This is a genomic window from Micromonospora sp. BQ32, from assembly GCF_059358895.1.
The window spans coordinates 57,672-113,830 of sequence record NZ_JCADBI010000012.1 but is presented as its reverse complement, the minus strand read 5'-3'; the positions used below and the strand labels follow the sequence as shown (position 1 = coordinate 113,830).

54 protein-coding genes and 1 pseudogene (2 of these 55 cut by a window edge) are annotated in these 56,159 nt (G+C 71.4%); 29 read left to right on the top strand and 26 right to left on the bottom strand.

Annotation, left to right across the window (positions count from 1 at the left end):
• On the top strand, positions 1-397 hold the end of the coding sequence (gene pheA / locus AC5L30_RS22190) for a prephenate dehydratase (RefSeq protein WP_494869548.1). 560 nt of this gene lie to the left of the window's left edge; 397 of the gene's 957 nt are visible here — the last part of the coding sequence; its start codon lies beyond the left edge, outside the window; the stop codon is at positions 395-397.
• A 44-nt stretch (positions 398-441) separates the two neighbouring features.
• On the opposite strand, the gene AC5L30_RS22185 is transcribed toward pheA, so the two are convergent.
• The 3 genes from AC5L30_RS22185 to AC5L30_RS22175 form a co-directional block, all read right to left on the bottom strand.
• Entirely contained in the window at positions 442-1,164 is a 723-nt protein-coding gene (locus AC5L30_RS22185; protein WP_494869546.1) for an AIM24 family protein, read from the bottom strand.
• A 131-nt stretch (positions 1,165-1,295) separates the two neighbouring features.
• Complete coding sequence (locus tag AC5L30_RS22180) at positions 1,296-1,643, bottom strand: metallopeptidase family protein (protein ID WP_030487733.1); 348 nt, start codon at positions 1,641-1,643, stop codon at positions 1,296-1,298.
• Between the two features lie 151 nt (positions 1,644-1,794).
• A complete protein-coding gene (locus AC5L30_RS22175) occupies positions 1,795-2,226 on the bottom strand; it encodes an OsmC family protein (protein ID WP_112583873.1) in 432 nt (143 codons plus the stop codon).
• A gap of 130 nt (positions 2,227-2,356) precedes the next feature.
• On the opposite strand from AC5L30_RS22175, the gene AC5L30_RS22170 reads away from it, so the two are divergent.
• From AC5L30_RS22170 to AC5L30_RS22160, 3 genes are all read left to right on the top strand, one after another.
• Positions 2,357-3,097, top strand: coding sequence for a hypothetical protein (locus AC5L30_RS22170; protein WP_494869544.1), 741 nt, complete (start codon positions 2,357-2,359; stop codon positions 3,095-3,097).
• Positions 3,098-3,364: 267 nt separating this feature from the next.
• Positions 3,365-4,186, top strand: a complete 822-nt coding sequence (locus AC5L30_RS22165) for an HAD family hydrolase (protein ID WP_494869542.1) — start codon at positions 3,365-3,367, stop codon at positions 4,184-4,186.
• The gene (locus tag AC5L30_RS22160; protein WP_494869540.1) at positions 4,186-4,998 is read left to right on the top strand and encodes an HAD family hydrolase; all 813 of its coding nucleotides are present in this window, start codon (positions 4,186-4,188) and stop codon (positions 4,996-4,998) included. The genes AC5L30_RS22165 and AC5L30_RS22160 overlap by 1 nt, the downstream gene beginning before the upstream one ends.
• A 2-nt stretch (positions 4,999-5,000) precedes the next feature.
• Here the strand turns inward: AC5L30_RS22160 and AC5L30_RS22155 are convergent, their stop codons facing one another.
• Entirely contained in the window at positions 5,001-5,603 is a 603-nt protein-coding gene (locus tag AC5L30_RS22155) for a bacterial proteasome activator family protein (RefSeq protein ID WP_091396749.1), read from the bottom strand.
• An 84-nt stretch (positions 5,604-5,687) separates the two neighbouring features.
• On the opposite strand from AC5L30_RS22155, the gene AC5L30_RS22150 reads away from it, so the two are divergent.
• Positions 5,688-6,485 (top strand): alpha/beta hydrolase family protein, encoded by a 798-nt coding sequence (locus tag AC5L30_RS22150; protein ID WP_494869538.1) that lies wholly within the window; start codon positions 5,688-5,690, stop codon positions 6,483-6,485.
• Positions 6,486-6,565: 80 nt separating this feature from the next.
• Positions 6,566-7,753, top strand: a complete 1,188-nt coding sequence (locus AC5L30_RS22145; RefSeq protein WP_494869536.1) for an ABC transporter substrate-binding protein — start codon at positions 6,566-6,568, stop codon at positions 7,751-7,753.
• A gap of 67 nt (positions 7,754-7,820) precedes the next feature.
• On the opposite strand, the gene ddaH is transcribed toward AC5L30_RS22145, so the two are convergent.
• Positions 7,821-8,654: a dimethylargininase gene (ddaH, locus tag AC5L30_RS22140; RefSeq protein ID WP_494869534.1), complete on the bottom strand. Its 834-nt coding sequence runs from the start codon at positions 8,652-8,654 to the stop codon at positions 7,821-7,823.
• Positions 8,655-8,713: 59 nt separating this feature from the next.
• Between ddaH and AC5L30_RS22135 the strand changes: the two genes are divergently transcribed.
• Positions 8,714-9,178 carry an Lrp/AsnC family transcriptional regulator gene (locus AC5L30_RS22135; RefSeq protein WP_494869532.1) on the top strand — a complete coding sequence of 155 codons (465 nt, stop codon included), beginning with the start codon at positions 8,714-8,716 and terminating at the stop codon, positions 9,176-9,178.
• A gap of 72 nt (positions 9,179-9,250) precedes the next feature.
• A complete protein-coding gene (locus AC5L30_RS22130; protein WP_494869531.1) occupies positions 9,251-10,207 on the top strand; it encodes a zinc-binding dehydrogenase in 957 nt (318 codons plus the stop codon).
• A gap of 7 nt (positions 10,208-10,214) precedes the next feature.
• Here the strand turns inward: AC5L30_RS22130 and AC5L30_RS22125 are convergent, their stop codons facing one another.
• The 3 genes from AC5L30_RS22125 to mobA form a co-directional block, all read right to left on the bottom strand.
• On the bottom strand, positions 10,215-11,321 hold the full coding sequence (locus AC5L30_RS22125) for a T3SS (YopN, CesT) and YbjN peptide-binding chaperone 1 (protein WP_494869530.1): 1,107 nt from the start codon (positions 11,319-11,321) through the stop codon (positions 10,215-10,217).
• An 81-nt stretch (positions 11,322-11,402) separates the two neighbouring features.
• Positions 11,403-11,669, bottom strand: coding sequence for a DUF6457 domain-containing protein (locus AC5L30_RS22120; protein ID WP_494869529.1), 267 nt, complete (start codon positions 11,667-11,669; stop codon positions 11,403-11,405).
• Entirely contained in the window at positions 11,666-12,289 is a 624-nt protein-coding gene (gene mobA / locus AC5L30_RS22115; RefSeq protein ID WP_494869528.1) for a molybdenum cofactor guanylyltransferase, read from the bottom strand. The genes AC5L30_RS22120 and mobA overlap by 4 nt, the downstream gene beginning before the upstream one ends.
• 103 nt (positions 12,290-12,392) lie before the next feature.
• Here mobA and fdhD point away from each other — a divergent pair, with 103 nt between their 5' ends.
• A complete protein-coding gene (gene fdhD / locus AC5L30_RS22110; protein ID WP_494869527.1) occupies positions 12,393-13,259 on the top strand; it encodes a formate dehydrogenase accessory sulfurtransferase FdhD in 867 nt (288 codons plus the stop codon).
• Positions 13,260-13,272: 13 nt separating this feature from the next.
• On the opposite strand, the gene AC5L30_RS22105 is transcribed toward fdhD, so the two are convergent.
• The 3 genes from AC5L30_RS22105 to AC5L30_RS22095 form a co-directional block, all read right to left on the bottom strand.
• Positions 13,273-13,989, bottom strand: a complete 717-nt coding sequence (locus tag AC5L30_RS22105) for a GAP family protein (protein ID WP_494869526.1) — start codon at positions 13,987-13,989, stop codon at positions 13,273-13,275.
• A 166-nt stretch (positions 13,990-14,155) separates the two neighbouring features.
• A complete protein-coding gene (locus AC5L30_RS22100; RefSeq protein ID WP_494869525.1) occupies positions 14,156-14,401 on the bottom strand; it encodes a flavin reductase in 246 nt (81 codons plus the stop codon).
• Positions 14,398-14,661, bottom strand: coding sequence for a hypothetical protein (locus tag AC5L30_RS22095; protein ID WP_494869523.1), 264 nt, complete (start codon positions 14,659-14,661; stop codon positions 14,398-14,400). The genes AC5L30_RS22100 and AC5L30_RS22095 overlap by 4 nt, the downstream gene beginning before the upstream one ends.
• A gap of 257 nt (positions 14,662-14,918) precedes the next feature.
• On the opposite strand from AC5L30_RS22095, the gene AC5L30_RS22090 reads away from it, so the two are divergent.
• Positions 14,919-15,668 carry a Scr1 family TA system antitoxin-like transcriptional regulator gene (locus tag AC5L30_RS22090; protein WP_494869683.1) on the top strand — a complete coding sequence of 250 codons (750 nt, stop codon included), beginning with the start codon at positions 14,919-14,921 and terminating at the stop codon, positions 15,666-15,668.
• Positions 15,656-15,859, top strand: coding sequence for a DUF397 domain-containing protein (locus AC5L30_RS22085; RefSeq protein WP_494869522.1), 204 nt, complete (start codon positions 15,656-15,658; stop codon positions 15,857-15,859). The genes AC5L30_RS22090 and AC5L30_RS22085 overlap by 13 nt, the downstream gene beginning before the upstream one ends.
• A gap of 124 nt (positions 15,860-15,983) precedes the next feature.
• Here the strand turns inward: AC5L30_RS22085 and AC5L30_RS22080 are convergent, their stop codons facing one another.
• Positions 15,984-17,027 (bottom strand): DUF4192 domain-containing protein, encoded by a 1,044-nt coding sequence (locus AC5L30_RS22080; RefSeq protein WP_494869521.1) that lies wholly within the window; start codon positions 17,025-17,027, stop codon positions 15,984-15,986.
• Between the two features lie 173 nt (positions 17,028-17,200).
• Here AC5L30_RS22080 and AC5L30_RS22075 point away from each other — a divergent pair, with 173 nt between their 5' ends.
• From AC5L30_RS22075 to AC5L30_RS22055, 5 genes are all read left to right on the top strand, one after another.
• Positions 17,201-18,115: a fructosamine kinase family protein gene (locus AC5L30_RS22075; RefSeq protein WP_494869519.1), complete on the top strand. Its 915-nt coding sequence runs from the start codon at positions 17,201-17,203 to the stop codon at positions 18,113-18,115.
• On the top strand, positions 18,112-19,125 hold the full coding sequence (gene moaA / locus AC5L30_RS22070) for a GTP 3',8-cyclase MoaA (protein WP_494869518.1): 1,014 nt from the start codon (positions 18,112-18,114) through the stop codon (positions 19,123-19,125). The genes AC5L30_RS22075 and moaA overlap by 4 nt, the downstream gene beginning before the upstream one ends.
• 2 nt (positions 19,126-19,127) lie before the next feature.
• Positions 19,128-19,382 (top strand): MoaD/ThiS family protein, encoded by a 255-nt coding sequence (locus AC5L30_RS22065; RefSeq protein WP_494869682.1) that lies wholly within the window; start codon positions 19,128-19,130, stop codon positions 19,380-19,382.
• A gap of 13 nt (positions 19,383-19,395) precedes the next feature.
• Positions 19,396-20,640, top strand: a complete 1,245-nt coding sequence (locus AC5L30_RS22060) for a metallophosphoesterase (RefSeq protein WP_494869517.1) — start codon at positions 19,396-19,398, stop codon at positions 20,638-20,640.
• A 61-nt stretch (positions 20,641-20,701) separates the two neighbouring features.
• The gene (locus tag AC5L30_RS22055) at positions 20,702-23,881 is read left to right on the top strand and encodes a UvrD-helicase domain-containing protein (RefSeq protein WP_494869516.1); all 3,180 of its coding nucleotides are present in this window, start codon (positions 20,702-20,704) and stop codon (positions 23,879-23,881) included.
• 170 nt (positions 23,882-24,051) lie between these two features.
• On the opposite strand, the gene AC5L30_RS22050 is transcribed toward AC5L30_RS22055, so the two are convergent.
• Both AC5L30_RS22050 and AC5L30_RS22045 read right to left on the bottom strand, forming a co-directional pair.
• Positions 24,052-24,705 (bottom strand): prepilin peptidase, encoded by a 654-nt coding sequence (locus AC5L30_RS22050; RefSeq protein ID WP_494869515.1) that lies wholly within the window; start codon positions 24,703-24,705, stop codon positions 24,052-24,054.
• A gap of 10 nt (positions 24,706-24,715) precedes the next feature.
• Positions 24,716-25,720: an EamA family transporter gene (locus tag AC5L30_RS22045; RefSeq protein WP_494869513.1), complete on the bottom strand. Its 1,005-nt coding sequence runs from the start codon at positions 25,718-25,720 to the stop codon at positions 24,716-24,718.
• A 384-nt stretch (positions 25,721-26,104) separates the two neighbouring features.
• Here AC5L30_RS22045 and AC5L30_RS22040 point away from each other — a divergent pair.
• The 3 genes and pseudogenes from AC5L30_RS22040 to AC5L30_RS22030 all read left to right on the top strand — a co-directional run.
• A pseudogene (locus tag AC5L30_RS22040) lies at positions 26,105-26,599 on the top strand (LppU/SCO3897 family protein); the annotation flags it as partial.
• A 497-nt stretch (positions 26,600-27,096) separates the two neighbouring features.
• Positions 27,097-27,546 carry an LppU/SCO3897 family protein gene (locus AC5L30_RS22035; RefSeq protein WP_494869680.1) on the top strand — a complete coding sequence of 150 codons (450 nt, stop codon included), beginning with the start codon at positions 27,097-27,099 and terminating at the stop codon, positions 27,544-27,546.
• Between the two features lie 156 nt (positions 27,547-27,702).
• Complete coding sequence (locus AC5L30_RS22030; RefSeq protein WP_494869512.1) at positions 27,703-28,944, top strand: DUF8462 domain-containing protein; 1,242 nt, start codon at positions 27,703-27,705, stop codon at positions 28,942-28,944.
• Positions 28,945-28,968: 24 nt separating this feature from the next.
• On the opposite strand, the gene AC5L30_RS22025 is transcribed toward AC5L30_RS22030, so the two are convergent.
• A complete protein-coding gene (locus tag AC5L30_RS22025; RefSeq protein ID WP_494869511.1) occupies positions 28,969-29,517 on the bottom strand; it encodes a GNAT family N-acetyltransferase in 549 nt (182 codons plus the stop codon).
• Positions 29,518-29,650: 133 nt separating this feature from the next.
• On the opposite strand from AC5L30_RS22025, the gene AC5L30_RS22020 reads away from it, so the two are divergent.
• Positions 29,651-30,196 (top strand): DoxX family protein, encoded by a 546-nt coding sequence (locus AC5L30_RS22020; RefSeq protein ID WP_494869509.1) that lies wholly within the window; start codon positions 29,651-29,653, stop codon positions 30,194-30,196.
• Between the two features lie 215 nt (positions 30,197-30,411).
• Positions 30,412-31,878 (top strand): glycosyltransferase 87 family protein, encoded by a 1,467-nt coding sequence (locus AC5L30_RS22015; RefSeq protein WP_494869507.1) that lies wholly within the window; start codon positions 30,412-30,414, stop codon positions 31,876-31,878.
• 4 nt (positions 31,879-31,882) lie between these two features.
• Here the strand turns inward: AC5L30_RS22015 and AC5L30_RS22010 are convergent, their stop codons facing one another.
• The 5 genes from AC5L30_RS22010 to AC5L30_RS21990 all read right to left on the bottom strand — a co-directional run bounded on the left by AC5L30_RS22010 (position 31,883) and on the right by AC5L30_RS21990 (position 37,968).
• Entirely contained in the window at positions 31,883-32,311 is a 429-nt protein-coding gene (locus AC5L30_RS22010) for a molybdenum cofactor biosynthesis protein MoaE (protein WP_130405760.1), read from the bottom strand.
• Entirely contained in the window at positions 32,308-33,564 is a 1,257-nt protein-coding gene (locus tag AC5L30_RS22005) for a molybdopterin molybdotransferase MoeA (RefSeq protein ID WP_494869505.1), read from the bottom strand. Before AC5L30_RS22005 ends, AC5L30_RS22010 begins: the two co-directional genes overlap by 4 nt.
• A gap of 77 nt (positions 33,565-33,641) precedes the next feature.
• Positions 33,642-34,112, bottom strand: coding sequence for a MogA/MoaB family molybdenum cofactor biosynthesis protein (locus AC5L30_RS22000; RefSeq protein WP_494869504.1), 471 nt, complete (start codon positions 34,110-34,112; stop codon positions 33,642-33,644).
• Positions 34,109-34,600 (bottom strand): cyclic pyranopterin monophosphate synthase MoaC, encoded by a 492-nt coding sequence (moaC, locus tag AC5L30_RS21995; RefSeq protein WP_494869503.1) that lies wholly within the window; start codon positions 34,598-34,600, stop codon positions 34,109-34,111. Before moaC ends, AC5L30_RS22000 begins: the two co-directional genes overlap by 4 nt.
• A gap of 263 nt (positions 34,601-34,863) precedes the next feature.
• The gene (locus tag AC5L30_RS21990; RefSeq protein WP_494869502.1) at positions 34,864-37,968 is read right to left on the bottom strand and encodes an AfsR/SARP family transcriptional regulator; all 3,105 of its coding nucleotides are present in this window, start codon (positions 37,966-37,968) and stop codon (positions 34,864-34,866) included.
• Positions 37,969-38,612: 644 nt separating this feature from the next.
• Between AC5L30_RS21990 and AC5L30_RS21985 the strand changes: the two genes are divergently transcribed.
• The 5 genes from AC5L30_RS21985 (at position 38,613) to AC5L30_RS21965 (ending at position 44,394) form a co-directional block, all read left to right on the top strand.
• On the top strand, positions 38,613-41,135 hold the full coding sequence (locus tag AC5L30_RS21985) for a putative bifunctional diguanylate cyclase/phosphodiesterase (protein WP_494869501.1): 2,523 nt from the start codon (positions 38,613-38,615) through the stop codon (positions 41,133-41,135).
• Between the two features lie 50 nt (positions 41,136-41,185).
• Positions 41,186-42,532 carry a glycosyltransferase 87 family protein gene (locus tag AC5L30_RS21980; RefSeq protein ID WP_494869500.1) on the top strand — a complete coding sequence of 449 codons (1,347 nt, stop codon included), beginning with the start codon at positions 41,186-41,188 and terminating at the stop codon, positions 42,530-42,532.
• 41 nt (positions 42,533-42,573) lie between these two features.
• The gene (locus tag AC5L30_RS21975) at positions 42,574-43,206 is read left to right on the top strand and encodes a phosphoribosyltransferase (RefSeq protein WP_494869499.1); all 633 of its coding nucleotides are present in this window, start codon (positions 42,574-42,576) and stop codon (positions 43,204-43,206) included.
• Between the two features lie 22 nt (positions 43,207-43,228).
• A complete protein-coding gene (locus AC5L30_RS21970; protein WP_091396643.1) occupies positions 43,229-43,612 on the top strand; it encodes a TFIIB-type zinc ribbon-containing protein in 384 nt (127 codons plus the stop codon).
• Positions 43,613-43,716: 104 nt separating this feature from the next.
• A complete protein-coding gene (locus AC5L30_RS21965; protein WP_494869498.1) occupies positions 43,717-44,394 on the top strand; it encodes a maleylpyruvate isomerase N-terminal domain-containing protein in 678 nt (225 codons plus the stop codon).
• Positions 44,395-44,417: 23 nt separating this feature from the next.
• Here the strand turns inward: AC5L30_RS21965 and dnaB are convergent, their stop codons facing one another.
• Positions 44,418-47,240, bottom strand: a complete 2,823-nt coding sequence (gene dnaB, locus AC5L30_RS21960) for a replicative DNA helicase (RefSeq protein ID WP_494869497.1) — start codon at positions 47,238-47,240, stop codon at positions 44,418-44,420.
• 396 nt (positions 47,241-47,636) lie between these two features.
• Between dnaB and AC5L30_RS21955 the strand changes: the two genes are divergently transcribed.
• The gene (locus AC5L30_RS21955; protein WP_494869496.1) at positions 47,637-49,235 is read left to right on the top strand and encodes a hypothetical protein; all 1,599 of its coding nucleotides are present in this window, start codon (positions 47,637-47,639) and stop codon (positions 49,233-49,235) included.
• A gap of 181 nt (positions 49,236-49,416) precedes the next feature.
• Here the strand turns inward: AC5L30_RS21955 and rplI are convergent, their stop codons facing one another.
• The 4 genes from rplI to rpsF form a co-directional block, all read right to left on the bottom strand.
• A complete protein-coding gene (rplI, locus tag AC5L30_RS21950; protein ID WP_112583905.1) occupies positions 49,417-49,863 on the bottom strand; it encodes a 50S ribosomal protein L9 in 447 nt (148 codons plus the stop codon).
• A gap of 14 nt (positions 49,864-49,877) precedes the next feature.
• A complete protein-coding gene (rpsR, locus tag AC5L30_RS21945) occupies positions 49,878-50,117 on the bottom strand; it encodes a 30S ribosomal protein S18 (RefSeq protein ID WP_013289355.1) in 240 nt (79 codons plus the stop codon).
• A gap of 41 nt (positions 50,118-50,158) precedes the next feature.
• Positions 50,159-50,695 carry a single-stranded DNA-binding protein gene (locus tag AC5L30_RS21940; RefSeq protein ID WP_181518404.1) on the bottom strand — a complete coding sequence of 179 codons (537 nt, stop codon included), beginning with the start codon at positions 50,693-50,695 and terminating at the stop codon, positions 50,159-50,161.
• Positions 50,696-50,775: 80 nt separating this feature from the next.
• A complete protein-coding gene (gene rpsF / locus AC5L30_RS21935) occupies positions 50,776-51,066 on the bottom strand; it encodes a 30S ribosomal protein S6 (protein ID WP_036391391.1) in 291 nt (96 codons plus the stop codon).
• Between the two features lie 628 nt (positions 51,067-51,694).
• On the opposite strand from rpsF, the gene AC5L30_RS21930 reads away from it, so the two are divergent.
• Positions 51,695-52,486, top strand: a complete 792-nt coding sequence (locus AC5L30_RS21930) for a deoxyribonuclease IV (protein WP_494869495.1) — start codon at positions 51,695-51,697, stop codon at positions 52,484-52,486.
• Positions 52,483-54,780 carry a putative glycosyltransferase family protein gene (locus AC5L30_RS21925; protein ID WP_494869494.1) on the top strand — a complete coding sequence of 766 codons (2,298 nt, stop codon included), beginning with the start codon at positions 52,483-52,485 and terminating at the stop codon, positions 54,778-54,780. Before AC5L30_RS21930 ends, AC5L30_RS21925 begins: the two co-directional genes overlap by 4 nt.
• Before the next feature lie 117 nt (positions 54,781-54,897).
• On the opposite strand, the gene AC5L30_RS21920 is transcribed toward AC5L30_RS21925, so the two are convergent.
• A protein-coding gene (locus tag AC5L30_RS21920) for a glycosyltransferase family 87 protein (RefSeq protein WP_494869493.1) crosses the window boundary here: on the bottom strand, positions 54,898-56,159 show its 3' portion. It continues 247 nt past the right edge of the window; the window shows 1,262 of its 1,509 coding nt (coding positions 248-1,509); its start codon lies beyond the right edge, outside the window; its stop codon occupies positions 54,898-54,900.

Sequence of the window (56,159 nt, the reverse complement as noted above, 5' to 3'; positions counted from 1 at the left end):
CGGGCCGCCGCCACCGCCGACCGGTGACGACCTCACCTCGCTGGCGGTCTACATCGCCCACGACCGGGTCGGCGCGCTGCTGTCCGTGCTGATGGAGCTGGCCGTCCGTGGGGTCAACCTGACCCGGATCGAGTCCCGCCCGACCGGCGAGGCGCTGGGCCGCTACGTCTTCTTCCTGGACTGCACCGGCCACGTGGCCGACGTACGCCTGGGCGAGGCGTTGCAGGGGCTCCGCCGGGTCTGTGCCGACGTCCGCTTCCTGGGCTCCTATCCCCGGCACCGGTGGGCCGAGGCGGCGGGCGAACGTCCGGTACCCGCGCCGGCGGGCCTCTCCGACGTCGACTACGCCGACGCGGCGGCCTGGCTGACCCGACTGCGTACCGGTGAGTTGACCTGACCGGGCGGGGGCGCCCCGAAAATGGAGCGCCCGCGCCGCTGCGGTCAGCTCAGCAGGCCGCCGAGCAGACCGCCCTCCTGCTGCTGCTGGCCGCTGCCCATGATCGGCGGCTCCTCGGACGGCTGCACCACCACGAAGCCCTGGCCGGCGAAGCTCATCGTGAACGACTCACCGGTGCGGCGGCCGAGCAGGGTGCCGAGGCCCATCTGCTCGGCCCGGTGGTAGCCGGTCTGGAGGTTGGCCGACCAGCACACCGCGGCCTGCGGGTCGACGTACGTCGGGGCGTCCACGTTGAGCACGACCGGGGTGCCCTTGGTGGTGATGGCGATCCGCCCGTAGCCACTGAACACACAGTTGAAGAGGCCGGACGAGGACGCCATCCCGGCGCCGCCGACCATCCTGATGTCGTATTGAAGGGTGGAGTCGAAGGCGAGCACGCTGCTGCCGTTGATGGAGAGGGCGTCGCCCGGCTCCAGGTCGATGATGTGCACGTCCTTGGCGAGCTCGGCGAGGAAGACGTCACCCTGGCCGGAGACCTTCATCAGCGGGACGCCCTCGCCGGTGAGCTTCTGCTTGAGGAACTTGCCGAGCCCGCCTGAGCCCAGCGCCTGGAACTGCACATTCCCCTGGTAGGCGACCATCGACCCGACCCGGGCCATCGCCTCGCCGTTGAGCTCGATCTTCAACATTTTGGAGTTCTGCAACCGCATGCCGGGCTGCGCGGACTCCTTCTCCAGATTCTCCGCGGAGAACAGCTCGCTGCGCATGAAAGGGCCTCCTGAATAGGGTCGCGTTCGCTGCTCCGACGGTAGGCGACCTCGGCAAGCACCGCCCGTCGGTCACGCGGCGCGGCGTGGCGCGCGATCAGGCGGGCGCGGGTTGGCGTCGACCGGCGGGCTCAGCCCCAGCCGAGGGCGTGCAACCGCGCGTCGTCGATGCCGAAGTGGTGGGCGATCTCGTGCACCACTGTCACCGCCACCTCGTCGATGACGTCTTCGTCGTTGTCGCAGATCCGCAGGATCGGATGGCGGTAGATGAAGATCCGGTCGGGCAGCACGCCGGAATAGTCCCAGCCGCGCTCGGTGAGCGCGTGCCCCTCGTAGAGGCCGAGCAGGTCGACCTCTCCCGGCGGCGGGTCGTCCTCGACCAGGATCACGACGTTGTTCATCAGGCCGAGCAGTTCTTCGGGCACCTCGTCGAGGGCTTCGCCGACCAACTCCTCGAAGCGCTCACGGCTCATCTCCACCGGCACCTCGCCCATTGTGCCCGACGCGGGGGCACCCGGCCCGGTCCTGCTGTGGAGGACCGGGACCGTCGTCCGCACCTGCACGGAAGAAGCGACCACCCGCTACCGGGCGGAGGCTCCTTCCGTGGACGTACGGTGTGGGTCGAACTGCTCAGGCAGCCAGGCGGGCGTTGAGGGTGATCTCGGCACCCGGCGAGAGCAGGCGGGAGATCGGGCAGTTGGCCTTGGCGGCCTCGGCGAGCTTCTGGAACTCCGCGTCGTCGATCCCCGGGACCTGACCAACCGTCTCCAGGTCGATCCGGGTCACGGTCATGCCGGCGTCGGTCTTGTCCAGGTGCACCTTGGCGGTGGTCTCGACCGAGGTGGCCGTCGAGCCCGCGTCGGCGAGCGCCTTGGAGAACGCCATCGAGAAGCAGCCGGCGTGCGCGGCGGCGATCAGCTCCTCGGGGTTGGTGCCCTCGCCCTCCTCGAAGCGCGACTTGAAGGAGTAGTTGCCGGACAGGCCGCCCTTACCGGTGCGGACGGTGCCCGCGCCCTCGGTGAGATTGCCCTGCCATTGTGCTGAAGCGGTACGGATAGGCATGGGGCAAACGCTAGCGGAAACGCGACCGCCGAGCGACAGACCGGCGCGCTCGCCAGTCCTGCGATCCCTGTCACCACCAGTTTGTTGTGCCATGATGCGACCAGGTCCGTGACCGGCGGAAGGGTGGCCGATGTCCGAGGAGCTTCCAATCCCGCGGCAGGGCGACCGATCCGAGGCCCCGGCGGTGATCGAGTGGGGTGCCGTCGAGCCGGCCCCGCGACGCCGGTTCGCCTGGTCCCTGGCCGACTTCGCGCAGGATCCTCGGCTCCCCCTGCTGCTCGCCGGCCTGGGCGCGGTGGCCGCGATCGCGTCGCTCGTCGGTGAGTGGCTGGTGATGAGCCTGCCGAACGGCGGGCCCGAGGGGAACGCGACGATCGAGGTGCCCGCCGGGGTGTCCGAGGTCGGTGGCTTCGGGGTCGGCTACCTGGTCGGGCTTCTCGCCCTCGTCTGCACCGTGGCGCTGGCGTTGCGCGGCACGGCGGCCGTGCGGCCGAACGCCCGGCTGGCCGGTCTCACCCTGGCCGGCGCCCTGCTGGCGCTGCTGGTGGCCGCCACGACCAGCCTCGACAACCCCGGTCAGCGAAACTTCTTCTACTCGCCCCAGGACGGCTTTCAGGTCGAGTACGGCCGTGGGCTGGTGATGGCGTTCGCCGCCTGTGTGCTCTTCGCGGCCGCCCTGCGGCTGACGCCCGCCGCAGGGCCGGGCCCGTTCACCGGGCCACCAGACGATGACCGCCCCGCCGACGCGCCAGCACCGCGATCCTGGCGCCGCCGCCGCGAGCCCGACCCGATCGAGGACGGCCTCCCCGCCCCCGCCGACCTGACGGTCACCCCGGCCGCCCCCTTCGCCCGCCCCGACCCCCAGCCCTAACCCCACCCACCCTCACCGCGCCGATCTTGCAGTTGCGGTCCCGCCATAGGGCGCATAAACCCGCAAAACGGCAACCGAAAGTGCAAGATCGCGCGCGAGGTGGGGCAGCGCGCGGGGGACATCTCGCGGGTGCCCGGGGTTGGCGTCCGATTCGCCTGGAAGTCATGGATGCGACCCGTTCCGCGAGGTACGGTTGCTGCCCGCCGTCACGCCGGGCCTCAGTTCCTTGACCCTGGCGGTGCGACGGCGGCGGGCGAAGGAGGAACGATGACCCGCCCGGGACTGCCCAAGTTGATCGCGACCGACCTCGACGGGACGCTGGTCCGCAGCGATGACACTGTCTCCGCGTACACCCATGGGGTGCTCGACCGGGTGCGCGCCGCCGGAATTCCGGTGGTCGGCGCGACCGGACGCGGCCCTCGGCTGACCGAGTTGACCCGCAACGACATCCGCGCCGCCGACTTTCTGGTGATGGCCGGTGGTGGGCGGGTGGTCGACCAGAGCGACCCGAGCGGCCCGGTGGTGCTCCGCGACGAGCGGCTGCCCGCCGAGGTGCTGGCCCGGCTCCTCGCCGACCTGGAGGCGGAGGTCGGCCCACTGACCGTGATGGTCGAGGCGTCCGACGAGCACGACGCCCCGCTGTGGGGCGACTACCACGAGAGCTGGCCATACCAGGACCGCTTCGAGGCGCGCACACGCGACGAGTGCCTGGCCTGCGACGTGATCAAGGCATTCGCCCGGACCGCCGACCACCACGTGGACGAGCTGCTGGCGGTGGCTCGCCGGATCGTCCCACCGCAGGTCGCCACGCTCACCCAGGCCGGGCTCGGCTTCATCGAGATCAGCCCGCCCGGCGTGGACAAGGCGACCGGGCTGACCGTGGTGGCGCAGACGCTCGGGGTCGACCCGGCCGATGTGCTGGTCTTCGGTGACATGCCCAACGACCTGCCGATGTTCGAGTGGGCCGGCTGGTCGCGGGTGGCCGTGGCCAACGCGCACCCCGCTCTACGCGCCGCCGCCGACGAGGTGACCTTGCGCAACGACGACGACGGGGTGGCGGTGTATCTGGACCGGCTACTGTCCCGGTAATGGGAGACACACCCCGCCTCATCGCCACCGACATCGACGGCACGCTGATCCGCGACGACCACACCGTCAGCCCACGCACCGCCGACCTGCTCGCGCGGATCTCCGCGCGAGGCACGCCGGTCGTCCTGGTCACCGGCCGTCCGGTCCGCTGGCTCAAGATGGTGTACGACCAGCTCGCCCAGCCGCTGCCGGCGGTCTGCGCCAACGGCGCCGTGGTCTACGACCCGTTCTCCGACGAGGTGGTGCGGGCTGACCCGCTCGCACCGCACCACCTGGCCGAGGTGGCCCGGAGGCTACGGGCCGAGGTGCCCGGGATCAGCTTCGCCGTGGAGATCCTGGACAGCCGGGAGATGCGCCACGAGGCGCACTACCCGCTGCGCTGGGACGTCGACCCCAACGGCATCAGGCCGATCGAGACGCCGGAGGAGTTGCTCTCGGTGCCGGCCGTGAAGCTCCTCGCCCGGGCCGGCGAGCAGGACCCGGACGCCTTCGCCGAGCTGATCGCCACGGCGGTGGCCGGGTTGGCCGAGGCCACGCACTCGTCGTCCTCGGGGCTGGTGGAGATCTCCGCGGCCGGGGTGACCAAGGCGGCGGGGCTGGCCTGGTACTGCGACCAGCTCGGGGTGGCCGCGGCGGACGTGCTGGCCTTCGGCGACATGCCCAACGACGTCCCGATGCTGACCTGGGCCGGGCGTGGCGTGGCGGTGGCCAACGCGCACCGCGCCGTCCTGGCGGTCGCCGACGACGTGACGACGGCGAACACCGAGGACGGCGTGGCGGCGTACCTGGAAAAGATCTTCGGGGTGGACTGAGGTCAGAGGTACTGACCGGTGTTGTGACCCTCGCCGCCGCCCGGCTGGCCGATGCCCGGCATCCCGGGGACGACCCCGCCGGGGCCGCTGGGCAGCGCCTGCCGGCCGCCGCGCATCTGCTCCAGCTGCACCCGGGCAGCCATCTGCTGGGCCACCAGGGCCGCCTGGATGCCGTGGAACAGCCCTTCCAGCCAGCCGACGAGCTGGGCGTGCGCGATCCGCAGCTCACCCTCGCTGGGGGCCTTGTCCTCGGCGAAGGGCAGCGAGATGCGCTCCAGCTCGTCGCGCAGCTCGGGGGCGAGGCCCTCCTTGAGCTCGACGATCGACCGTTCGTGGATCTCCCGCATCCGGTTGCGGCTGGCGTCGTCGAGAGGTGCGGCCTTCACCTCCTCCAGCAACTGCTTGATCATGCTGCCGATCCGCATCACCTTGGCCGGCTGTTCGACCAGGCGGGTCGGATCCTCACCCTGGCCCTCGTCGGTCTGCATCGTGCCGATCGGCCGGCCGTCCGGGCCGACCACCACAACGGTGCCGGAGTGGCCGGAGTCGTCGGGGCCGGGCTCGTCGTTCTGTCCAGCGGAGCGCGCTTCGGTCATGGGGTCCATCTTTACCCAGCGGGCGCGGACCATGCCGGCCGGGACCGACTCCCGGGGCCGAACCACCCGGGCGGGGCGCGCTACCGTCGCGCCATGCCTGTCGACCCGCGCGCCGTGTTGACCCGCCCCGCCCCGGATCCGGACCGAACCGTGGCGTACGGCGACGACCCGGATCAGGTGGCGGATCTGCGCCTCCCGGCGGGCACCGGGGCGGCCCGGCCGCTGGTGGTCGTCCTGCACGGCGGTTTCTGGCGGGCCGAGTACGACCGGCGGCACACCGGCCCGCTGGCGGCGGCCCTCGCCGCTGCTGGCTACCCGGTGGCGCAGCTGGAATACCGCCGGACGGGGCAGCCGGGGGGTGGCTGGCCGGGCACCCTCACCGACGTACTGACCGGGGTGGCCGAGTTGCCCAGGCTGGCGGCCGAGGCGCTCCCCGGCCGGGTGAGCCTGGCCGCGCCGGTTCTGGTCGGGCACTCCGCCGGCGGCCACCTGGCGCTGTATGCGGCGGCCACCGCCCCGGCGACGGTGAGCGGGGTGCTCGCCCTGGCTCCGGTGGCCGATCTCGGCGAGGCGTACCGGCGAGATCTCGACTCGGGCGCGGTCGCCGCGCTGCTCGGCGGAGGCCCGGCGGAGGTCCCGGACCGGTACGCGGCAGCGGATCCACGAATGTTGGTACCGATACGGACACGCACAGTAGTTGTGCACGGCTCGGACGACCACCAGGTTCCGGCGGAGATGAGCCGGGATTTCGTCGCGGAGGCCCGTGCCGCAGGTTCCGATATTTCCCTTGTTGAACTGCCCGGATGCGAGCATTTCGGGCTGATCGACCCGGAGTCCGCCGCCTGGCCTCAGGTCCTCGCTGTGTTGCGGTCCCTGCACGATGATCACTAGCCATTGACGCAGCGTCGCGGACCAGGTAGAACGCCGGAGGGGCGGTGTTCGGCCCTGTAACGCTCCTTGGAAGGAACTCGGTGTCGCAGATGAATCGCAGGCGGGCGCTCCAACTGTTGGCCGCGCTCGGTACCACCGGGTTCGTCGCCGGTTGTGGCTCAGACAGTGACGCCGGATCGACCGCCGACCGCAGTCCGGTCAAGATCGGGTTGATCACGCCACAGGCCGGTGGTTTCAAGAGCATCGGCGACGACATCACCAACGGCTTCCAGCTCTTCCTCGACCTGCACGACCAGCGGCTGGGCGGCCACCCGGTGGAGCTGCTCACCGCCGACGAGGGCGACACCGCGAAGACCGGCAAGGCCGCCGTCGAAGGTCTGCTCAAGCAGGGCGTGCTGGCGCTCACCGGCGTGGTCAACTCGGCGGTGATGATCGGCATCCGGGACACCGTGGAGCAGGCCCGGGTCCCGCTGATCGGCTCCAACGCCTCGCCGAGCAGCCTGCAGAGCGTCTTCTACATCTGGCGGACCTCGTACGTGCTCGACGAGGCCGGTCGGGCGCTGGGCCGCTACCTGCGCGACCAGCTGCCGGCGAACGGCCGCGTCGCGATCATCATGCCGGAGAACGTCGGCAGCTCGGACGTGGTCCGTGGCTTCCGGCAGGAGTTCGGCGCGAGCGACCCCCGGATTCGCGACGCGGTGACCTACACCAACGCCACCTCCAACCCCGGCAAGACCACCTACGCCTCGGACATCACCAGGGCGCTGGCCAAGAAGCCCACGGCGGTCTTCTGCTTCTTCGCCGGGGCGGCCGCGGTGGAGTTCATCAAGCAGCTGCGGGAGAAGTTCGCCGGGCCGATCTACGCACCCGGCTTCCTCACCGAGGGCAACGTGCTGGACAACCTGAAGGACAACGCGCTGGGCATCCAGACCGCGCTGAACTACTCGGCCGACCTGAACAACACGTCGAACCGGGTCTTCGCCTCGGCGTACCGCAAGAAGTACCAGGTCACCCCCACCACGTACGCGATGGCGTCGTACGACGCGGCGCAGGTGCTCGACCAGGCCATCCAGCTGGCCGGCGGGAAGCCCACGCCGCAGCAGGTCAACCTGGCCCTGGGCAAGATCGGCCAGATCGACAGCCCACGCGGCATCTGGCAGTTCAACCAGCCGCGTACCCCGCAGCAGAAGTGGTACCTGCGCGAGGTGCAGCGCGACGGTCAGGTCATGTCGAACGTGCTGATCAACGAGCTGGCCACGCTGGGCTGAACGCCCACCCGGAGCACGATTCGGGGCCGGTCTCCCAGTGGGAGGCCGGCCCCGAGACGTTCGCGGGTCAGTGCCGCAGCTCGGCGATGCAGCACTTCACGCTGCCGCCGCCCTTCTTCAGCTCGGCCAGCTCAACCGGGACCGGGGTGTACCCGGCCGCCTTGAGCTTGCCGGCCAGGCGGGTGGCCTCGCTGTTGAGGACCACGTTCGCGCCGTCGCTGACCAGGTTGAGCCCGAAGGCCATCGCGTCCTCGTCGTCGGCGATCACCGCGTCCGGAAAGAGCTGGGTGAGCACCCGCTGACTGGCCGCGGAGAACGCGCCCGGGAAGTACACGATGTTCGCGTCGTCGATGGCCGCCAGCGCCACGTCCAGGTGGTAGAAGCGGGGGTCGATCAGCCGCAGCGACACCACCGGACGACCCAGCGCCTCCTGCGCCTCCGCGTGCGCCGGGATCTCGGTACGGAAGCCGTGCCCGGCCAGGATGAGCCCGCCGTGCGCCTCCGGCACGTACGCGAAGTCGCCCTCACCCTCGTTGGTCTCGCTGGGCGCGATGAACCGCCAGCCCTGCGCCTCGTAGAAGGCGTGGTGGGCGGCAGCCTCGGCGGCCCGCTGCTCGTGCTTGAACCGGGCGCCGTAGACGCTGCCATCCACCACGAAGCCGCCGTTGGCGGCGTAGACCATGTCGGGCAGGCCCCGCTCGGGGGTGAGCAGGTGCACCTCGTGGCCGAGGCCGACAAGCGTCTCGCGCAGCCGGTCCCACTGCTTGACGGCCAGGTCCCGGTTGACCGGGGTGGTCACGTCCATCCACGGGTTGATCGCGTACTCGACCGCGAAGTGCTCCGGTGAGCACATGAGATATGTCCGCTTTCGCGGGAAACGCTGCTGGTTCACGGTCACCAAGAGTAGGTACCGTAGAACGTTGAAAACAGCCACAAGCGTTGCTTCCCAGAGGCGGAACGTTGCAGATAGATGCGGTAGACCAGCGGATCATTGCGTTACTCGTCGCGGACGCCCGGGCGTCGTACGCCGACATCGGTGCCCGGGTGTCACTCTCCGCCCCAGCGGTCAAGCGACGCGTCGACCGGCTACGCGCCACCGGCGTGATCAGGGGATTCACGGCTGTCGTTGACCCGGCCGCCGTCGGCTGGACGACGGAGGCATTCGTCGAGCTGTTCTGCGCCGGCCGGACCACCCCGGCGCAGATCGGGGTGGCCGCTCGCCGGCACCCCGAGGTGGTCGGCGCGTACACCGTCTCCGGGGAGGCGGACGCGCTCGTACACCTGCGCGCCGCCGACATCGCCCATCTGGAGGCGGCGCTGGAGCGGCTGCGGGCCGAGTCCTTCGTGACCTCCACCCGCAGCACCATCGTGCTCTCCCGGCTGGTCGAATCGCCCGGCGTCGGCCCGTCCGCCGGCCGCTCTTGACCTCAAGTCGGGTTGAGGAGGTGGACTGACCCCGGGGGGCGAGGCAGCCCACCGAGGCCGAGGGGACGTGTCATGCGGGCGATCTGGTTACGTGAGTTCGGCGGGCCCGGGGTGCTGGTGCCCGGCCCCGCGCCCGACCCGGTGCCCGGCCCCGGCCAGGTGCTGATCGACGTCGCGCACGCCAACATCACCTTCATCGAGACGCAACTGCGCGCCGGTCACCCCGGCCCGTTCCGCCTCACCCCACCGCTGATCCCCGGCAACGGCGTCGGCGGGGTGATCAGCGCGGTCGGGTCGGACGTCGACCCGACGCTGACCGGGCAGCGGGTGATCAGCGCCACCGGAGGTTCGGGCGGTTACGCCGAACGCGCGGCGGTGGACGCGTCGGCGTCGATCGCGGTGCCGGCCGGGCTGGCGCTGGACCAGGCGGTGGCGCTGCTGGCCGACGGGCGGACCGCCACCATGCTGACCGATGCGGTCGGCGTCCGCCCAGGTGACCGGGTGCTGGTGGAAGCCGCGGCCGGCGGCGTGGGCAGCCTGCTGGTGCAGCTCGCGGCCCGGGCCGGAGCCCGGGTGATCGGCGCGGCCGGTGGGCGACGCAAGGTGGACCTGTTACCCGGCCTGGGTGCCGAGCTTGCCGTCGACTACCTCCGGCCCGGGTGGGCCCAGCAGGTCCGAGCTGCGGTCGGTGGGGTCGACGTGGTGCTCGACGGGGTCGGCGGTGCGGTGGCCCGGGCCGCCTTCGACCTGCTCTCCCCGGGCGGCCGGATGGTCAGCTTCGGATTGGCGAGCGGGGAGTGGTCCCCGGTGTCGGCGGAGGCCGCCACGGCACGGCAGGTCACCCTGATCCGGCCGGACGTGCCACCCGCGCGGCTGCGGGCGTACACCGAACAGGCCCTGGCGGACGCGGCGGCCGGCCGCCTGCGACCGCTCATCGGCCAGCGTTTCCCGTTGGAACGCGCCGCCGACGCGCACGCCGCCATCGAGGCGCGCGCGACGGTCGGCAAGACCCTGCTGGACGTGGCCTGATCGGGTTTCAGAGGTACATGCCGGTGCGGTGCTCCGACTCGTCGCGTCGGACCGGCTTGTCACCCTCACCGAAGAACCGCTTGCCGCCGAACTCGCCGTGCAGACGGTCGTCCAACTCGTCGGCGAGACCCGTCATCACCTGCACGGCCAGCATCAGATGGGTCGCCTGGAAGTTGCGGCCGAACACCGGGATGGACGCCCAGACCGTGTCGTCGGCGCAGTAGAGGCGGCCGATCGGCATCCGGTTGGTCAGCTCGGAGAGCTTGACGTAGAGCCGCTCGGTCGGCTCCACCTCGGTGAGCACCGGGGAGAAGACGTCCACCAGGGGCGGGTTGTCCCGCACCCGTACGAAGACCATCGCCGAGCCGGCGCGGATGGTGATGTCGCCGTCCGAGTCGATCTGCAACCGGTCGGTGTCCGACTTCAACATCGTGGAGACCACGGTACGGACCCGATCGGCCAGGTCGAGCACGTCGTCCCGCTCGACCTGCGTGGCGGCCGCCTCGGCCAACGCCTCCTCCAGGTCCGCCTCGACGTCGGCGTCCGGGCCGAACTCGCTGCGCGCGGTGCCCAGCGGGTCCACGGCCAACGGTTCACCCTCGGCGTCGTGCACCAGGTAGACGAGGAAGGCCGGGTGCGGAGCACCGTAGACGTCGCGCAGGGTGCGGGAGAGCAGCGTGGCGACCTGGGTCGACTCGCTCGTCGTGGCGTTCAGCCCGAAGGCGCCGCCGGAGCCGGCGACCACCCCGGGCGGGGACCAACCGAGCGCGACCATGTCCGCCACCGCACCCCGGTCCAGTCGGTAGCCCGCCGGAAGCGTGGCGTTCCCGACCGCGCGGGCGGACAGCACCCGGTCCGCGTCCACGTCGACGCTGATCGAATAGACGGCGTCCCCGGTGCCGGAGGCGGTGGGGTCCAGGGTCACGTCGAGGTGCGCGCCGACGGGAAGTTCCCGCAGCCGTACGGCGAGCGCGCGGGCGAACTCCCGCCACGCCTCGGTCACCTTGGCCCGCAGGTCGGTGGTGCTGGGCTCGTCGAGCAGGATCGATTCCGCCGGCTCAGTCGAAGCGCCGGGCAGCTCACCGTGCGGCGCCGAGGGGTGGTCAGCCGTCATGATCGCCTCCGTCCGTCACGATCACCCTACCCACGCCGCCCGTGGGTCGAATCAGCCCGGACCGGGATCGGACAGCGGCGGTCAGGGGGCCGTCCGGTCCACGGGGTCGGCGCCCAACTCGACCGGCCAGGCACCGGCCAGCGCGCTGAGCCGGGCCGCGACGTCCGCCGGCTCCGCGCCCCGGCCAACCGCCAACCCGAAGAGGTACGCGGTGACCGGTGCCCCCGGACGCAGCACCTGGTGGGCGACGTCCCGGGCCAAATCCAGCACCGCTGGCACCGGCACCCCGGCCGGGTCCAGATCCAACTCGGCGCACACCGCCGTGACCCAGTCGTCCATCACCGTCATCGCGCCCACTCCTCCGCCCGGCGTACGTCCTCGTCAGTGTCGCAGTCGAACCACGGCGGCGGGCCCTCGCCGGACCAGGCCACCTCCCGCACGACGAGACCGGCCAGCAGCGCCCGGACCGGGGCTCCGGACAGACCGCCACCCCGCTCGACCGTCAGCCGGTGCAACGCTGCCCGCAGCGCGGCGACCCGCCAGACACCGCAGAGCGACTGCCGCCGGCCGTCCCCGTCCACGAAGCACGCCCCGTCAGGTCGCCCCTCGCCGCCGGCTGCGGTGGCCGGGTCGGTGAGGTGGCTCAGCAGGTCACCGATCGCGGCCCGGGTGAGCAGCGGCAGGTCGGCGGCGAGCAGCGCGACCAGGGTGGTGTCGGGTTCCAACAGCGTCAGGCCGGCCGCCGCCGCGGCGACCGGGCCCCCGCCCGGCGGGTCCTCCCTAACGACCCGCACACCCGCCGGGACGGCGTCGGCCGCACCGACCAGCACCCGCGGCGTCGCATCGGCGACGGCGGCCAGCACCCGGTCACGCATCGGCCGGCCGCCGACCGGAAGCGCGGGCTTGTCGACCCCGCCCATCCGTCGGGCGGCCCCACCCGCGAGCACCACGGCGGCGTACGTCCCCATCCGGCCACCGTAGCCGGGTCGGCGCTCGGTCGGGCCGGCGCTCGCGGGTGCTCGATGGCCGGTGGCCGTGCGGGTGTGCCGGCGGGGGGTGGAGGATGGCGGGATGGGACGGGCAACTGATCGACGGGGTGTGGTCCGGATCGACCTGGACGCGGTGACCGCCGGGCGCGGGTCGGTCCGCCGACCGGACACCCTCGCCGTGGAGGAGCCGCTGGAGATCCGGGTCGGCGCGGTCGGCCCCGGCCGACGTCGGCCGCTCGCTGTCACCATGCGCACCCCCGGCGACGACCTGGACCTGGCCATCGGGTTCCTGCTGACCGAGGGGCTGATCCGGTCGACCGACGACGTGCTGACCGCGCAGCTCTGCGCCGGCGCGGAGACGCCGAACACGTACAACGTGGTGGACGTGGTGCTCGCCCCCGGCGTACCGGAACCGACCACCGACCCGTCCCGGAACTTCTACACGACCAGCTCCTGCGGGGTCTGCGGCAAGGCCAGCATCGACGCGGTACGCACCCGGTCGCTCTTTCCGGTCGCGGCGGATCCGCTCAGCGTGCCGGCCACGCTGCTCGTCGAGCTGCCCGACCGGTTGCGCGCCGCCCAGCGCGGCTTCGATCGGACCGGCGGGCTGCACGCGGCGGGCCTGTTCACCCCCGACGGTGAGCTGGTGGTCCTTCGAGAGGACGTGGGCCGGCACAACGCCGTGGACAAGGTGATCGGCTGGGCCGTGCGGGAACGCCGGCTGCCGCTCGCCGGGCATCTGCTGCTGGTCTCCGGCCGGGCCAGCTTCGAGCTGACCCAGAAGGCGTGGATGGCCGGGTTGCCACTGCTGGCCGCGGTGTCCGCCCCGAGCACCCTCGCCGCCGAACTGGCCGACGAGGCGGGGATGACACTTGTCGGCTTCCTGCGGGGGCGGACCATGAACGTCTACACCGGGCCGCACCGGATCACGGTGGAGCAGCCAGCCTGAGGCGGGCGGCCCGTCAGCGGCCGATCCGGTCGATCAGGTCGAAAAGGGCCAGCCGTGCGGCGGCGTCGCGGGCGATCAGGAAGCCGGCGATGCCGAGGATCCAGCCCAACGCGCTGCCCGCCTTCGTGACGATCCAGGTGTTCAGACGGGCCAGCACCGGCTCGACCAGTCGCGGGCGGGCCACCCTGGCACCCAGCAACAGCACCGCCGGCACCACCATGACCAGGCAGTACCCGGTGAGCAGCCCCACCACGCTCACCGCCCCCACCCCGGAGGTGGCCAACAGACCCACCGCACCGAGGTACGGGAGCATGGTCGCCACCTCGGCGAGCGCCGCGAGGAGCGCGAGCCCCACCAACCAGCGGGCCGACGAATCTCCGGCGGTGGCCCGGTCCCGCCAGCGCAACACACCACCGGTACGGGGGCGCCGCTTGCCGTCGTAGCGGAAGCTGAGCGCCAGCATTCCCACGCCCAGGACGAGTTGCGCCCAGAGGACAGCCGGGTTGTCCAGGGCGCCGCCCAGCGCGTCACCCAGCCTGCTGCCGCCCCAGACCAGCAGCAGCCCCACCGCGAGGTAGAACGCCGCAATGGTGGCGAGGTAGCCCAGGATCCGCCGGGCGTTGACCGGCCCGGGTGCGAGCAGCAGCCAGACCGGGATGAAGAGGGTGCCGATGCTGGTGCTGTCGATCAACGCCAGCCCGGCCAGCGACAGCAGCAACTCGGGGGTCATGTCGTACCAACGCGGAGATCAGCCACGAGATCATTCTCCGGCGGCAGCGGCCCGGCCGCGTCGGCCGTGGACAGGAGCAACGCGTACATCCTTCGACGGAGGTACCCGCCCCGGGCGATCGACCTCGGGGGACGAGGGATCAGCGCCGGGGCGGGAGTCGGCGGGGCTATCGAGCCTTGACCCAGCCGGTGAAACGTTCGGTCAGGCCCTCCGGAGTCTTGCCGCCGTACAGCTCGGTAAGGTGTTCGGTCGCTTCGGCTTGCAGTGCCTTCAGGTGCTCGATCAACTCGTCGGGTCGGCCGCGATACCGACCGAGCAGGCGCAGTTTCGCGGTCGAGCAGGGCCAGGCGATCCCGCAGGTACGGCAGCGCCACGCGGGCTTGAGCAGCGGGTGTTCCGCCTCCTCGGTCATCGGCCAGCCCCCACTGGTTCGCGCCGCGTCGGCGGGCCGGACGCCAACAGGTCGGCTCCTTCGCGGAGCACGAACAGCTCTCGTTTGGCCCGTGCGTCGCCATCCGGTCCCAGCTCGTACGCCTCGATCCAGGTCCAGCCGTGGTAGGTGTGGCGGTCGGTCAGCTCGCGGATGACCCGGACCGTGATGGGCTTGACGAACTGCGGGCTTGCCGCGCGGGACAGGCGTACGAGGTCACCGGCCTTCATCGTCCCGATCATCGCGGCACCGTTGGCGTGGCCCCGCGTGATGCGGGCCGGTCCATGAGCTTGTCCGGCATGTCTCCTCCTCGTCGTTGGGAGGGGCCGCCCCTGAGTGCTCGTCCACGAGGCGGCCCCGACACGAACGCGACCACCGGGTCTCGGGTAGTCCCCACCAATCGCGCCGTCTCAGACGCACACTTCCAAGGGTTGCCAGCCGAATACACTGCGTAGGAATATCTCCAGTGGACGTCTCGGACGTACTGGAGGAGAACCGGATGAACCGCGCCGTCGCTGAAGCCATGTCGAAATCCGGCCTGACCGCCGACAGTCTCGCCGCCCAGATCGGGGTTGATCCCAAGACGGCGGCCAAATGGGCGAACCCGGGACGGATTCCACAGACTCGACACCGGTCGAAGGTCGCCGAGGTCCTCGGCCGCGACGAGAGCGATCTCTGGCCCGACCTGTACAAGCGACGCGAGCCGGCGTGGTTCCGGCCCTGGACGGACATTGAGCGCGAGGCCGTGGGGCTGCGGTGGTACGAGTCCGCTGTTTTACCCGGCCTGCTGCAAACCGAGGCGTACGCGCGAGCCGTGTTGAGCAGCGGGCTCTGGGCCGACGACGACCTGGAGGCGCACGTGGAAACACGCCTCCGCCGGCAGGCCGCCGTGTTCGACCGGCCTCGCCCGCCGTTGAGCGTCTTCGTCATCGACGAGGCCGCGCTGCGGCGGGGAAGACCCGACATCATGGCTGACCAGCTCGATCATCTGATCGTGCTCGCCGAGCGGCCAGCGGTGATGATCCACGTCCTTCCCCTGACGGCTGGCTTCCACCCCGGCCAGGCCGGGCCGTTCGTCATCGCCAGCACGCCCGACGGCGGCGACGTCGGCTACCTCGACGACCAGGCGGCCGGACGCCTCAGTAATGACGTTGCTCCGCTCTGGGCGGTCTGGGATAGCGTGAGGTCGTTAGCGCTACCGCGAGACCTGACCATCGACCTGATGAGAGCGCGAGCATGGATGACCTGACCGGCGCCCGTTGGCGCAAGAGCACCCGCAGCAGCTCGAACGGCGGCGCGTGCGTCGAGGTGGCCGACAACCTGCCGGGTGTCGTGCTCGTACGCGACACCAAGGACCGGAACGGCGGCACGTTGACCTTCGAACCGGCCGCCTGGGCGGGCTTCGTGGGGCTGGCCAAGAAGATCGGCCCTGTCGGCTAGGGCCGCCCTGTCGCATGATCGACTCGGGTTTGCTGATATCGGGGTGTCCCGGTAGCGGGGATAACCCGATATCCGTGAAGCGGAGTCGAGACACCGCGCGCCGATGACTTCGTCGCCCTCCCGGTCAGCGGCGGCCACGTCGACTCCGTCTGCGGGGACGGATGACCCCGGGCATCCCGACCGACGGCCAGCCGTCCAGCTCGGCCGGGGGCACGCCGCGCCGGAGCAGGTCGTCCAGCAGCACGGCGAGCGAGTAGTCGGGGTGCAGGCTGAGCGTGCGTTCGAGCGCGACCGCCGCCAACGCGCCCTGCCCAGCCCGCCAGGCGGCGAACGCCAGCAGCGCGCCGGGAGCGGCGGCCACCTCCGGCTCGGCCCGGCGCAGCACGTCGGTCCAGAGGGCGATGTCCCGGTCCCGACCGTCGGTGCGCTCCCAGGCGTGATCGCGGACCGGCAGGTGGGTCATCAGCAGGGTCAGCCAGGCCACCTCGTCGTCATCGAGCCGCTCACCACGCCGCTGCCGGCGCTGGGCCTCGCGGACCGCCGCCACCCCGGCGGAGCGCAGCGCCCGAGCGCCGAGCAGGTCGCTCTCGGGCGCCTGCTCGACCAGCTCGGCCAGTCTCAGCTCGGCCCGGGCGGTGGCCGCGCGGGCCGCCTCCCTGGCCGGCCCGTCGACCGGTGCCACCTGCGCCACCAGGGCCGTCCGGTCGGGGAGTGCGACCTGGCCGGCGAAGACCGCCGAGGCGGTCACCCGGTTGGCGGTCGGGTCGTAGCGGCGACCCTCCGGCGGGCAGCAGTCGGGCTCGGTGCAGAGATAGGACCACCAGCGGCCGTCGGTGACCCGCAGCGCGTCGAGCACGTGCAGCCCGGTGTCGCTCAGCGCGTCGCGCACCGCGTCCACGGCCGGAGTGACCCGCTCCGGTTGCCCGTAACCCACCACGGTGGCGGCCTCCGCGCCCTGCCGGCGGATCACACCGGCCAGGTGCCCGGCCAGCCCGCCCGTATCGGTCGGGTCGGGCAGGTCCGCGCGGGCGGCGAAGACGATCTGCCGGCCGACCAGCGCCACGGCGACCACGCTGTCGGTGGGATGAAAGCCGAGCAGGTACGGCACGGCGGCGATCAGGTCGGCGGGTGAGCGGACGGCGAGCTGAGGGCGTTCGGTCGAGGTCATGTCGGAAGCCTGCGGCGGGCGTGCCGGGCCCTGCTACCCCTGTGGACGACACGCGGCTTATCCACAGTTACTGAGCGTGTTTTCCCTGCTCGCGCCACACCTACGAGTGCGGAAAGAACGCCGATGTCGTCGGGCGACACCTGGCTGTCGTAAGGAGCGGTTACCGTGCGCTGATGGACCTGGCGTACCTGCGCGCGCATCCGGCACACCTGCCCACCTTCCGGACCCATCAGCGGCTCCGGGAGACGCCGGTCGCCGGTGGAAACATCTGCGCCGCCGCCCGGCTCACCCTGGACGACGGCCACTCCGTCTTCGCCAAGTCCTGGCCGGAGGGCGCCGACCGACCGGCGCCGGAGGGCCTCTTCGCCGCCGAGGCCGCCGGCCTGCGCTGGCTGCGGGAGGCGGGCGCGGTGGCCGTACCCGAGGTGATCGTGGTGTTGCCGGAGCTGCTGGCGCTCGACTGGGTGGAGCCCGGCGAACCGACGCCGGAGGCCGCGGAGCGCTTCGGCCGAGAGTTGGCCGGGCTGCACCGGGCGGGCGCAACCGCCTTCGGTGCGACCTGGCCCGGCTTCATCGGCTCGCTCCCCCAGGACAACACCCCCACCGACGGGCGCTGGTCGACCTGGTTCGCCGAGCGCCGACTCGCCCCCTATCTGCGACGCTCGGTCGACGGTGGCGCGTTGACCAGCGCCGATGCCACGCTGGTCGAGCAGGTGATCGGTCGCCTCGACGGGCTCGGCGGCGACGAGCCGCCCGCGCGCATCCACGGCGACCTGTGGCCGGGCAACGTGCTGTGGGGGGCGGACGACCGGGCCTGGCTCATCGACCCGGCAGCGCACGGCGGGCACCGCGAGACGGATCTCGCCCAGCTCGCCCTCTTCGGCGGCATTCCCCACCTGGATCGGGTGCTGGCCGCCTACCAGGAGAGTTGGCCGCTACCGGACGGCTGGCGTGAGCGCGTGCCCCTGCATCAGCTCCAGGTGCTGCTCGTGCACACCGCGCTCTTCGGCGCCAGCTACCGAGATGTGGTCGTCCAGACCGCCCGTGCCGTCCTGAGCCGGGCCGAGCGCGCTACGGTCGACAGGTGAGCGTCGCCCCGAGGACCGATGGCGTCCTCGTCGACCGGTACGGCCGTGTCGCCCGGGACCTGCGCGTGTCCCTCACCGACAAGTGCAACCTGCGCTGCACCTACTGCATGCCGGCGGAAGGGCTGCCCTGGCTGGCCGGCCCCGAGCTGCTGACCGAAGAGGAGATCGTCCGGCTGGTCCGGGTGGCTGTCGAGCTGCTCGGCGTGACCGAGGTGCGGTTCACCGGCGGTGAGCCGCTGATCCGATCCGGGCTGGTCGACATCGTGGCGGCGGTCGCCGCCCTCGACCCCCGCCCCCGGGTCTCGCTGACCACCAACGGCATCGGCCTGGACCGGCTGGCCCCGGCGTTGCGGGCGGCCGGCCTGGATCGGGTGAACGTCTCACTGGACACCCTGGACCCGGGCCGGTTCACCACGCTGACCCGCCGCCCCCGCCTCGACGCGGTGCTGGCCGGGCTCGCCGGGGCGGCGGCCGCCGGGCTCAGCCCTGTGAAGATCAATTCAGTGCTGATGCGGGGTGTCAACGAGGACGAGGCGCCGGCACTGCTCCGCTTCGCCCTCGATCACGACTACCAGCTGCGGATCATCGAGCAGATGCCGCTGGACGCCCAGCACGGTTGGGCCCGCGACACCATGGTCACCGCCGAGGAGATCCTGGCGTCCCTGCGCACCGCCTTCGATCTCAGCCCGGACCCGGCCGAGCGCGGCGCGGCACCGGCGGAGACCTGGCTGGTCGACGGAGGCCCGGCCCGGGTCGGTGTGATCGCCAGCGTCACCCGCCCCTTCTGCGGGGACTGCGACCGCACCCGGCTGACCGCCGACGGTCAGGTCCGCGCCTGCCTCTTCGCCACCGAGGAGTCGGATCTGCGCGCCGCGCTCCGCACCGGCGCGGACGACGACGAGTTGGCTCGACGCTGGCGTACCGCGATGTGGGGCAAGCGTGCCGGGCACGGCATCGACGACCCCACCTTCCTCCAGCCGACCCGCCCGATGTCCGCAATCGGCGGATGAGCATGCCGGGGACACCGCTGACCGTCCGCTACTTCGCCGGTGCCCGCGCCGCCGCCGGCCGCGCCGAGGAGGCCATTCCCGGCGGGCGGTCACTCGACGACCTCACGGCCGAGTTGACCCGGCGCCACGGCGACCGACTCGCCGCGGTGCTGCGGGTGGCGAGTTTCCTCGTGAACGGCGTCACCTGTCATGATCGTCGGGCACCCCTGCCGGCCGGGGCCACGATCGATGTCCTGCCCCCGTTCGCGGGCGGCTGAGGGAGGCGCACACATGATGGCTGTTCTGGGGTTCGTGGCTGTCCTGGCGCTGGTCACCGGTCTCATCCACCTCTACCTGTGGAAGCGGCTCGTCCGGGACACCACCACGCCGGGCCGCTGGCGACGGATCGGCGGGATCGCCGCCCTGGTGCTGGCCCTGCTCGTGCCGGTCACCCTCGCCGGGACGCAGGCCGGGCTCTACTGGCTCGCCTGGCCGGGCTACCTGTGGCTCGCGCTGATGTTCTACCTGCTGGTCGTACTGGTCGTGCTGGAAGTCCCGATGCTGGTCACCCGACTGGTGCTGCGTCGCCGGGTGGTTGCCGCGGAGCCCACCACCGCCGCGCCCGAGCCGGTGCTGGTCGGTGCCGCCGGGCCGACCGAGCCGCCGGCCGCCGGCGCCGTCGCGGCACCGGACCACGACCCGTCCCGTCGGTTGCTGCTGGCCCGTGGGGCAGCCATCTTCGCCGGCCTCACCGCCACCGGCGTCACCGGGTACGGCATCCGCACGGCGCTCGGCCCGCCCCAGCTCGACCGGGTGCGGATCCCGCTGGCCAAACTCCCCCGCAGCATGGACGGCCTGCGCATCGCCACCGTCTCCGACATCCACCTCGGCCCGCTGCGCGGGCGGGCGCACACCGAGCGGATCGTCGCCGCGATCAACCGGCTCGACGCGGACATCGTCGCGGTCGTCGGTGACCTGGTCGACGGGTCCGTGGCCGAGCTCGGCCCGGCCGCCGCGCCGCTGCGCGACCTGCGCTCCCGCTACGGCAGCTTCTTCGTCACCGGCAACCACGAGTACTACTCCGGCGTGGAGGAGTGGGTCCAGGAGGTCGACCGGCTCGGTCTGCGGGTGCTGCAGAACCGGCGGCAGGAGATCCAGGCCCGGGGCGGTGTGCTCGACCTGGCCGGCGTGAACGACCTCACCGCGGTGGGCACCGGCCTCGCCGCCGGGCCGGACTTCGCCGCTGCTCTCGGCGACCGCGACCCGAGCCGTCCCGTGGTCCTGCTCGCGCACCAGCCCCTGGCGGCCAAGGAGGCGGCCCGCTACGGCGTCGACCTGCAACTGTCCGGGCACACCCACGGCGGGCAGATGGTGCCGTTCAACCTGGCCGTCAAGCTGGAGCAGCCCGTGGTCAGCGGGCTCGGCGAGGTCGACGGCACCAAGGTCTACGTGACCAACGGCGCCGGTTTCTGGGGGCCGCCGGTCCGGGTCGGCGCGGAGCCGCAGATCAGTCTGGTCGAGCTGCGCTCGGCATAGCGGAGGTCACGTCCGCGCGTGGCGGCGGGTGGCCGGCGCGGCGGGCGTGACAGGATGCGGCGTGCCCCCGTTCAGCGCCGTACCCCCCGGTGGCCTACCGCCATTCGTCGCGGACCTGCACATCCACTCGAAGTACTCGCGCGCGTGCAGCCGTGACCTCACCCTGCCGAACCTCGCGTGGTGGGCCCGGCGTAAGGGCATCGGCCTGCTCGGCACCGGCGACTTCACCCACCCCGCCTGGTACGACCACCTGCGGGAGACGCTGCGCCCGGCCGAACCGGGGCTCTACCGGCTCGACCCGGAGGCGGAACGGGACATCGCCCGTCGGCTCCCACCCCGGCTCGCCGGGACGGCGGAGGCGGACCCGGTCCGCTTCATGCTGAGCGTGGAGATCTCCACCATCTACAAGCGGGACGACCGGACCCGCAAGGTGCACCACCTGATCTACCTGCCGGATCTGGACGCGGTGGCCCGGTTCAACACCGCGCTCGGCCGGATCGGCAACCTCGGCTCCGACGGCCGGCCGATTCTCGGACTGGACTCCCGCGACCTGCTGGAGATCACCCTGGAGGCCAGCCCGGACGGCTACCTGGTGCCGGCGCACATCTGGACGCCCTGGTTCTCCGCGCTGGGCTCGAAGTCCGGCTTCGACGCGATCGCGGACTGCTACGCCGACCTGGCCGAGCACATCTTCGCCGTGGAGACCGGGCTCTCCTCCGACCCGGCGATGAACTGGCGGGTCGGCAGCCTGGACGGCTACCAGCTGGTGTCCAACTCGGACGCGCACTCGCCGCCGGCGCTCGGCCGGGAGGCGACCGTACTGACCGCCGAACGGGACTACTTCGCCGTTCGGGAGGCGCTGCGTACCGGTGACGGCCTGGCCGGCACCATCGAGTTCTTCCCGGAGGAGGGCAAGTACCACGCGGACGGGCACCGACTGTGCGGGGTCAACTGGTCTCCGGAGCGCACCCGGGCCGCCGACGGGCGCTGCCCCGAGTGCGGCAAACCCCTCACCGTGGGTGTCCTCAGCCGGATCGAGGAGCTGGCCGACCGCCCGGACGGGCACCGGCCGGCACACGCCCGGGACGTCACCCACCTGGTGCCGCTGGCCGAGATCCTCGGCGAGATCAACAAGGTGGGTGCCCGGTCGAAGAAGGTCGAGGGGCGGCTCAACGAGCTGCTGGCCGCACTCGGCCCCGAGCTGGAGATCCTGACCACGACGCCGCTGACCGACATCGCGCAGGCCGGCGGTGAGCTGCTCGCGGAGGGCATCGGGCGACTGCGGCGCGGCGACGTCCGCCGGGTGCCCGGTTACGACGGCGAGTACGGCGTGATCACGCTCTTCGACCCGGCCGAGCTGGGCGCGCAGGAGACCCTGTTCGACGTACCGGTGCCGGCGCAGCGACGGCCCACGGAGCCGGCTCCCCGAGTCGCGGCCAAGCGCCCGGCGGCGGCGAAGGTGGAGCCGAAGCGGAAGCCGGCCCCGACGCCCGCGCCGCCGATCGCGTCGCCGCCGTCCCCGCACGAGCCGTTCGAGCCGATGCTCTCCGGTATGGAGGAGGTCGGCACCGGCCTGCTGGACCGACTGGACGCCATGCAGCGGGTGGCCGCCTCCGCCCCCGGCGGCCCGCTGCTCATCGTGGCCGGCCCGGGCACCGGCAAGACCAGGACGCTCACCCACCGGATCGCGTACCTCTGCGCGGAGCTGAACGTCTTTCCCGAGCACTGTCTCGCGATCACGTTCACCCGCCGGGCCGCCGAGGAGTTGCGGCACCGCCTCGACGGCCTGCTCGGCCCGGTCGCCGAGGACGTCACCGTGGGCACGTTCCACGCGCTGGGGTTGACCATCCTGCGGGAGAACGCGGACGCGGCGGGCCTCCCGGCCGACTTTCGGATCGCCGACGACGCCGAGCGGGCCGCCGCCCGCACCGAGGCCGGCGACGACAGCGTCGCCTACACCTCACTGCTGCGTAAGCAGGACCTGGTCGACCTGGACGAGCTGGTGAGCCTGCCGGTGGAGCTGCTGCGGGCCGACCGGAAGTTGGTCGAGCGGTACCGGGACCGCTGGCGGTGGATCTTCGTGGACGAGTACCAGGACGTCGACGAGGTGCAGTACGAGCTGCTTCGGCTGCTCAGCCCCGCCGACGGCAACCTCTGCGCGATCGGCGACCCGGACCAGGCGATCTACTCGTTCCGAGGTGCCGACGTCGGCTACTTCCTGCGCTTCTCCGAGGACTTCACCGACGCCCGACTGGTCCGGCTCAACCGCAACTACCGCTCGTCGGCTCCGATCCTGGCCGCCGCCGTGCAGGCCATCGCACCGTCCTCGCTGGTCCGAGGTCGACGACTGGACCCGGCCCGGCTCGACCCGGAGGCCCCGCTGGTCGGGCGCTACCCGGCGGCGTCCGTGGTCGAGGAGGCCGACTTTGTGGTGCGTACCGTCGACGACCTGGTCGGCGGCCTGTCGCACCGCTCGCTGGACTCGGGCCGCATCGACGGCCGGTCCACCTCGCTGTCGTTCTCCGACATCGCCGTGCTGTACCGCACCGACGCGCAGGCCGCCCCGATCGTGGACGCCCTGACCCGGGCCAACATCCCCGTGCAGAAGCGTTCCCACGACCGGCTGCGGGATCGGCCCGGGGTGGCGGCCATCGCCCGCGAGCTGCGGCACGCCGACGGTCTGGCCGGCTCACTGGCCGCCCGGGTACGGCTGGCCGGCCAGGTGGTCGCCGAGCGGTTCGCCGTGCCCACCCTGGACGGCGCGGCCAGCGCGGTCCGCCCCGAGGACGTCCGCTCGGCCGTGGACCTGCTGACCCCGTTGGCCCGACGCTGCGGCGACGACCTGGAGACCTTCCTGTCGCAGTTGGCCACCGGCGCGGAGGTGGACGCGCTCGACCCGCGCGCCGAGGCGGTCACGCTGCTCACGCTGCACGCCGCGAAGGGCCTGGAGTTTCCGGTGGTCTTCCTGGTCGGCGTCGAGGACGGGCTGCTGCCGCTGCGCTGGCCGGGCTCGACGCCCGACGAGGACGCCGTGGCCGAGGAGCGCCGGCTCTTCTTCGTCGGCCTGACCCGGGCCCAGGACCGGCTGTACGTCAGTCACGCCGCCCGGCGCACCCGGCACGGTACCGAGCGCGACTGCGCCCCCTCGCCGTTCCTCGGCACCATCGACCCCGGCCTCTTCGAACGCTTCGGCGAAGCCGAACCCCGCCGCCCCAAGGACCGCCAACTCCGCCTGATCTAACCCACCCCGCACCCCGCGGGCCCCGCGCCCGCGCCCGCGCCCGCGCCCGCGCCCGCGCCCGCCGATCTTGCACTTTCGGTCGTCGTTGTGCGGGGCATGCACCTTATGTCGGTGCAGAAACTGCAAGATCGACAAAGTCGTGGGCGAGGAGCGGGGGTGGGCGGGGCGGGTTAGGCGAGGAGGGCGGCGAGCCAGGCGCCGGTGAGCAGGGCCGGGCCGAGGGGCAGCAGGGTGTTCCGGTGCACCTTTCGGGCAGCAAGGAGACCGAGCACCAGGCCGCCGTGCAGCAGGTGTGGCAGGAGCAGCCCGGTGAGCAGGGCATCCCGGCCCAACCAGCCGAGCGGCAGGCCGAGGACGGCGGCGAGTTTCACGTCCCCGAAGCCCAGTCGTGAGCCGGGCAGCAGGGCCAGCAGCACGTGCGCCACGCCCGCGACCGCCGCACCACCCAGCGCGCCGGGCAGCCGGCCGGGAGTGCCGGACAGCAACGCCACAGCGGTCAGACCCCCGAGGGCCAGCATCCCGGCGACGAGGACCAACGGGTCGGGCAGCCGCAGGCAGGCCAGATCGACCCGCGCCAGCACCAGACCGACCGCCGCGACCGCGAGGAAGACCGGCAGCGCCGGGTCGTCACCCACGGCGACGGCAAGGCCGACAAAGACGCTGGCCGCCACCATCGGGTCGACCCAGGGCCGCCGGACCGGCTGCGGCCCCGGAAACGCCCATGGCCGGGCGTCCGCCGTGGCGAAGCGCCGCGACACCAGGGGTACGACGAGACCGACCAACGCGCCGAGCAGCGCGGTCGACACCAGCGCGGCGGCCGACATGGGCCGGACGTTACTGGCGGTCGCGCGCCAGCGTGGCCCCCGATCGTGATCCCGTGCCCGCCCGACGCGGCCGTTCGGTGGTCACCACCAGGGCGACCCCGGCGACGATGACGGCGCCGCCGAGCAGCACCTGCGCAGTGATCGGCTCGGCCACCAGCAAAGCGCCGAGCGCCACCGCGACCGCCGGATTCACGTAGGCGTACGTCGACACCAGCGAGATCGGCGCGTTGTGCAGCAGCCAGACGTACGCGGTGAAGGCCACCAGCGAGCCGGCCACCATGAGGTAGCCCAGCGCCAACCAGGACCGGGTGCTGACCGCCGCCGGGTGGAAGTCGGCCAGTTCGCCCCGACCGGCGGCGACGACGACCAGCACCAGCGCGCCGGCCAGCATCTCGTACACCGTGGCCACGAAGGGGTCGGCGGGCATCCGGATCCGTCCGGACAGGAACGACCCCACCGACCAGGAGGTGGCCGCCGCCACCACGGTCAACGCCCCGAGCAGCGGCACCGCGGCCGAACCACCGCCGGGCAGCACCAGCAGGATGAGGCCGACGAAGCCCAGGGTGACCCCGGCGAACGTCCAGACCGGCGGCCGGTCCCCGGTGGCCGAGCGCAACAGCACCACCAGCAGCGGCACCGTGGCCACCAGCAGCGCGGCGATCCCGGACGGCACCGCCACACCCGGCGGCCCCGATTCGGCGAGCACCACCAGGCCGTTGCCACCGGCGAGCAGGAGCACCCCGACCAACGCGGCCGAGCCGAGTTGCCGTCGGTCCACCCGCAGCGCGCCGGGGCCTCGACGCAGGCGCAGCACGACCGCCAGGATCAGACCGGCCACGGCGAACCGGAGCGCGGCCGACAGCAGCGGAGGCAGCGTCTCCACGGTGATCCGGATGGCCAGATAGGTCGACCCCCAGAGCAGGTAGACCACGATCAACGCGGTCCAGATCAGGGTCGGGGTGGTGCTGGCGCGACGGTCGCCGAGGACCGTGGCGCTCGGTGAAGGTGAGCTCATCAGTCGACCACGCTACGGTGACCTCGGAGTCCGCGTCGCGCTTTGGTGGCCGGCCTCTCACCACTCGTGCAGGAGGGCGGCATGACGAACTACGGACAACCGGGAGGCGGCCACCCGGGGCCGTGGCGTGGGCAGAGACCCGACGAGACGCCGGGTCACCCGGTGCAGCAGCCCTACCCGCCCGCGCCGACGCCCTACCCGCCGGCGGTCCCGTCGTACCCGCCCACACCCCAGGGACGACCCGGGCCGTACGACGGCCCACCCGCCGCGCCCTACGGTGCGGCGCCCGGCGCGCCCTACGGCGGTGGAACGGACACGCCGTACGGCCACGAGCCCCGCGCGCCCTACGGCGGCTCGTACCAGCCGACCCCGACGTACGGCGGGCAGCCGCCGTACCGGCCCGACGACCCGCACGGCGGGGATCCGGCACCGGGGCGGCGCGGTCGAGGGCCACTGATCGCGGTACTGGCCGTCGTGCTGCTGGTGGTGGCCGTCGCCGGCGCGTTCTGGGTCCGCCGTGGGCAGAGCGACCCGGCGCCGGCAGCCGCGCCGAGCAGCTCGGCCGTTGCCGGTGAGCCCAGCGCGGACGCGGTCGAGCCCGCGCCGAGCGCGGCCGCGCCGGAGTCGTCGGCTGATCCGCGGTTCGCGAAGGTCGGCCAGTGCGTCCGCAACGACGGCACCGCCGGCGGCAAGCCGAAGCTGCTGATCAGCGGCTGTACCGCGAAGTCGTACCAGGTGCTGAGCCGGATCGACGGCCCGACCAGCGGCGAGCGCGACGCCGAGGCCAAGTGCGCCAAGGTCGAGGGCTACACCAACTGGTATTTCTTCGACAGTGAGCTGGACACTCTCGACTTCGTCCTCTGCCTCAAGCAACGCTGAGACCACCCACCCCCGGGGATGACATGACGACCTACGGACCTGCGGGTTCCGATCAGCCGGACGACCCAGATCAGCGACCGCCCGCCGGGCCTGACAGCTCACCACCGGTCGACCCGACCCTGCCCCAGTGGAGCAAACCGTCAGCCGCGGAGGACCCGACCCGTGCGCAGTGGGGTCCGCCGTCGACCGGCGCGGAGCCACCGACGGCACCCATGTGGGCGCCGCCATCCACCAATCCGGAGCCGCCGACCACACCCATGTGGGCGCCGCCGCCCACCTCGGGCCCGGGATACCCACCGCCCGGGCCGTACCCGCCGGCCGGCCCGACGCCGCCCATGTCGGGGCCGGGTTACCCACCGGCCGGCCCGCCACCGCCGTCCGGGCCGTTCCCACCACCCGGCCCGTTCCCGCCGGCCGGCCCGACGCCCGGTCAGCCGGCCGGGATACCGGGTCAGCCACCCGCGCCATGGGGTCAGCAGCCGCCCGGCGGCTACGGGATGCCGCCCGCCGCGCCGGTGAAGAAGACCGGCCGCAACGTCGCTCTCATCATCACGGTGGTGGTGCTGCTCGTGCTCTGTCCGTGCCTCGGCCTGGCCGGTTGGGCGGTCTGGAAGGTCGCCGACGCTGGCAGTGACGCGGCGCGTACCCCGTCGACGAGCGCCCCGGTCGCACCGCCCGCTCTGCCCAGCGACGCCCCGACGTCGGCCGCGCCGACCCCGGACGAGGAGTTCGCGAGGGGTGACTGCGTGGTGAACGACGGCAGTGAGGACGACGCGGAGCTCCGCAAGGTGCCGTGCGGCCCGAACACCTACCAGGTGCTGCTACGGATTCCGGCGACCACCGACGGCGACCGGTGCGAGACGCTCGCGCCGCAGGCGACCGCGAACTACGTGCACGACAACTCGGTCGACCTGTTCGACTACGTGCTCTGCCTGAAGAAGCGGTAGCCCGATCCGGGGGCCCGGTACCCCGATTGGCAAAACTAGGGCTGTCTAGCGTCCACGCTAGACAGCCCTAGTTTGTGGTCGACGGTCTCGACACGCCGGTAGCCCCATCTATCCATGTCTAGCCTCGCAGCTAGATGGCCCGATAATCTGCGATGCGTGGATCCGGTCCGCAACCCGTACGCGCCGGGCGCCGGCCAGCGTCCGCCCGAACTTGCCGGGCGGGGGCGGGAGCTGGACGTCTTCGACATCGTGCTCGAGCGCATCGCCCGGGGCCGACCCGAGCGCAGCCTGATGCTCACCGGGCTGCGTGGTGTCGGCAAGACGGTTCTGCTCAACACCCTCCGGTCACAGGCCATCAACCGGCTCTGGGGCAGCGGCAAGATCGAGGCTCGACCGGACCAGTCATTGCGCCGACCGGTCGCCGCCGCGCTGCACATGGCGGTCCGGGAGCTGGCCCCCCGCCACCGCGCGCCGGACCGGATCGACGCGTTCCTCGGCGTCCTCAAGGCGTTCGCCCAGCGGTCCACCCCGACCGGCCGGGCCGGTGCCGCCACCAAGCTGCGCGACCGGTGGCAGCCCGGCATCGACGTGCCGGCCGCCAGCGGTCGGGCCGACTCCGGCGACATCGAGATCGACCTGGTCGAGCTGTTCAGTGACGCCGCAGCCGTGGCCAGCGATGTCGGCACCGGAATCGCCATCTTCATCGACGAGATGCAGGATCTCGGTCCGGAGGACGTGTCGGCGCTCTGCGCCGCCTGCCACGAGCTGTCCCAGCTCGGTGCGCCGCTGATCGTCGTCGGTGCCGGCCTTCCGCACCTGCCGGCCGTGCTCAGCGCCGCCAAGTCGTACTCCGAACGGTTGTTCCGCTATCAACGCATCGACCGGCTCGACCGGATCGCCGCCGATCGGGCGCTCTGCGCGCCCGCCGAGCGCGAGGAGGTCGAATACGAGCAGAAGGCCCTCGACCTGCTCTACGAAAAGTCCGGCGGCTATCCCTACTTCGTCCAGGCGTACGGGAAGGCGACCTGGGATCACGCGCCGCGTTCGCCGATCACCGCCGCCGATGTGCGGGTCGCCGCGCCCGAGGCGGAGGCCGAGTTGGCGGTCGGCTTCTTCGGTTCCCGCTTCGAACGGGCCACTCCCGCCGAACGCGAGTACATGCGGGCGATGGCCATGATGTCAGCGGTCGAGGGCGAGACCGGCGCGGTGGTCCGCGACGACATGGACGCCGCGGTGCCCACCGCGGAGATCGCCCGTGCCCTCGGCCGCAAGCCGGCCAGCCTGTCCCCAGCCCGGGACGCGCTGATCAAGAAGGGGCTGATCTACTCCGGTGAGCGGGGCACAGTCGCCTTCACGGTCCCGCACTTCGGCCGGTACCTGCGGACCCAACCGGCCTGACCACCACCCACCGCGTCGGGCCGGTCAGACCTTCGACCAGGGCGCCGGAAAGAGCACCTCACCGCGAGGCGGGGGGCCCTCCTCGCTGGTGGACGGCGGCAGCACCAGCGCCTGCCAGGGCTCACCGAGGCCGGTCCACGGGCCGGTCAGGCCCAGCTCACTCGCCGGGCCGAACCCGAACCGGCGGTAGAAAGCCGGGGCACCGAGGACGACGACGAGCCGCTCGCCCAGCTCGGTCGAGGCGTCCAGGGCGGCCTGCACGACCGCCGTGCCGTGCCCGACTCGCTGTCGGTGCGGCGCGACCGCCACCGGGCCGAGTGCCAGGACGGGCATGTCCGAGCCCCGCTCCGGCCGCAACCGCACCCGGGTGAGCAGCGCGTAACCGACGACCTCACCCCCGTACTCGGCGACCATGGCCAGCTCCGGCACCCAGGCGGTGGTGTCGCGCAGTTCGTCGACCAGGCTGACCTCCGGCGGCGTCGCCACGTCCGGGCGGGCGAAGGCGGCGGCCAGCACGCGGCGGACCGGGCCGGCGTCGGCCGGGTCCTCGGGGCGTAGCCGCAGCGTGGTCACCCGCGCGACGTTACCCGTCAGCGCCCGCCCATCCGTGACGGTCGCTCGATTCGGCGTGGCGTACGTGAACGAACACCAATCCGATCCTGCGGTTGCCGGGGTAGCAAACGCCGCGACGGGGTATGACTGATCCATGACGCCCGTACGCTCCCTCGCCCGCGCCATGCTGAGCGGCATCTTTGTGGTCAGCGGGTATCGCAACCTCCGCAACCCCGGCCGGCTCGCGGTGGCCGCCAAACCGGTGACCGACAGGGTCGCGCCCGTGCTGAAGAAGGCACACCCGAGCTTCCCCACCGAGACCGAGACCTTGATCCGGCTCAACGCGGCCGTGCAGGTCAGCGCCGGGCTGATGCTGGCAACCGGCCGGTTCAGTCGACCCGCCGCGCTGGTCCTCGCCGGTACGCTGGTGCCGGTGACCATCGCCGGGCATCCCTTCTGGAACAACGACGACCCGATCGCCAAGAACAACAACCAGATTCACGTCCTGAAGAACCTCGGGCTCCTCGGCGGTCTACTGCTCGCCGCAGCGGACACCGGCGGCAAGCCGGGTCTACGGTGGCGGACGGGTCATCGCATCGGTCACTCTCGACGTTCCATGCAACGCGCCGTCCGGACCGCCCGACGCGAGGCCCGAATCGCCGTCCGCTCCGCGTCCACCGCACGTCGACTCCCCGGCTGACCTGCGTCGATCCGTCTCGGTCTCACCCCCACCCCCCGCTAAGGCCACGAATTACCTGAACCACCCGGTAGGCGTTAACGCGGTGGAAATGTCAAAAACATGTGTGGGATCGGACACGGTCGCATAACGCGGGAGGCACTGACGTGAGGCGCCGTTCTAGGCTCCGTGCAGGACCTGGACGGGTAGGACGACCTTGGTACGGGGGTGGCCACGCCATGCCGACGGCTGTCGGTAGACGGGCGGACCGCCTCGCCCCAATCCAACGTGTGACGCGCGGGATCGACCGCGTGACGCGCGGGATCGATCGCAGGAACGTCGTACGGGGCGCCATCGTGGCGGCCGTCGCCTATGCCGCATGGCTCGCCATCGGCACCTTCGGGCGACCGTACAACTTCTTCGACATGAAGATCTACCACGGTGCCGTGGTGTGGTGGGCGAGCGGTCACGAGCTCTACGAGTTCATCGCGCCCGGAACCACACTGGGGTTCACCTACCCACCCTTCGCCGGGTTGGTCATGCTGCCGATGGCGCAGCTGCCGATCGGCGCGGCGGGCATGGTCAACGCCGCCGCCAGCATCGCCGCGCTGGCGCTGGTGCTGGCCGGGCTGCTCCGACCCATCGTGGACCGGCTGGGGTGGCCACTGTGGTTCACGGTGGCCGTCGCGGTGCCGCTCGCGGTCGCCATCGAGCCAGCCCGGGAGACACTCGGCTACGGCCAGGTCAACATCCTGCTGTTCGCCCTGATCATGGCTGACCTGATCGGCCTTCGCTGGCGGTCCCGCCGGGGCACCCACTACGCCGCCACCGACGGCCCGCTGCTGCGCTTCATCTACGGCGGGGCCTGGGCCGGGGCCGGAATCGGCCTCGCCACCGCGGTCAAGCTCACCCCGGCGCTGTTCATCGCCTACCTGCTGATCACCCGTCAGTGGCGGGTGGCGGCCACCGCCATCGGCACCACGATCGGCGTGACGGTGGGGACCTTCGCGATCGTCGGTGACGAGTCGCGGACCTACTTCGGCAGTGTGCTGTGGCAGACCGAACGGGTCGGCGCAGCGGACATGACGCCCAACCAGTCCCTCGCCGGTCTGCTCGCCCGGCTGTACGACTCGATCGAGACCCCGGGGCTGCTGTGGCTCGCCTTCTCGGTGCTGGTCCTGGCGCTGGGCTTGTCCCGGGCGGCCAGTTCCCGCGCCGACGGTGACGAGCTGACCGCCTTCACGCTGGTCGGTCTCACCGCGAACGTGATCAGCCCGATCTCCTGGACGCACCACCTGGTCTGGGTGATCCCGGCGATCATCGTACTGGCCGACGCCGCCGTGCGTCGCCGCGAGGCGAGCCGGGGGATGCCGCAGCGCACCGGCCAGGGGCCGGCATTCGGCGGGCTACCCGGGGTCAACGGGCTCCGCCCGCCGATCTGGTACCCGACGCTGACCGGGCTCCGCCACGGCGTCGCCGCGATCGGGCTCTACCTGCTCTTCCTGATCTCTCCGATCTGGCCGTACGAGCACCAACTGCCGGAGATGTCGCACTACCAGGACGGCCTGTTCGGAGCACTGATGGAGAACTCGCTCGCGCTCGCGCTGATCGTGCTGGTGGCCGCGCTGCCCTGGCGCCCGGGTGCGGAACCGGCGTTCTACGGCGACCGGCCCGCCAGGTCCGTGATGGTCAACGGCCACCGCTGACCGGTCAGGGGCAGTTGACCCATTCCTCGGTGCCGTCGGTGAAGACCTGCCGCTTCCAGATGGGCAGCCGCGCCTTGACCTCGTCGACCAGCCGGGCGCAGGCCGCGAAGGCCGCCGCCCGGTGCGCGGTGCTCACCGCGGCGACCAGCGCCACGTCACCGATCGCCAGGGGGCCGACCCGGTGCGAGACGGCCACCGCGTAGACGTCGGGCTCCGCGGCGATCTCGGCGGCCACCTCGCGGAGCACCTGCGCGGCGCTCGGGTGCCCCTCGTACTCCAGGCTGGTGACCTGACGGCCGTGGTCGTGGTCGCGGACCACACCCTGGAAGGACACCACGGCACCGGCCCGGCGGTCGGCGACCGCCGCCTCGTGCGTGGCCAGGTCGAGCGGCTGGTCGGTGACCTCGCCGAAGGTGATCGCTGGTGCGGTCACGACGCACGCTCCCCGGGAAACAACGGCAGTGGCACGATCGGCACCCGGTCGCCCGGCTCGCCGCTGGTGCCGGGTCGGATGACCGCGAACCCGTCCGCGCCGGCCAGGCCGCGCAGCATCGCCGAGCCGACGTGGCGGACCGGGGACGCTACGCCGGCGGCACGGTCCAGTCGGACCAGTGCCAGATGGGTGTGGTCACCGCGACCGGGCACTGCCTCGGCCAACGTGACCTGCGGCAGCACCGGCATCGACCGGCCCTGGAGGCCGGCGAGCAGCGGGGCGACCAACGACACCAACGCGACGATGGCGGACTGCGGGTTGCCCGGCAGCCCGGCCACGAACCGGGCTCGCCCGTCAGGGCCGGTCAGCCGCGCCAGCAGCATCGGAAAGCCCGGGCGGACCGCTACCGTGTTGACCACGTAGTCGGCGCCGAGCGCCTCCAGGGTCGGGTGCAGGTGGTCGACCGGGCCGTTCATCGTGCCGCCGGTGGTGCAGACCAGATCGACGTTGGCCAGCGCCGAGCGCAGGGCCGCCACGTGCGCGGGCAGCGTGTCGGCCACCGGGCCGACCACGTCGGATGGGCGAACCTGACAGCCGTACCGCCGCAGCCACGCCGGCACCGCGGGCCCCAACGCGTCGCGGACGCGACCGGCCGCGGGCGGACCCGCCGTCAGCAGCTCGTCGCCGAAGACCAGCAGCGCGGCGCGCGGCGCCCGCCGGACCCGCAGCGTGTCGTGCCCGCAGGCGGCCGCCAGGCCGATCACCGCTGGGTCGACCGGCGTGCCGGCTGGCAACAACTCCTCATCGGCGTACGCCTCCTCGCCGGGTTCCCGCCACTCGGGCGCCTCCCGGGGAACGCCGCTGACCAGGCCGTCAGCAGTTGTCGACTCTTCCACGCGCAGCACGGCGGTGGCACCCTCGGGCACCATCGCACCGGTCGCGATCTCGACGGTCGTGCCGTCCTCGGTGAGCGGCGCGGGGGTGCTGCCGGCCAGGACCCGGCCGACGACGCGCCACGGCCCACGACCGCGCACCGCCCAGCCATCCACGCTGGAGGTGGGGAATGCCGGCAGGTCGGTGCGGGTGGTCAACGGCTCGGCCAGGGTCGACCCGTCGGTGTCGACAAGTGGTCGGGCGGCGGCGGGCAGCGCGGCGGCCAGACCGACCGCGTAGACCCGCGAACGCGCTTCCTCCCACCCGGCTGGTGGGGGTGCGGTGACCCGATCCGCGGTGGGTGCGGTTTCCGTGCTCACCGACCGAGCCTATCGGCACGGACCGACACCCGCCCGGGCCTGGCGCGCACCGGCAGATGGTCCCCGCCGCGAAGCGGTCAGTGGTCCCCGCCGCGAAGCTGGTCGACGGTGTGTCCGAGGATCGGCCCGAGAACGGCCAGGCCGTCCCGGGCGCCGCCGGTCGAGCCGGGCAGGTTGACCACCAGCATCCGCCCGGCGACCCCGGCCAGGCCCCGGGACAGCACCGACGTCGGCACCCGCTCACGACTGTGCGCGCGGATCGCCTCGGCGATGCCGGGGATCTCGTAATCCAGCAGGCCGCGGGTCACGTCCGGGGTCCGATCCGTCGGGGTCACTCCGGTGCCACCGCTGGTCAGCACCACGTCGACACCGTCGGCGCGGGCGGCCCGCAAGGCGTCGCCGACCGGCTCACCGTCGGGCACCACCACCGGGTCGTCGACCTGGCAGCCGAGCTCGCGCAGGCCGGCGACGAGCAGCGGCCCACTGGTGTCGGCGTAGACACCGGCCGCGGCCCGATTGGAAGCGACGATCACCCGAGCCCGGATCACGGCCGGTCCTCCGGACGAACCCACTCGCCGGTCTTGCCGCCCTCCTTGCGCAGCACCCGGACCGCCTCCACCGAGGCCGCCGGGTCGACCCCCTTGACCATGTCGACCAGGGCGAGACCGGCGACAGCAACCGCCGTCAGTGCCTCCATCTCCACCCCCGTCCGGTCCGCCGTGCGGGCAGTGGCCGTGATCTCCACGGTGTCGGCGGTCAGCCGCAGGTCGACGGTGACGCCGTGCAGGGCGATCGGGTGGCAGAGCGGGATCAGATCCGGAGTGCGCTTGGCCCCCATGATCCCGGCCAGCCGCCCGACGGCCAACGCGTCACCCTTGGGCAGCCCGTCGCGATGCAGCAGGTCGATGACCTCGGGTGTGGTCCGCAAACGGCCGGCCGCGACGGCCAGCCGCCCCGTCACCGCCTTGGCGGAGACGTCGACCATGCGGGCCGCGCCGGCGCGATCGACGTGGCTGAGCTGCGCGGGTTCGGTCACGGTCGTGAGCCTATCGGTGCCCTACGACGGCGATCGGAAGGAGCGGCGTCACGCTGACGACCGCGCCGGGTGCTGACGGCGCAACGGCCCCGACGCCGCTCCTTCCTTACCGACCCGCCGCCGAGGTCGCTGGGGGGACCCAGCAGCGGGCGCGTGTCGACGACCCGGTTCTGCCCAGGCGCAGAACCTCCCCCGTTCGCCGATACGGCCGGTAAGGTACGGGGCCGGCCGATAAGAAATCGATAAGCGGCGTTCAGACCTGGTCAGCGCTCTGCGACCAGGGCCGCGTCGATTAACTCGGCGAGGCGACGCTCGGCCTCGAAGCGCTCCGGCACGCCCATCCGTCGGAAGATCGCCAACGCCCGCTCCCAGTGCCGTCGGGCCTCGGCCGGGTCCGTGCGGACGAAGTGTTCGGCCAGCCCGGCCAAGGCCCGACCCTGCTCGTGTGGGTGCGCGATCCGCGTAGCCAACCGCAACGCCTCCTGGTGCACCTCGAACGCCTCGTCACCCCGCCCCTGCGCCAGCAGGGTGCGCCCGAGTTCGTTCAGCGCGGCCGCCTCGACGTGCCGCTCCCCTGAACCGATCGACAGCTTCCGGGCCAGCTCGTGTTCCCGCTGGGCCTCCACCAGACGACCCAGGCCGCGATAGGCGATCCCGAGGTCGTTGCGTACCTCAGCCTCGGCGTACCGGTGGCCGGTGCGATCGCGTAGGGCCAACGAGGCCAGAAGAATGCGAATCGCCTGCGGAAGGTCGCCCATCCGGAGGCGTACGGCGCCAATGTGGCTGAGCGCGTTGAGCGTGTGGAACTCGTCGGAGTTCGTCCGGGCCCACGCCAGGTGCAGGCGGTGCATCCGCAACGCCTCCTCGTAGCGGCCCAGGGAGGTCAACGCTATGCCGAGATTCGGCAGCACCATGGGCACCCTGACGTTGCCGTACCCCTTGTAGTCGCGCAGGCACTCCAGACCGACTGTCACCGCTTCGGTCAGATTGCCGCTCCACCAGTAGACGGCGGCAAGATTGGCGCGGTACCGGGCGGCGTTCAACATGTCCCGCGAGTCTCCGGCGAGGGCGACCGCACGGGTCAGATGGTGCAACGCTGCCCGGTTGTCACCGGTTCGGACGTAGCCGGAAGCGAGGTAGTTGTTCATCAATGCCGTTGCATCGACGTCCCCGGACGCTTCCGCCGCGGTAAGCGCGTGCCGATGAGTCGTGATGATGTCCTCGAAGTATCCGCGGATGTAACAGAATCGCCAGAGGGCACGGGCCAGTCGCCAGGAGTGCTCGTGGAAACCCTCGTCGAGCGCTGACCTCACCATCGTCACCAGGTCCGTCCGTTCCATCTCCAACCAGTCGGCGGTGGGCTCTCCGATCGCGTCGATCAGCTCGGGTCGCCCGAACGGGAGATGTGTGACGCGAGATCCCAGGTCGTTTAACTCCAGCGTCTTGGCGACCCTCAGTGCCACCTCCAGAGTGAAGTCGAACAGGTGAGCCAGCCCAGCCTTTCGGTCGCTCGCGGAGTCGGTACCCGAGCACAGTTCGATGGAGTACTGCCGTATGAGGTCGTGCAGTCGGAACCTGGTGGAGTCCAGGTCCTCCACCAGGTTTCGGTCGACGAGGTCGTCGAGCGCCGCGCGAGCTTGCGCGATCGTCAGCCCAGTCAGTGCGGCGACTGCCGGCGCGCCGAAGCGGCTGCCGGGGTAGAGACCCAGGAATCGGAAGACCCGCTTGGTCGAAGGTGGAAGCGGCTCGTAGGAAGCGGCGAAGGCCCCGCTGACAGTGCTCTCCTCCTGAGCCAGATGGTGCAGCACCGGAGCGTCGCCGGCCATCTGCCCGGCCAGGTCCGCCAACCGCCAGCCCCGCCGATGCGCCAGCCTGGCACCGGCCAACCGAATCGCCAGAGGGAGGTAACCGCAGCGGCGCACCACCTCGGCGGCCGCCTCCGGCTCGGCTTCAACCCTGTCCCGACCGACGCTCAGGCTGAGGAGATCCACGCTCTCCCGAGGGTTCAGGAGCGGCAGCGTCCGCGAGGGCCCGACATCCGGGTGGGACAGCTGCCGCCGGGAGGTCACCAGCACGACGGCGGTCGGCTCGGCCGGCAGCAGGGGCATGATCTGCTCGCTGCTCGCGGCGTTGTCGAGCACCACCACCGACCGCCGGCGGGCCAGTTCCTGTCGCCACAACTTCACTCTGTCGTCGAACTCCACCGGAACCCGGTTGGCCGGCATCCCAAGCTGTCGGAGCAGAGTGAACAAAGCACTCGCCGGCTCGATCCGGTTCTTGTCACCGTGCCCGCACAGGTCGATGAACAACGCGGCGTCCGGGTATCGATCAAACAGCCGACGGGCGAGGTGGACGGCGAGGGCCGTTTTGCCGCTGCCCGCCATGCCGTCGATGATGTGGACGGCCGGCACCCGCTCCTCGACCCGTCGGGTCTCCGCCAGCAGCCGCGACACCACATCCTCTCTGCCCACGAAGTCGGTGACTGCTCGGGGGAGGTGATCCACCGGGTCGGGCCAAGGTGCTCTTTCAGAGAGAAGAACACCGCCTGGGGGAGCTGCGTTCGAGACAAGGCGGGCGCTCTGGCCAGCCGGACCGGATGCGGCGTGCTTCGGCGGTCGCTGGGATGGCACCGCCGAAACGATCGTGCGGTAGAGAGCCTGGAGGTCGGAACCCGGAGGGACACCGAGTTCAGCCATCAGCCTCGTCCGAACCTCGTCGTAGGTGACGAGCGCGCCCGCGTGGTCGCCTCGCTCGTGCAGCGCCCGAGCGAGGAGGGCGTACGCCGGTTCCCGCAGGGGGTGACGGGCGATGATTTCCCGTAACAGGGGGATCGCCAGGTCGCTCCGTCCCGCCCTGAGCTGCGCGTCGGCAAGGAGTTCCACGGCCAGCAGCCGCTCCTCCTCAGCGCCCACCACACGTGCGCCGAGCACGGGCCCGAGCGACATGCCGGCGAGCATCGGCCCCTGCCAGCGCGCCACGGCGGATCCCAACCGTTGCAGGGCGCGGTCCATCTGGCCGGCTATCAGGGCTTCCCGGCCCGCAGCGAACTCCCTCTCGAAACGAAACACATCAATGGCTTCCGGCCCCAGGGTGAGCCGATAGCCGCTCTGCTGCCTGACGATGACACCTTGACCAGACTCGAAAGACTCGAAGGTGCGGCGCAGATTGGCGGCGTAGGTCCGTACGTTCGCCACCGCCGAGCGCGGCGGGCCGTCTGGCCACAGCTCGTCGACCAGGTCGTCGACCGTCACCAGTTGTCCCGGTTGGATCGCGAGCATCGCGAAGACAGCCTGTTGTTTAGGTGTACCCAGGTGCAGCTTGCGAGCGAGCAGTTGCACCGAGAGGCCGCCCAGAAGTTGAATCTCCACCCGTCCCCCTGCTCCAGCGGGGTATTCAGCTGATCACGCACCGAAGCTTACGGGCACCCGATGCAACGCCCGACGCCAATCAAGCAGCCATGGCCGACGCTCCCGGGTGGTCGAGTGTGACGGGACCGTGAGTGCAATGCGAACATTGCAAGAACCATCTGTTGCCTCAGCGTTCTCAACTCCTGCCGCATCACGGAAAGAAGGAGCGAAAGCCGCAGTCGACCCCCGAAACTCCTGAGCCAAGCTGGTGAGCGGTTGACCGAATCGGCGGATGAGTTGGGGCATCCCAGCACCCACACTGAGGACGCGGTCTAATCACTCGGCACGGCCCCGCGACATTCCGCAACGGATCGGCTGCAGCAGGCGAGCATCCCAGCGCTCTCCGCACCGGAACGCCAACAGAATGTCACTTATGCGCACAGGATTAACTAATGTTGAGGATAACGACATTTATCGTCCCTAACTAGGGCCAACCCCATTTAAGCTCCATTCGTAGAGAGTCGGCGGCAAGAGAGTCCGACAACCACACGAAGGAGAGGGTGGGTGAAATGCGCGGAAACGAGTGGGGCTGACATCGATGCAGGACTTCTGCATCGCTCGGCGATATGGTTACAGCACGACAGGCGAGGTAATCCAGGAGTTGCGTGGCCTCTTCACAACGACGCGATGACGGGACCGATCGACGGCTACGGCTGATCGTCGGTCTCCTCGTCGTTGCGGCCACGATCGTTGCGCTCGCCTCCCTGAGACTGACCTTCCCCGCGGCCAAGGCTCCGACACCCGACGGAGCAACCCTGGTAACGCTGACCGCCATGATCGCCTTGGGTGCGTTTGTCAAGGCGCGCGTACGTGTCCGGTCCACGGTGCACCTGATCAGTTGGAGCGAGGCGGCGATCGTCCTTGCGGCTGCCATTGCTCCCGTTCCCTGGGTGGTGCTCTGCACCTGCATCGGGATCACCATCGCCTCGGCCCGTCTACCACCGATCAAGCTGGCCTTCGGCGTCGGCAAGAACATCCTCGTCGCGGCCGGGGCGGGCATTACCTTCGCGCTGCTCGGTTGGACCTGGCCCGCCATGCAGGCCCCCCAGCTGGTGGGGATCCTGTCGGTCGCGTACCTCGCCGCTGCCGTTCTCGACGAGTTGCTGGCGATCCCCGTGATCGCGCTCGCTTCCCGCACCAAGATCTCGACTCAGTTCCGCAGCAACCTTGATCTCCGCCTGGCCGGTTACGCGGTCCGGTTCGTGGTGGCGGCCCTGACCCTGCTCACCCTCCAAATGGACCCCCGGCTGCTGCTCGCCGTCCCGCCCCTGGTCCTGAGCCTGCACCTGGCCTACTCCGCACGCATTCGAGGCCGCACCGAGCAGCAGGCGTGGCAACGGTTGGCCCGCACCACCGACGCGCTCAACGTGGTCGACCTGGACAACGTCCTCACCACCGCCGTCACCCAGGCCGCCGAGTTGTTCTCCGCCGACGAGGTCGAGATTGAGCTGCGCGACGGCGACCGCACCGTGCGCGGTGGCACCGGCGGCATCACCTTCGACGGGCCGACCGGCACGCCCACCGACGTGGACGGCACGATCGTCCCCGCGCCGCTGGAAGGACACGACCGGACCGTCGACGTCGGCATGCTTCGACTGCGCTTCCGCGGCCCGGTGCAGCTCTCCGAGCGGGAGCAGTACACCCTGCGCACCTTCGCCTCCGCGCTCTGCACCGCCGTCCGCAACGCCCAGGCGTACGCCGAGCTGGCCCGGGTCGCCGACGAGCACGCGTACGCGGCCTCGCACGACGCGCTGACCGGGCTGGCCAACCGCCGACACCTCCTCGACGAGGGCACCGAGCAGTTGAGCACCCGGCACGCCGACGGGGTGACCGCACTGGTACTGATCGACCTCAATCACTTCAAAGAGGTCAACGACACCCTCGGGCATGCCGCCGGCGACCAGGTGCTGGTGCAGGTGGCCGACCGGTTGCGGGGCGCTGCCCAGGCGACCGACCTGGTGGCCCGCCTCGGCGGCGACGAGTTCGCCGTACTCCTGCGCGGCCTGCCGGCCCCGGCGGTGGCCGCGCACCGGGCCGAGACACTGCTCGCCGCCCTGCACGAGCCGTTCGAACTCGATGGCATGCGAATCAGCGTCGAAGCCAGCGGCGGGATCTCCGGCGCCCCGTCCAACGGCGGCATGGCCGAGCTGCTGCGCCGCGCCGACGTGGCCATGTACCAGGCGAAGCGGGCCGGGCAACGGATCTCCACGTACGCCCCGACCCGGGACACCGCCGACCTGGGCCGCCTCACCCTCGGCGGTGACCTGCCGCGCGCGGTCGCCGACCACGAGTTCGTCGTCAACTTCCAACCGATCGTCGACCTGGGCACCGGTGAGGTGACCAGCGCGGAGGCGCTGGCCCGCTGGCACCACCCCACCCACGGCATGATCGACCCGCTGCGGTTCCTGGAGGCGGTGGAACGTTCGGGCCTGCTACCGGCCTTCGCCGAGGCGATCCTCGACCAGGCGTTGATCGCGGCGGTGACGTGGCGCGACGCCGGCTTCGACGTGCCGGTCGCGGTCAACGTGTCCCCGCGCAGCCTGCTCGACGCGCGGTTCCCCGGCTCGGTGCTGGCCCGCCTCCGCGCCCACGACCTACCACCGGACCGACTGGTCCTGGAGCTGACCGAGACCCTGACCCTCAGCCAACTCGACGTGGTCGACCGGGTGCTCAGCCGACTACGCGACGAGGGAGTCCGGTTGGCGTTGGACGACTTCGGCACCGGCTACTCCTCCCTCTCACTGCTCTCCCGGATCCCGGTACACGAGCTGAAGATCGACCGGAGCTTCGTGACGACGATGGAGAGTTCGGCGGAGGCCGCCGCCGTCATCCGTTCCACCCTCGACCTGGGCCGCAGCCTCGACCTGGACGTGGTGGCCGAGGGGGTGGAGAGCGAACCGCAGCGGCGGGCCCTCTGGGAGTTGGGCTGCGTCGCCGGCCAGGGACATCTCTTCGCCCGACCGATGCCGTCCGGCACCCTGCTCGCGGCGATGCAGCGCGGCTCGGGCGGCCGACCGGGCACCCTCGCGGCGCCGCTGCACGACGCCGGGGCGGTGATCCGGTTGAGCCAGAACCGCCGTCAGGCCGGCCGCTCCAGGCCCGACCGCCTCCCACACCTGCCCGCCTGAGCAGGCATCGGCCCGCCGCGCAGGCGGCCCGGTCTGCCAGACTGTCGCGCGTGATCGTCGACGACCCGACCGCCCGCCGCCGTCGCTGGCACTGGCGGACGCTCGACAACGCCGCCGGAGGACTCGCCCTCGACCTGGGCCTCTACGCCGTCTCGGCCGTGTTCGCCGCGATCACCGCGGTCACGTCGACCCTGCTGCCGCACCGCGCCTGGGGCGCGGTCGCCGCCGTCGGCTACCTGCTCGCCACACTGACGGTGATCGCCCAACTCCTGCTGCGTCGACGCTCACCGGCCTCCCGGCTGACCGGCCTGCCGGCCCGCTGGGCGGTCACCGGTCTCGCCTGGGCGGGCACCACACTGCTGCCCCTGGCCTGGCAGAGCATCGACCGGGCCGGTGGGCGCACCGACCGGGCCCAGGAGGAGGTGCTGGTCGTGGAGCAGGCCGGCAGCCGCCTCCTGGAGCACGGCACGCCCTATCTCGGGCCCGACGCCATCGCCGCCCTGCCACCCGGCGAGCAACTGATGGGCTACACCCCGTACCAGCCCGGCATGGCGCTGTTCGGCCTGCCCAGAGCACTGCTCGACACCTGGTGGACCGACTCCCGGGTCTGGTTCGCGGTGGGCACCGCGCTGGCGCTCGCCCTGGCCGTGGCCGCCCTCCGCCGCACACCGGCCGCCGTCGGCCAGGCGACCTCCGCCGCGACCCGGCGGGACGCCGCCCTACTGCGCGGCGTGCAGGCCGCCACCGTACTGCCGATCTGTGCCCTCACCCTCGCCACCGGCGGCGACGACCTACCCGTACTCGCGCTCTGCCTGCTGGCTCTCGCGTTCGCCGCCGCCGACCGACCCGGCCGGGCCGGCCTCGCGGTCGGGCTCGCCGGCGCGCTGAAGCTGTTCGCCTGGCCGGTCGCCCTGGTCCTGATCGTCTGGGGCCTGACCCGGCGCGCCGGCAGCCGGGTCGCCGCCGGCGCCATCGGCCTGCCCATCGCCGCACTACTACCGGCGCTGCTGGTGGACCGCGACGCCCTCATCGAGAACGTGCTGCGCTTCCCCCTTGGCCACGGGCTGGTCACCAGCCCCGCGCAGTCCCCGTTCCCCGGCTACCTGATCGCCAGCTCGCTACCCGCCGGCCGGCTGATTGCCGCCGCGCTGCTGGTCGCCGCCGGAGTGGCCATCGCCGTCCGGCTCGCCCGCCGTCCGCCCCGCACCGCCGTCGCCACCGCGCTCATCTGCGGGTACGGGCTGCTCGCCGCCATCGCCTTGATGCCCACGACCCGCTTCGGCTACCTGCTGTACCCGATGGCCCTGCTGACCTGGGCCCCCGCCCTGCACCGCCCAGTCGACACGCCGATCGCCATGGTCCCCGACGAGCGGTCCGGACGGGCCACTTCGGCGTAACTTCCAAGCGGAACGGCGCGTCAGGGCGTAGACCTGAAGGCATGACGACGTACCGCGACCGGGCCGATGCGGGCCGGATGCTCTCCGAACGACTCACCGCGCTCATCGGCGACCCGGACGTCGTCGTCCTCGGCCTCGTCCGTGGCGGCGTGCCAGTCGCCCGGGTCGTCGCCGAACGGCTCGGCGCACCACTGGACGTGCTGGTCGTCCGCAAACTCGGGATGCCGTGGGCCCGGGAGGTCGCCTTCGGCGCACTCGGGCCGGGCGGTGTCCAGGTCCTCAACGACGCGGTGGCCAGCCGACTCAGCAGCGACGACATCGCCGAGGTCCGCCGTCGGGAGCAGGCCGAACTGGAACGCCGGGAACGGCTCTACCGGGGCGGTCGCGCACAGGTGGACCTCACCGGGCGGACCGCGGTGATCGTGGACGACGGCCTCGCCACCGGCGCGACCGCCCGCGTCGCCGTCGAGGTCGTCCGCCAACTCGGGGCACAGCGGGTAGTGGTCGCGGTCCCGGTCGGCGCCCAGGAGGCGTACGAGCTGCTGACCGCCGAGGCGGACCAGGTCATCTGTGCCCAGCGCCCACCCGACTTCGGCGCGGTCAGCGTCTACTACGACGACTTCCACGAGGTGTCCGACGAAGAAGTCACCGAGGCGCTCACAGCAACTGCATAGGTCCACCGGGTACCTTCGGGAGATGAGTAGCCTCACCTGTCCCAAGTGTCATGGAGAAATGCGCCAGTACGAGCGCAGCGGCGTCGTCATCGATCAGTGCGGGGAATGCCGAGGCATCTTCCTGGACCGCGGCGAGCTGGAGAAGCTGTTCGAGGCGGAGGCCAACTGGAGCCGCCAACAGACCGGCGGCGCGCCAGGGCAGCCCGCGCAGCAGCCGGCCGGCTACCCGCCCCCGCCGCCCCCGCCGCACCAGCCCGGTTACGGCGCCGTCCCGCCGCCGCCCCCGCCCGCCCACGGCTACCCGCCGCAGCCGGCCTACGGCCACCAGCAGCAGCAGCACCACGGCTACCACGGCCACTACCGGCAGAAGAAGCGCAAGGGCTTCCTCGACGAGATGTTCGGCTGATCCAGGCCGACCTTCCGCCCGGGTCGATCCACGCGTCGGCCCGGGCACATCACCCAAGCCAATGATCGTTGGCGGGCGCGAGGCTTCATGCGAGGCTGAATCGCATGACCGCGACCCGACCGGACGAGGCGCTGGCCCAGGCGTACGACGGGATCACCGCGGTGGTCGGTCCCCTGGACGACGCCGGCCTGCAACGAGCCACCCGCTGCCAGGGCTGGCTCATCGCTGATCTGCTCCTGCACGTGCTCGGTGATGCCCAGCGGGCGCTTGTCACCCTGGCCAGCCCCGTCGACGGCCCCGCCGACGTCGACGACGTGAGCTACTGGCGTGACTTTCCCGGTAGCGATGACGAGGCCGCCCGGCACGCCTGGTGGGTACGCCGATCGGCTGCCGCCTTCGACCGTCCGACCGGGATTGTCGACCTCTGGCGGGACACCGCCCCGGCGGCGGTCCGCGCCGCCGGTTCAGCCGACCCGGAGGGGTACGTGACCACGCAGGGACACGTACTGCGCGTACCGGATTTCCTCGCCACCCTGACCACCGAGGCCGTCGTCCACCACCTGGACCTCACGCTGGAGCTGCCCGACGCGCCGCCGCCCGGCCCGCTGGCGGTACGCGTCGCGGTAGCGACCATGGACGGCCTGCTCAGTGACGATGCCGTCCGACCCACCGCCTGGGACGACCACGATCTCCTGCTGAAGGCCACCGGGCGGGTCCCGCTGACCGACCGGGACCGGCTGGAACTGGGTGAGTCGGCGGGCTGGTTCCCCCTGCTCGGCTGAGCGACGACGGGGCGTCGCGCCGGTCAGCCGATGGCCATGTCGACGAAGCGGGACAGGTGCAACTGGGCCGCGACGGTCACCGTGTCGGTGGGCCCATTTCGATGCTTGGCAACAATAAAATCCGCCTCCCCGGCCCGCGGCGACTCCTTGTCGTAGTAGTCGTCGCGGTGTAGCAGGATGACAACGTCGGCATCCTGCTCAATTGATCCCGATTCACGCAAGTCGGACAGCTGGGGGCGCTTGTCGGTGCGCTGCTCGGGGCCACGGTTCAGCTGGCTGACCGCGATCACCGGGCACTCGACCTCCTTGGCCAACAGCTTCAGGCCACGGGACAGGTCCGCGACCTCCTGCTGACGGCTCTCGGTGCGCTTCGGCGAGGTCATCAGCTGGAGATAGTCGACCACGATCATCTTGAGGTCGTGCCGCTGCTTGAGCCGGCGGGCCTTGGCCCGGATCTCCATCAGGTTCATGCTCGGCGTGTCGTCGACGAAGAGCGGCGCTTCGCTGATCTCACCCATGCATCGGGCCAGCTTGGTCCAGTCGTCGTCGGAGAGCTGACCGCTGCGCAGAACGTGCAGCGGCACCCGCGCCTCGGCGGAGAGCAGTCGCATGACGATCTCGACCTTGCTCATTTCCAGCGAGAAGATGGCGGCTGCCTGGTTGGCGCGAATCGCAGCATTTCGGGCAAAGTCCATGCTAGCGGTGCTGTTGTGGGTAGGGATCATCGCCCGGCTGGCCAGGTACAGGTGTTCGTCGTTATCGACGGTCACGCATCGCACCGGAACGCTGGGGACCGGCCGGACGTCGACGATGAACCGTGAGGTCGTTCGAACGTCGGAGGTGGTGCGGCGGCGTTCGGCGTGTGCATCCTGCTTGCGCGTGAGCCGGAAGATGACATCCGGGGTGGAGAAGTTCAACGTGTACGCGATCGACGACTCGGGGGTGCGGCCGCGCACCGGCTTCGCGTTGACCGTGCAGCGGTAGCCGAGGCTGACGATGAGCTCGCGTACGTCATCGGCCAGACGCTTCGAGGTTGATGTGTACTGGAGGTTGCCGGAGGGGGCGACGGTCCCATCGGTGTCCATCAGCCCAGCGAGCAAAGCCCTGCGCTGAACCTCCGAAGCGCGCAGATAGATGCCCGGGATGTGCTTGTTCCCCGCTACCCCGACCTGACGCAACAGCCCAAGGAAGGAATCGTTCCGGTGACGGCAGTCGGAACACTTCCTGGTCGCTGGGTTCTCACGCAACGCCCGGGTCGAAACGCCGCAGTCCACGCAGACACCGCTCCCCGGAGCAGCGGACGTGGGCGGCAGCAGAATGGTGTAGACCATCCGCCCGCTGGGCCGCACGACGAAGCCGTCCGCCTCGACGTGCGTGACCATCTCCGAATCTGCCGTGGTGAAGCGGCTGGCACCGCTGTGCCCGTCACCGAGCCACGTCCCCAAGGTATAGGGAGGAATCAGCAGGTCCTGATCCGGCAACTGAAGGGGGGCGCTGTTTCGTACGGCGTGGTTGAGCCGGCGTTCGACGCTGTCAGTACGCAGCGTGGCCGCGATCTCGGCAGTGGTGACGACGCCGTCGTGGTCGGCCCGGCTGCCGGCATTGACCTCCCGCTCGGCTCGTTCAAGGAGCGCGCTCAGAAGCGGACCAGCCGGGTAGCCGGGTGCAGTCCAGTTCTGCGGCTTGCCGTTGCGGACGATGGGGCGGCTGATCCGGCCGATCGACCCGACCTCACGGGCGACGGTGTGCAGGACATGCCGAAACTCGGGGCCGACCTGTTCAATGGTGTCGAAGAGAGTGATCGGTTGATTGCGCAGGGAGCTCAGCCGCTCGTGTGCCGCACGAACGTTGGTCAGCGCCGATTCGGACCAGTGCCGTCTTTGCCGCGCCGGCTCCTGCCGCCGACTAGCCCGACTGGTCGTCTTCCACAGGTGTTCCGCGTCGGCCACGATGACCGTGCCGTCGGAGAACTCCACCTCGTAGCAGGGGCGGTCGTGCATGACGTCGAAGGCATGGGTGACAGTGGTGGGTCTGCCGTCCGCCGCCAGTAGCTGATCCCCCGCCTTGACCTCGCCCATCGTGGTCCAGCCGTCCGGGGTCGGCAGTGGGGTGTCGAGTGCGAGCGCCTTACCCAAACCAGGTCTGCCCGCCACGATAATCAACTGCCCGGCGTGCAGGCCGTTGAGCAGCCGGTCCAGGTCGCTGAAGCCGGTCGGCACTCCGGTCATCATGCCGCCCTGCGCGCCCACCGCCTCGATCTCGTCCAGCGTCGGCTGCAACATGTCGGCCAGGATCGCGAAGTCCTCGCTGACCCGCCGCTCGGTGACGTCGTAGACGGCCTGCTGGGCCAGGTCGACGACGTCGTCCACGTCGCGGCTGCCGCCGCTGGCGGTGCCGTAGCCCAGCTGCACGATCTTGGTGCCGGCCTCGACCAGCCGGCGCAGCACGGCCCGCTCGCTGACGATGCGGGCGTAGTACGCCGCGTTCGCGGCGGTGGGCACGCTGGCGATCAGAGTGTGCAGGTACGGCGCGCCACCGATGCGTACCAGATCCCCGGAGTCGGCGAGCGCCGCCGCGACCGTGATCGAGTCGGCCGGCTCACCGCGGCCGTAGATGTCGAGGATGATGTCGAAGATGGTGGCGTGCACCGGCCGGTAGAAGTCGTTGGTCTTGAGGATCTCAACGACGTCGGCGATGGCGTCCTTGGAGAGCAGCATCCCACCGAGCACGCACTGCTCGGCGGCGACGTCCTGGGGCGGGGTCTTGTCGAACTGGCCATCCCGCTGCGCAGGTGGCTGGCCCCCGCCGGAGCGTGGCTCTGCCCGCATGTCGTCGGTGACCGACACGGGTCCCCCCTCCCACTGCGCCGGGTCCAGCCCCAGCTCTACCGCTGGGGTCTGACACTTCCGTCCGACCGGGCCGGTCGATCGGGGGCCATCGCCGGCGGTCGAGGGCCAACCATACGGACCCCGAGGTCAGAGACTCAACAACGCCGGTGGACGAGCCTCGGGACAACCTGTGGATCGCGGTGGGCAGCATGTGCGCAGCGTGTGCACAGCCTGTGGACAACCATTGGGGAATTCTCGGCCACAAGTCGTTGACCTGCGAAGACATGCTCCCCAGCCTGTGGAGGAGAATATTTCGGTCGGGCCTGTGACACGATCGTCCCGTACTATCTCCAGCGAACGGCTACACCTGGACAGCGGATTCCGCTTTCGGTTCAGAAGGGTCACAATCCGGCCGTGAGTTACCGGGACTGGGGACGCGGCGATGGCAGCCCGCGCGAGCGCCAGCCAACCGCCTCGTGGGGTGATCGCGCGGCGTCTGTTCCGGTTGATCCGTACGACGAAGACGGGCGCTACCGCACCTCCAGCCGACGGCGTGCGTTGGACCGCGGCCAGGACGAGCCGGTCGACGCCTACCTGCCCCGTTGGGCGTTGGAGTCAGGGGTCCGGCACGCGGACGGCGGCGGTCGCCACGCGGCACCGGACGAGGACGAACCCGAGCGGCCGACATCCGATGCGGGCCGGCGGTCCGCCGAGTCGTCGAGTGGTCGGCGGCGGGGCGGCGAGACGCGTCGGCGAGAGCAGGCAGCGATCGGCCCCGCGCCGGACTCGGACCACACCCGGGAGTGGACGCTCGACCGGCCGCAGGAGCAGGGGTACGCCGGTCGCCGACGGGCCGACGCCGGGGAGGACGAGCCGGTTTCTGGCGCTGTCTCGGACCGGCGCCCCCGCCGCGCGCCCGTTGGCCGTCCGCAGGTGATCTGGTCCGGCGGGGATTTGGAGGCCGCCCCTGCCGAGCAGGTCCCGGACCAGGAGCCGAGTCGTCGCAGCCGGCGGAGCCGTCGCGCGGCGGAGGAGTCGTGGTCCCGTCCGGCGGCCGACCCGTGGGTCCGCGGATCGGACCGGGCGGCCGAGCCCGAACCGTCGTACCCGCCGGCGGTGGACCCGTGGGACGCCTCGGGCGTGCACGCGTGGCCGCCGGCGAGCGGCGCGGATGACGGGGATCTGAGCGGGCAGTGGTCGGCGGTGGAGAGCGTCGGTGGCTGGGAGCGGTCGGACCGCACCGGCCAGTGGGAGCGGTCCGCGATCGAGGATGACCAGTGGGACCGTACGCTGGCACCGCGCTCCGATCGCTCGGTGGCGGCCGAGGGCTGGCCGAGCCGGGAAGACGGGTTCTGGTCCGGCACTCGGTTGGCCGATGACGACCCGCGTTGGATGGATCCTCCGACGTCGGCACCCCGGTCTCCGGTGGTGGGATACACCGCTCCACGACCGCGCAACGCGCCTGCGCCGCGTGCGGGTGCGCCGCGTGCGGGTGCGCCGCGTGCGGGTGCGCCGCGTGCGGGTGCGGGTGCGGGTGCGGGTGCGCCCTCCCGGCGTCGGGCGGACCGGCCGGCGGTGGGAACGGCATCGGTGCGTCGGCGGGTCGAGTCCGCGGCCACGGGTGCCTGGGCGCGGCGGCTGGAGGACGACCTGCTGGACCCGGACCCGGGTGGGTCCGTCCGGCCTCTGCTGTACACGGCCGCCTGTTACCTGGTGCCGGCGATGCTGATCTTCGTGTGGCTGTTGACGTTGGACAGCCAGGCGCCGGCTGGTTGTGTGACCGACATCAGCGGGGGCGGGTGCGACTCGGCCCGGTCCCGCGCCTTGGAGTCACTCCTGGCCGGTTCGCCGCGCTTCGGGTTGGCGCTGGTGAGCAGTCTGGTGGTGGCGGCGCTGCTGCGTCGGGTGGGTACGACGTGGCGTTCGGCGACCATCGCGGTTGCCGCCGCGGTGGTGGGCGGCGGTCTCTCCACGGTGCTGATCAGCGCGGTGACGGGCCAGCCCATCGGGTGACCCGTCCGCGGGTCGGGGTCGGACCGGCGGGCGGCGGGTCGGGGCACGCCCTGAGCGGTGTCGGGCCGAGCACGCCAGGCGGACGGGGACCATCAGCCCAGATGTGGTGCCGGTTGGACGACGTACGCACGAGGGCCCGCACCGAGCGATCGGTGCGGGCCCTCGTGTGGTGTTGCGGACGTCAGCCCTGAACGACGTTCAGGTTGAACGCTGCGGTCACCTCGGGGTGCAGCTTGATCTTCACCGGGTAGGTGCCGGTCGACTTGATGTGACCGGGCACCTCCAGCCGACGCCGGTCGAGGACCGGGCCGCTGGCCGCCTTGACGGCGTCGACGATCTCGGCCGGGGTGACCGAGCCGAAGAGCCGGCCGCCGTCGCCGGCGCGGACCTTCAGGTTGACCTTGAGACCCTCGAGCTGAGCCTTGACCTCGTTGGCGTGGTCGAGGTCGCGGATCTCACGGGCCCCACGGGCCCGCTTGATGACCGTGACCTGCTTTTCCGCGCCCTTGGTCCAGGCGATCGCGAAGCCCTGCGGCAGCAGGTAGTTACGGCCGTAGCCGTTCTTGACCTCGACGATGTCGCCCGGGGCACCGAGGCCGGACACTTCCTGAGTCAGGATGATCTTCATATCGGTGCCTCCTCTCAGCGGGTGGTGGCCGTGTACGGCAGGAGCGCCATCTCACGGGCGTTCTTGACCGCACGGGCGATCTGCCGCTGCTGCTGCGAGGTCACGCCGGTCACCCGCCGAGCGCGGATCTTGCCGCGATCGGAGATGAACTTGCGCAGCAGCGCGGTGTCCTTGTAATCGATATAGGTGATCCCGTCCTTGTCGAGCGGGTTCACCTTCTTCTTCGGCTTGCGAAGTGCCGCAGCCTTGGCCATTGCACGTGCTCCTGGTTTACGATCGCGGGCGCTCGGCGCCATTAGAACGGTGGCTCCTCGTCAAAATTGGCGCCCGAACCGGCACGCGCGGGAGAGGGAGCAGCCGAAGCCCAGGGGTCGTCGAAGTTGCCTCCGCCGCCACCCTGGTTGCCACCGCCACCGCCGCCACCGAAGCCGCCGCCACCGCCGCCGGAGCGGGACATCTTCTGCACCTTTGCCGTGGCGTAGCGCAGCGACGGGCCGATCTCGTCGACCTCAAGCTCGATGACAGTGCGCTTCTCACCCTCGCGGGTCTCGTACGACCGCTGACGCAGCCGGCCCGACACGATCACCCGAGCGCCACGCTGCAGCGACTCGGCGACGTGCTCGGCGGCCTGCCGCCACACGGTGCATGCGAGGAACAGCGGCTCGCCGTCCTTCCATTCGTTCGACGCCTTGTCCATGAAACGGGGCGTCGAAGCGACTCGGAACTTGGCGACCGCAGCCCCGGAGGGGGTGAACCGCAACTCGGGGTCATCGGTCAGATTGCCGATGACCGTGATGGTGGTGTCTCCTGCCATGACCATCTCCTCGCGCACTCAGCGTCTCGTCGTACAGGCTCGCAGAGCCGTACGACAGAGTCGCGGAGGCTGATCCGGACGAACCGGGGTTGGATGCTCTAGCGCATTTCCGGTCGGATGACCTTGGTGCGCAGCACGGACTCGTTGAGCCGGAGCTGACGGTCCAGCTCGGCCACCGCAGCAGGCGTGGCCTGCAGGTCGATGACGGCGTAGATGCCTTCGGCCTTTTTGTTGATCTCGTACGCGAGGCGCCGGCGGCCCCACACGTCGGTCTTCTCAACCGAGCCACCCGCGGTCCGAATCACGTTCAGGTACGTGTCGAGCGACGGTGCGACGGTGCGCTCCTCGAGGCTGGAATCGAGGATGACCATTAGTTCGTAGTGACGCAAGACGTGCTCACCTCCTGTGGGCTAAGCGGCCACGGTCCTTCCGTGGCAGGAGGTCTTGTGTCGCCGCCCGCACGCGCCGAGGGAACCCGGCCGGACGCGGACAACCTGACCAGGATACCCGGTCCGAACGATCATGCCCGGGGCGGTCGGGTCCGCGCCCGGACATGCCGACGGGGGCCCACCGTCCGACCGTCAATCGGTCGGTGGTGAACCCCCGTCTACGAGGCCGCGGGGCGTCCGGTCCGCATTCCTTGGGTGGGACCTGGGGAGGAACGACCACACCGATGAGGTTGGACCGAAGACGCCCCGCGGAGCTTTATCGTGTTGTTATCTGACGATACAACAGCACTCGTACCTTGTCGGGGGGAAAAGCACAATTTTCCGAGATTCGTCATCGCTCGGTAGCCGGTGTGCGATGGGGTCGCCCCCGCTGCGCCGGGCCGCGCAGCGAGGGTGACCTCGCTATCGGCCGCCGACCGCCGGTCGCCGGGTGCGACGCTCGCGCCGCTGGCGGCGCCGGCTGCTGGTCGCCGGTTCAAACCCATCAACGATCGTCGGTCCGTCCGGTGACGCGACACCGCCCCGGCCGTCGGCCCGCCGGTCGGGGTCGCGACGTAGGCTCGCTCGCATGCGTATCGGAGCCCACGTCGACTCGACCGACCCGCTGGCGGAGGCGGCCGCCCGGTCCGCCGACACCGTGCAGTTCTTCCTCTCCGACCCCCAGGGTTGGAAGGCGCCCAAGCCTCGCGAGGACGCCGAGCAGCTGAGCGCTGCCGAGGTCGACCTCTACGTGCACGCGCCGTACGTCATCAACGTGGCCACTCTCAACAACCGCATCCGGATCCCGAGCCGAAAGCTGCTGCTCGGGCACGCCACCGCGGCCACCGCCATCGGCGCCAAGGGCCTGATCGTCCACGGCGGGCACGTCAATGCCGGCGACGACCTGGCCGTCGGCTTCGACAACTGGCGCAAGACCTTCGCGTACGCGGCGGACTCCGGCGGCTTCGGCGTACCGGTCCTGATCGAGAACACCGCCGGCGGCGACAACGCGTGCGCCCGACGGCTGGACGCGCTCGCCCGACTCTGGGACGCCATCGGTGACTACGAGGTCGGCTTCTGCCTGGACACCTGCCACGCGTACGCGGGCGGCGAGGAGCTGCTCGGTCTGGTCGACCGGGTCAAGGCGATCACCGGGCGGATCGACCTGGTGCACGCCAACAACTCCAAGGGCGCGTTCAACTCCGGCCAGGACCGCCACGACAACCTGGGCGGCGGGACGATCGACCCGGAGCTGGTGGTGGCGGTGATCCGGGCCGCCGGAGCGCCGGTGGTCGTCGAGACACCGGGCGGCGTGGCCGGCCAGGCCGCCGACATCGACTTCCTGCGTGAGCAGCTCGGAGCGGAGAGCCCGGCGGCATGACGAGCGGACAGCCCGGGACCGGCAACGCCCGGCCCACCTCCACCGGTGCGGACGCCGAGATCCGACCCGCCACCACGACCGCGGCGAGCACCCCCACCCAGCCGGCTCGCTCCTCTGACAAGCCCTCCGCCGAGACCACCGCAGACCAGCCAGCACCTGGCGACCGCGGAACGGCCCCGAATGGCGACCCTGAGGCCGATCCCGCGACGAGCGGTCCTGCCAAGGACGCGGCCCGGCGCGGCGGCAAGCAGGGCACCACAGACGCCACGGCCAAGCAGAAAGACGCCGAGGGCGGCACCGCAGCCAGCGACAGCACCGCCAAGGGCACCGACGCATCCAGGGACAGCGACCCGGTAGCTGGCGCGACCACGGTTGCCGCCGCCAAGGACAGCGACCCGACCAAGGACAGCGGCCCGACCAAGGACGGCGACGCGACCAAGGGCGGCGACGCGACCAAGGGCGCGAAGGCGGGTGACGCCGGCGGCACGGACAAGGCCGACGGCGACGCGAAGCCGGTCGGCCCGGAGCGCTGGGAGGCGTTCGCCTCCGCGCCGGAACCGCGGCCCTCCATCTTCAGCCGGGCCGGCCGGGCGGTCGGTCGGTTCCTGATCCACGAGTGGACCCTGGCCGCCCTCGGCGCGTTGGCACTGGCTGTGCTGATGACCTGGCCGACGCTGCGTTATCCGCGCTACACCCTGCCGCAGGACTACTGGGATCCGAGCCTGCAAGCCTGGCAGATGGCCTGGTCCGGCCACATCCTGCTGGCCGAACCGGCGCGGCTGTGGCAGTCGAACACGTTCTTCCCCGAGCTGTGGAGCTTCGCGTTCTCTGACACGCTGCTCGGGTATGCCCCGGCCGGGATGCTCGGCAGCGGTCCCGAGGACGCCGTGCTGCGCTACAACATCATGTTCGTGCTGGCGCACGCGCTCGCCACGCTCGGGGCGTACGCGCTGGCCCGACAGCTTGGGGCCGGCCGGATCGGTGCGGCCGTCGCAGGGGTGAGCTACACCTACGCGCCGTGGCTGCTGGCCCAGGCCGGGCACCTGCATGTGCTCTCCAACGGGGGGATCCCGCTGGCGCTGGCGATGCTGGCGCGCGGGCACGGGTGGTCCCTCCGGCACGGCTACCGGCCGGAGCGCCGCCATGACGGTTGGGTCTACGCCGGCTGGCTGGTGGCGGCCTGGCAACTCAGCCTCGGTTTCGGCATCGGGCTGCCATTCGCGTACTTCCTGGCCGGCGCGGTCCTGGTCGCTGCCGTTCTCTTCTTCGCGCGGCGGCTGCGCACCGGGCAGGCCGTTCCGTTCGGTCGCCGGTTGTTCGCCGCCGACGTGCTCGGCGGAGTGTTGTTCGCCGGTGTTGGTCTGTTGATGGCGTTCCCGTTCTTCAAGGTGACCGAGCTGCACCCGTACGCCGAGCGCACCATCGGCGACATCAGCCTCTTCTCGCCGCCGGCGTCGGGCTTCGTGACGGCGCCCGGTGAGTCGCGGATCTGGGGTGGGCTCCACGAGGGGGCACGGGCGGCACTGCCGTGGCACCCGGAGATGACTCTGCTGCCGGGGTTCGTGCTCTACGCGCTCGCCGCTGGCGGGCTGTTCTTCTCGGTCTGGCGGTTGCGGCACCGACTGCTGCTACTCGCCGGGGTGCTGGTGACGATGGCCTTCGCGATGGGCACCCGCTTCTTCGACGGCACCTTCACCTATGTGCCGCTCTTCGAGCATCTGCCGGGTTGGAGTGGGCTGCGTACCCCGGGGCGGTTGATGCTCTGGACCACGTTGTTGCTGGGCCTGCTCGCGGCGGGGGCGGTCACCGCGCTCACCGACCGGGTTCGCGAGTTGACCGCGCAACGGATCCCGTCGTGGCCAGGGCCGTGGCTGCGGATGGCCACCCTGCTGCCGTTGCTGCTGGTCACCGTCGAGGGCTTGAACACCACCCCGCATCCGGTGGTGCCGACCCAGCCGGCGGCGATGCGTTCGGCGCAGGGGCCGATGCTGGTGCTGCCCAGCAATCAGAGCCTGGACCAGCACGTGATGCTCTGGTCGACCGACGGGTTCCCCGACGTGGTCAACGGCGGTAGCGGCTTCACGCCGCGCCAGCTCGACGACGTCCGTCGGGTGAGCCAGTCGTTCCCGGACCAGACGAGCGTCGACTACCTGCGCACGCTCGGCGTCCGCACGGTGGTGCTGCTGCGCGGCCAGGTGGCCGGCACCCCGTGGGAGATCAGCATCGACGCGCCGGTCGAGTCGCTCGGCATCAGCCGGCAGGAGGTCGGGGACGGCGTCGTCTACCGCTTGTGACGCTCTAGGGCGGGTTTTCGGGGGAGCCCGCCCGGCTCCGGGCGGTCAGGCTTGGTCCCTGCGCCGGCGGGCTCCCCGAAAACCCTGACCTGGTCCAGGCCGCAGTCGGCCTCTAGGTCAGGTAGTTGCGATGGGTACGGGTGCCGGTTCGTTGGTCGTCTCTTTGCGGCGCCAGCGGTCTATCCAGGGGGCGTCCGGTGCGCCGTCGAGAACGCCGCCGTCCGGGTCGTCCGGGTAGGTAGCCCGCACCGCGTCCTGCTCGGGGTGCAGGATCTCCTTGACGACGAACACGCAGAGCACCACCACAGTGACCAGTCGCAGCGTCGAGGCCAGCACGAACACCCCCTCAGGGAAGACCGGGCGGCTGGTTGCCGCACCGAGCAGCTCCCCGTAGAAGACGACGAAGTAGCAGACCTCGGCGATCTGCCAGGCCAGGAACGCACCCCACTTCGGCCGGGCCAGCACCACCAGCGGGAGTAGCCAGAGGACGAACTGCTGCGACCAGACCTTGCTGAAGATGAGGAACGCCGCCACCACCAGGAAGCCGAGCTGAGCCAGCCGCGGTCGGCGCGGTGCCCGCAGCGCCAGCACGGCCACGCCGAGGCAGGCCAGCCCGAACAGCGCGTACGAGACGGTATTGAGGGTCGGGATGTTCGCGTTGAGCCACTCGAACGGGCCGAGGTTGGCGGGATCGTTGCCGACCTTGCCGTCCAGGTAGCGCCCGATGTACCAGAGCGTGCCCCAGTCGATCGGCCGGGTGGTGTTCAGCTCGAAGAACCGGTCCCAGTTCTCCGGGTACGCCCGCGCTGCCGGCAGATTCACCAGCACCACGGCCGCGACCGCCGAAGCGATGGCGGTCAGCGCTGCACGAACCCGGTCGGCCCGCAGCGCCAGGATGAGGATCGGCCCGAGCAGGAACAGCGGCCAGAGCTTCGCCGCACCGGCCAACCCGAGCAGCACGCCGGCCGCCACCGGTCGTTTTCGGGCCCAGGCCAGCAGGCCGAAGGCGGCCAGCCCGATGGCGAGCAGGTCCCAGTTGACGGTGGCGGTCAGCACCAGCGCCGGGGCGAGTGCGAACAGCGCCGCGTCCCAGGGTCGTCGGCGGCGCAATGCCAGGATCACCGCCACCGTGGCCACCGCGAGCGCGCCCAGCACCAACGCGTTGAGGTTGTAGAACCACTGACCCTGGTTGATGCTCGGGTCCCCGTCACCGATGGCGTGCACCGGCAGACCCAGCGCCCCCATGAAGTAGCCGGTCAGCACCGGGTACTCGACCGGGTGGTCGCGGTAGGGCACCTTGCCCTCGTTGAGCCCTTCGGCGTAGTAGAGGGCGAGCACGTCGGTGTAGCAGAACCGGGTGTACTGGACGTTGTTCTGCC

Coding starts and splice junctions, on each gene's coding strand:
- AC5L30_RS22120 (WP_494869529.1), bottom strand. CDS start 11,669: ATGACGGTGATGGACGACTGGGTCACGGCGGTGTGCGCCGAGTTGGAT.
- fdhD (WP_494869527.1), top strand. CDS start 12,393: ATGGGACGGGCAACTGATCGACGGGGTGTGGTCCGGATCGACCTGGAC.
- AC5L30_RS21925 (WP_494869494.1), top strand. CDS start 52,483: ATGACGAGCGGACAGCCCGGGACCGGCAACGCCCGGCCCACCTCCACC.
- AC5L30_RS22035 (WP_494869680.1), top strand. CDS start 27,097: ATGCCGCCCGCCGCGCCGGTGAAGAAGACCGGCCGCAACGTCGCTCTC.
- AC5L30_RS22185 (WP_494869546.1), bottom strand. CDS start 1,164: ATGCGCAGCGAGCTGTTCTCCGCGGAGAATCTGGAGAAGGAGTCCGCG.
- AC5L30_RS22090 (WP_494869683.1), top strand. CDS start 14,919: ATGAACCGCGCCGTCGCTGAAGCCATGTCGAAATCCGGCCTGACCGCC.
- rplI (WP_112583905.1), bottom strand. CDS start 49,863: ATGAAGATCATCCTGACTCAGGAAGTGTCCGGCCTCGGTGCCCCGGGC.
- AC5L30_RS22175 (WP_112583873.1), bottom strand. CDS start 2,226: ATGCCTATCCGTACCGCTTCAGCACAATGGCAGGGCAATCTCACCGAG.
- AC5L30_RS22160 (WP_494869540.1), top strand. CDS start 4,186: ATGGGAGACACACCCCGCCTCATCGCCACCGACATCGACGGCACGCTG.
- AC5L30_RS22170 (WP_494869544.1), top strand. CDS start 2,357: ATGTCCGAGGAGCTTCCAATCCCGCGGCAGGGCGACCGATCCGAGGCC.
- AC5L30_RS22150 (WP_494869538.1), top strand. CDS start 5,688: ATGCCTGTCGACCCGCGCGCCGTGTTGACCCGCCCCGCCCCGGATCCG.
- AC5L30_RS22165 (WP_494869542.1), top strand. CDS start 3,365: ATGACCCGCCCGGGACTGCCCAAGTTGATCGCGACCGACCTCGACGGG.
- AC5L30_RS22050 (WP_494869515.1), bottom strand. CDS start 24,705: ATGTCGGCCGCCGCGCTGGTGTCGACCGCGCTGCTCGGCGCGTTGGTC.
- rpsR (WP_013289355.1), bottom strand. CDS start 50,117: ATGGCCAAGGCTGCGGCACTTCGCAAGCCGAAGAAGAAGGTGAACCCG.
- AC5L30_RS21970 (WP_091396643.1), top strand. CDS start 43,229: ATGAGTAGCCTCACCTGTCCCAAGTGTCATGGAGAAATGCGCCAGTAC.
- AC5L30_RS22045 (WP_494869513.1), bottom strand. CDS start 25,720: ATGAGCTCACCTTCACCGAGCGCCACGGTCCTCGGCGACCGTCGCGCC.
- AC5L30_RS22020 (WP_494869509.1), top strand. CDS start 29,651: ATGACGCCCGTACGCTCCCTCGCCCGCGCCATGCTGAGCGGCATCTTT.
- AC5L30_RS22015 (WP_494869507.1), top strand. CDS start 30,412: ATGCCGACGGCTGTCGGTAGACGGGCGGACCGCCTCGCCCCAATCCAA.
- mobA (WP_494869528.1), bottom strand. CDS start 12,289: ATGGGGACGTACGCCGCCGTGGTGCTCGCGGGTGGGGCCGCCCGACGG.
- AC5L30_RS22080 (WP_494869521.1), bottom strand. CDS start 17,027: ATGACCTCGACCGAACGCCCTCAGCTCGCCGTCCGCTCACCCGCCGAC.
- AC5L30_RS22065 (WP_494869682.1), top strand. CDS start 19,128: ATGCCGGGGACACCGCTGACCGTCCGCTACTTCGCCGGTGCCCGCGCC.
- AC5L30_RS21930 (WP_494869495.1), top strand. CDS start 51,695: ATGCGTATCGGAGCCCACGTCGACTCGACCGACCCGCTGGCGGAGGCG.
- AC5L30_RS21975 (WP_494869499.1), top strand. CDS start 42,574: ATGACGACGTACCGCGACCGGGCCGATGCGGGCCGGATGCTCTCCGAA.
- AC5L30_RS22100 (WP_494869525.1), bottom strand. CDS start 14,401: ATGACCGAGGAGGCGGAACACCCGCTGCTCAAGCCCGCGTGGCGCTGC.
- AC5L30_RS22060 (WP_494869517.1), top strand. CDS start 19,396: ATGATGGCTGTTCTGGGGTTCGTGGCTGTCCTGGCGCTGGTCACCGGT.
- AC5L30_RS21965 (WP_494869498.1), top strand. CDS start 43,717: ATGACCGCGACCCGACCGGACGAGGCGCTGGCCCAGGCGTACGACGGG.
- AC5L30_RS22125 (WP_494869530.1), bottom strand. CDS start 11,321: ATGACGGCTGACCACCCCTCGGCGCCGCACGGTGAGCTGCCCGGCGCT.
- AC5L30_RS22155 (WP_091396749.1), bottom strand. CDS start 5,603: ATGGACCCCATGACCGAAGCGCGCTCCGCTGGACAGAACGACGAGCCC.
- AC5L30_RS22085 (WP_494869522.1), top strand. CDS start 15,656: ATGGATGACCTGACCGGCGCCCGTTGGCGCAAGAGCACCCGCAGCAGC.
- AC5L30_RS22095 (WP_494869523.1), bottom strand. CDS start 14,661: ATGATCGGGACGATGAAGGCCGGTGACCTCGTACGCCTGTCCCGCGCG.
- AC5L30_RS22105 (WP_494869526.1), bottom strand. CDS start 13,989: ATGACCCCCGAGTTGCTGCTGTCGCTGGCCGGGCTGGCGTTGATCGAC.
- AC5L30_RS22075 (WP_494869519.1), top strand. CDS start 17,201: ATGGACCTGGCGTACCTGCGCGCGCATCCGGCACACCTGCCCACCTTC.
- AC5L30_RS22130 (WP_494869531.1), top strand. CDS start 9,251: ATGCGGGCGATCTGGTTACGTGAGTTCGGCGGGCCCGGGGTGCTGGTG.